Source organism: Schaedlerella sp. (assembly GCF_056796775.1).
Map to the genome: position 1 here is coordinate 1 of NZ_JBQIKP010000028.1, position 57,671 is coordinate 57,671.

The window sequence follows — 57,671 nt, forward strand, 5'->3', positions numbered from 1 at the left end:
GATACTATTCCCTGAGATTCAGAAAACCAAGAAAAAGCTGTTAAAAATGTAATGTTTTTATAGCTTAGAAAAATAAAATTAAATTTATGCGTCAGAGCTGATCATAGCCCCGGAGACTGTACATGCCATCAGTGCATTTTCGGATGACTGCATCATCATCAATATCGTGCTGAGGACCAGCACCTTCGAAAAAGTATTTTTCGGGGTATTATCCGATAATGACGTGCTGTCGGATTTTTTTACACATACGCTGTATCATTCGAAAACTCACCCTTACCTGTTTTTCCGCACGGGCGGGGATCCGGAGATCTTTGATTTTGTATTCTATGCTTACCGGGAATTTCTGAAAAATCATCAGTATAAGGAGCGTTTCCTGAATAACATCGTGGGTGCGTTTTTTATCGTCCTGCTCCGCAACCACGGCTCCAACGTGATCGTGCCGGAGGCGGACTCCCAGGGGCATGATGAAAATGTAGTATTCATTTTGAAATATATGCAGGAAAATTATACGACGATCTCTTTGAAAGAGCTGGCGGATTTCTTCAATTACAGCGAGCGGCAGATCCAGCGAATCATTAGGAGCTGCACCGGAATGAGCTTCAGCCAGAATATCCAGAAGCTGAAAATGAAGCAGGCCGCACGGCTGCTGATGAATCCGAAGCTTTCCGTCTCGGCCATTGCGGAGGAGCTGGGGTATATGGATTCCGGGAATTTCCGGCAGATTTTCAAGAAATATTATGGGATGACTCCGGCGGAATACCGGGAGCAAAAATAGGTCATATAGTGCTTGTCCATGCTAAAGACGGATGCCTTGCAGCAGGGCGCAAGGCACCGTGAATAGTAACCGGTAAAAATCGTTCTGTCAAAAAAGAAAACACTTCATTGATTTTTTTGCTGTATTGTTCTAAAATATTTCCAGCTGTGCCGCAGTATGTAAAAGAAGACATTCCGCGGATCGGAAAGGAATATAGGGATGAGCAATAAAAGAATGATACATAAAGCGAAAAAGGAACAGGCGAAAATTATCACGGATATTGTAAGTACTACGATTCGAGAGATCTATACGAACTATTATCCGGAAGAAGTAGTTTGCTTTTTTTTGGAACTGCATCAATTGGCTAATATTGAAAAAGATATTTCAGAAGAAAAGACCTATGTGATCACACATGGGGAAACGATCGCAGGTACAGGCACTATTGAGGGAAATCGTATTTCAAGAGTATATGTGCTTCCTGAACATCAGGGGGCAGGAATTGGTTCCGCACTTATGGACTACCTGGAAAATGAAATAATTAAAAGCCACGGAAGTGTTGAAATAGAGGCATCATTACCCGCAGGAGAATTCTACAGGAAAAGGCATTACGTACAAAAGACGCATGTAGATTATCCAGTGGCAAATGGAAAGATACTTTCTTATGAGGTTATGCAAAAAAGACATTTTGACATTGATCCAGAGGTTTATAACGCGCCTGTCCAACTTGTAAAAAAAGAGTGCGAATTGCAGGGTCTTAATTATGATGAGCTTAGAAGCAAGATACCGTCCCGCGTGTATCTCTTAGCGGATAGCTTATATGACACAACGCTTGCGAGAAATGTTGGTGCATTAAAATATCAAGTTGGCGGTGAACTTTATGTGATGACTCACAATACCCAAATTGGGTTTGTAAAAGGTGAAATGTGCTCTCCAGGGATAGCGACACAAGCAGAAGATTTATTTGCAGCCGGGGTGAAAGAATTAATCCATGTTGGTTTTGCCGGAGGAAGGATTGGTACAAGGATTGGAGAATATGTCATTTCCAATGGCGCTTTTCATGATACAGCCATTGCTGGATTGTATGGATTTCATGATGAGATTATAGAAACATCAAAAGAATTAACGGAAGCTTTATGCAAAGAGATGGATATGGCGGGGCTGAAATATCATAGAGGCTATCACTGGACCACTGATGCGGGATATGTGGAAACGGATTGGAGTATTCGGTATTATGAGGAAAAAGGTGCTAAATGTGTTGAAATGGAGGGAGCCGGATTGTTTACGACTGCTAAATTTCGTTCTTGCAAGGCAACAGGTATCTATATCATCTCTGATTCCGGCACAAACGAAGAATGGGAATTGGGCTGGGGAAATGAAAAATTAGAACAAAGTATTCAAAATCTGATTGATGCAATAATCAATTCCACAGCGGGGTAGTCAATCGTTGCAGGTCACACCTTCACCGGGCGTGACCTGTAACTCAGGCCGCATTTTGAATTGTCTGCGGCAATGGGCTGCTGTTTTCCTTATGCGGCTGTACGCATCCTGTGATACTGAGCGGCAGATTTATCTTGCCGGCGCTCAGTATAATACGATCTCCATGATCTCCAGTCCGTCGGTCTCTTCTGCTTTCAGTTTCAGCTCGCACTCTCCCGCCGGCGCCGAGATTCCGGCAGACACGGTCTGGATGCTTCCTGGCGCTCCTTCGGCCGCCACGGTTCCCGCCGCCACATCATCCAGAAACACCTGCAGCCTTCCGCTCCCGGCGCAGGTACATTCTATCCCAGACCATGGGGTGTCCTTTTTCACATAGCGGAAGATGATTTCATCCCCCGGTGAGACGCAGGTGAGTTTTTCCGGATATACACTGCCTGTTCCGGCTTCGGAGGCTGTCTCCGTTTCCGGTAAAACGTTGTTTTGTCTCGCCGCGTCCTCAGCTCCAATATATACCGTCCCTTTCAGCCCGCAGGCCTGATAGCCGTATATCCTTTCCCCTGGCGCAAACGGCGCTCCGGCCCCCTGGGAGGTCATCTTTACTTCATCAATGGTTCCGTCCGGATGGATCGTGACCGGCTCGACGCAGAGCCTCCGGTGCTGCCGCACGCCCCGGCTGCAGCGGTGGTAAAACACATACCACTGCCCGTTGACGCATTCGATGGAACCATGATTGTTCCAGCTTGCAGGGTCGCAGCCGTCGTTGTCGATGATGATCCCCCGGTAGGTAAACGGCCCAAGCGGCGACTTGCCTGTGGAATAGCCGAGGGACGTGGGTTTCCCCCGCTCCATATCGGCGTACACATAATAATAGGTATCCCCGATCTTCCGCATAGAGGAGCCCTCATGGAAGAAATGCTCCTCCTCCGTGACCAGATCGTCCCGGATTCCGTCCGGGTCAAATGATACCATGTCCGGATTCAGTCTGACGCCGTGAGAAAATAATTGTCCCCAGTAATAGTAAGCCTGCCCGTCATCGTCAATGAAAACGGCCGGGTCGATCCCGCCGCAGGGAAGCTGTACCGGGTTCGTAAACGGACCCTCCGGATGGTTGGAAACCGCCACGCCTTCGCTGTCATCGGGCATACAGAAGTAGAGATAATAGGTTCCGTCATGCTCCAAGCAATCCGGCGCGAACAGCAATGCAGGTTTCTCTTTTTCGCCGTCCTGTTCAAATTTTTCCTTCATGTCATCGCCGTTTTCCTGGGCAGCTTCCAGCATTTTCCGGATAAAGGGCGTGGGCCTCGACCAGTCGATCCCGGGGTACTTCGGCGCTTCGGGATTGTTGAACCAGGGAACCTGCTGCCCGGTGAACGAGACGTCATGGACCGTCCAGTGTTCCATATCCGGCGTGGATACAACGTGATATTTTTCACTGCAGAATACATCCTCCCGGTCGTCGAAGCTTCCGTAGATGTAGAGCTTCCCGTCCGGCATCACATGCGCCTCGCTGTCCGGCACATGGTATTCCAACGGTAGTACAGGGTTTCTCATATTCTTGAAATATTTCATTTTTTTGCGGCCTCCTTTTTTTAATCAGTATAGCATCTGGAATGGAAAATCCACAGTATAAAACATGACATGGCACAATGCAAAATCTGACAAAAGCAGTCGCAGGACATTGCGTTTCGCTTGCGAAGCCCGCGGCTGCTGCACGGCGTCCGGTCAGTAAAGTAACATTTGCCATAATATCCAGCCTCTCACCGAAGGCGACTTAAAATAGGCTGGATACTGGAGCGCCCAAAGGGTGTGAACAGTAACTCCTATAGGACAAAAAACAGTTGAACCCCACTGTATAATTGCGTATAATAATAAGAAAAATGCAGCTGCTGTTCACGATGCCTTGCATCTTGCCGCAAAGGAGGTTTTTATGGGAAAGAGTAAAAAATATGTGTATGATTATGAACAGTTTGAGAACGGAAAGGGTCCCGGAACCATGGTGGAGGATATCTTGAACGATCCGGAATTTCCCCAGGTATCAGGTCTGGTGATTGGATGCTGGGGTGAATCCTGGGACGACAGCTGCCAGATCATCCTGGATCAGATCGTGGAGAACAAGGAACGGTTTTCCCATGTTGAGAGTCTGTTTGTAGGGGACATGGACTATGAGGAGTGCGAGGTTTCCTGGATCATCCAGGGCAATTACAGCCGGCTCTGGCAGGCCCTTCCTCACTTAAAAGAACTGACTGTCAAGGGAAGCTCGGAGCTGGTGCTGGGAGAGATCAGCCATCCGGGACTGGAATCTCTGACTATCATCTGCGGCGGGCTTCCGGTGTCGGTGATCCAGGAGATCCAGAATGCCAAACTGCCGAATCTGAAAAAGCTGGTTCTTTACATCGGAATTGAGGATTACGGATTTGACGGCAGCGCGGACACCATCAAAACCCTTCTCGAAAAGTCGGATTTTCCAAAGCTCGCGCACCTGGGGATTGAGGACAGCGAGATCCAGGATGAACTGGTTCGGGCAGTGCTGGAATGCAAATATATGAAGCAGCTGAAGGTACTGGATCTGGCCAACGGCACCCTGACAGACAAGGGCGGCGCCCTGCTCCTGGAAACGATTCCTTCCTATCCCAATATCGAGGAGCTGGATGTGCATTTTCATTATATGTCAGAGGGCATGGTAAAGGATCTGCAGGCTCTTCCGGCGAAGGTTGACGCGTCGGAGCGCTATGAGCCGGAGGAATACAAAGGCGAGATCTGGATGAACGCCATGCTGACCGAATGAGGCAGGCAGTTCTCCTCGGCAGTCCCGGTACAAAACGGACCATCTATCTGGAAAAGGGCGCAGAGGCGGAAGGGATATCGTTCCGGCTGCTGGACTGGAAGGAGTTTCCCTTCCGGAGCGCGGATTCGCCGGCAAGTCCGCTTCGGAAGGATTTGGTTTTGAAAAATGATTTTCGAGATGATACGGCTCTGGCAGATCCTTTTTGGAATGAAACCGCATGGGAAAACGTGTTTCTGAAAATTGACCCGCCTTTGTGGGAAAGCTGCTGCCTGGATGAGTTGAATATCCTGGCGCAGGATTATGAAAAAAAGCTGCAATGGCTGGCAGAACTGGGGAAGAAACGGCAGATCACGTTTTTAAACAAACCGGAGGATATCCTCGCTCTTTTGGATAAAAGAGCGTGTAAAAGGCGGCTGGCAGAGGCCGGGATTCCGGTGACCGAGGAGTTGGATGGCATCGGACGGACTGTGTTCCCAGTGGCTGAGACGTTGGACAGCGTTGGGCAGGCTGTGCTTCCAGTGGCTGAGACGTTGGATGGCGTTGGGCGGGCGGATCTGCTGCTGGATTCTATGGAGCGTCGCCGCATTTTTCAGGTGTTTATTAAACCGGTCTGCGGTTCCGGTGCCGCCGGAGCGGCGGCTTTCCGCTGGCAGCCCCGCTCCGGCCGGATGATCCTCTACACCTGCGCAATGGAGAATCCCGAAACCGGACGTTTGGTCAATACGAAGCGGCTCCGGCGGTTTACGGACAGGAAGCAGGTACTTTCCATGATCGGGCGGCTTCTGGAACTGGGCTGTATCGTTGAACGGTGGTATGCCAAGGCGGAGCACAACGGCTTATCCTATGACTTGCGGGCAGTGGTTCAGGACGGGAGGATGGATTTTATCCTGGCCCGTCTTTCTTCTGGTCCCATTACCAATCTGCATCTGAATAACCACCCTTTAAAGGGGAATGAGCTTGGGCTTCCGTGTCATGTCATGGAAGATGTGGAGCAGCTCTGCATCCGTGCGGCAGGATGCTATCCGGAACTGCGGAGCGTGGGGATCGATGTACTTCTGGAAAAGGGGAGCCTGCGGCCCAGGATCATTGAACTGAACGGCCAGGGCGATCTCATTTACCAGGATATTTATGACCAGAACCGGATCTACCTCCATCAGGCGGAAATGATGAAGGAGTGGCTGTATACTGAACGCCGGATAAATCTGCCGTGAGTATCAAACAGGAAAGTGCAAAAGCATTATGGATGTACAAGAAAATCAGAAAGAAGCAAAAAATATGGAAGTTCAGGGAAACCAGAAAGAAACAAATAGCATGGAAGTTCAGGAAAAACAGAAAGAAGCAAATAACATGGAAGTTCAGGACAATCGGCAAGCCCCGCACGAGCATGCCGGAGAGGTCCCTTTCCGGCTGTTCTCTTCTGCCAAAGCGCGGAGAACGTCTTCCGTGGATATGAATCAAGTTGTCGGGCAGATGGACATTTTGTTCATATGTCTGGACACCCTTCGGTATGACGCGGCGGTGAAGGAGCAGGAGGACGGCGCAACCCCGGTGCTGAATCGTTACGGCTCCTGGAAAAAATGCCAGGCTCCGGGGAATTTTACCTGGCCGTCCCATCACGCCATGTTTGCCGGTTTCCTGCCTGCGGATCATGAGGCGAAAAATCTGGCTGACCGGGAAATGCTGTTTTTTCCCAGGCAGATCGGCATGGGCAGAAAAACGCCCCCGGGGGCTTACGGATTTTCCGGCGGCACGATCATGGAAGGGCTGGAAAAGGAAGGCTATGATACCTGGTGTGTCGGAGGCGTCTCCTTTTTTGACAAACGCTCAGACCTGGGAAAGGTATTTCCCGGATATTTCCGGAAAAGCTACTGGAACCCGTCCTTTGGCTGCGGGGTAAAGGACAGCACCAAAAATCAGGTAGACTTTATTTTGAGAAAGCTGGAAGCTGCGGATCCGGGGCAGAGGATTTTTATGTACCTCAATGTGGACGCCATTCATTATCCCAATTCCTTCTATCTGGATGGGTGCTCCCATGATAACCTGGCCAGCCACGGGGCAGCGCTTCGCTATGCGGACCGGGAGCTGGGACGGCTGTTTGACCATTGGAAAGGAAAACGGGGCGATACCTTTGTCATCTGCTGTTCCGATCACGGAACCTGCTACGGGGAGGACGGATGCCAGTTCCATGGGATCAATCATCCTGTGGTCAATACCGTTCCTTATAAGCATTTCTTTTTATAGAGGTTTTTTGTTACTATGAATCCGTATATTCAATATATGTACAGTTATCCTCACAAAACGGCTTACCGCCCGCTGACCGGGATCCGTCTGGCAGACTGCGCCGGCAGTCTTTCGGGACCGGGCTGCGGGCTGTATCTGCACATCCCCTTCTGCCAGACGAAATGCGGCTACTGCAACCTGTTCTCTGTCACCGGAGCCGGGACAGAGGAAATGGAACGGTATCTGGACGCGGTGGAGCGGCAGCTGAGCCAGTACCGCCGGATTCTGGAGCCGGCAGGCACAAGATTTTCCGATTTTACCATAGGCGGTGGGACGCCTCTTCTTTTGAATGCGCAGCAATTGGATCGGGTCTTTGCCATGACGGAATCTTATCTGCATTTTGACGAAAACCGGAGCATTGTGATCGAAACGGCTCCCAACCAGACGGACAGAGAAAAATTACAGTTGCTGAAGGGGCGTGGCATTACAAGGGTCAGCATGGGGATCCAGAGCTTTTGTGACAGAGAACTGGAAACTCTGCGCCGGGGGCATAGCGGGAAAAAGGCGCTGGAAGCCCTGGAGCTTTTGCTTTCCTTTGGATTTGACTGTGTAAATGCGGACTTTATCTACGGGATTCCCGGGCAAACAATCCAATCTCTTTTGGAATCGTTGGAACGGGCGGTGTCTCTCGGTCCCCAGGAGATTTTTTTGTATCCTCTGTATGTGAAGCACGGCGCAGGGCTGGAAAGGGAGCTGCGAGACGGAATGGTGCTGGATCCGGAAAAGGCTTTTGAGCAGTATCGGGAAGCATGCGGCTTTTTGAAATCCGAAGGGTTCCGGCAGGATTCTATGAGGCGGTTTGTACGGAGAAAATCAGAAGGATCCCGGCAGGGTTCGATAGCGCAGATTGTCCGGGGGAAGTCAGCAGCATCCCAACAGGCGTCTATGGAGCAGATTATTCAGGGAAAATCAGAACATCTGCGCCCCTTCTCCGAGTGCGGCTTCGGCACCTCCCTGGCATTGGGCTGCGGCGGACGGAGCTATGTAGGGAATCTGCATTTCTGCACCCCATACGCCATCACAAGGCAGGACTGCCTGCGTGAATTATACGCTTATGAAAATACGCAGGATTTTACCGCTGTCACTCATGGGATCGTACTTTCCCGTGAGGAACAGAAACGCAGATATGTGATCCGCCATCTCCTGATCCGGCCTGGACTGGATATCGGCAGGTATCGGGAGCGTTTCGGCACGGGGATCCTGAAAGAATTTCCGCTGCTGTCGGAGTGGATCGAGGAGGGGTATCTTGTGCAGCAGAGCTCTCCTGATGAAGTCGGGACCAACTGCGGTTCAGAGCTGCGGGATGTGTGCTGTGATCCGGCACAGCGGAAGGCAGAATCCGGCTGGCTGGTACTGACGGATGACGGGCTCAGCCTTTCCGATTATCTTGGCCCGCAGCTGATTTCCAGGGAAATCAGCGAAAAAATGGCAGAATGGGAGACAGCGCATGGACAGACAAACTGACCTCTTATGCAGCAGTTTCAAACGCTGTGAAGCTGAAACGAAATCCCTCTGTGCCGATGACCTGGCACACTGTGGAGAGAATCCGGGAGCCGTACAGGACCAACGCCGTACAGTCCTCTACCGGGGCAGCTTAAAGAGCTGTAATTATCAATGCAGCTATTGCCCTTTTTCCAAGCATCGGATTTCTAAACGGGAATTGGAAGATGACCGGGAACAATGGTTCCGGTTCTGTGAAAGTCTGCGGGAAAGCGCGGAATATCTGAGCATCCGCGCCCTGATGGTTGTACCCTACGGGGAAGCCCTGGTCCACCCATGGTATTGGGAGGGACTCGGCGGCCTGACGAAATGGGATGTTCTGGAGGCAGCGGGAGCGCAGACCAACCTGAGCTTCTCTGCCGAACGCTCTCTCAAAATCTTCGATCAGTTCGGGGGCGCGCGGGAAAAGCTTCGTCTCTGGGCTTCCTTCCATCCGGAGATGACGGCCTGCGAAGAATTTGCCGCAAAATGCATTCGGCTTCGGGAGGAAGGTATCCTTCTTTGCGCCGGCGCAGTTGGGGTGCCGGGTAATATAGATCTGCTCCGCAGGCTCCGGGAAATGCTCCCTGACGAGATTTATCTCTGGGTCAACAAAATGGACGGCCTGAAACGCCCTTATACAGAAAAGGAAATTCGGCTGTTCCAATCCATAGATCCCTATTTTGACCGAGAGCTCCGGCATGTTCCCGCAGATGAAAGCCTGTGTCTCAACCGGCTTTTTGTGGAGGCCGACGGAAATGTCCGCAGATGCAATATCAGCGGGGCATCGGGCAAAAACTGGTATGGAGGGCATCGGAAGGAGTTGTTTGAAGAGAGCTTTCTGTGCCGCAGGAAATGGTGCTCCTGTTATCTGGCATACGGACTCCGGGATGAGGAAATGAACCGGACGCTTTTCGGCCCGGATCCGGTGTTCCGAATTCCGCAAAGGTCCGGGGGATGATGACCTAGTACAGCATTGCGTAATTAACGGTGAATTCTGCGCCTGCTATTTCTGCCAGTTCTGCGTTGTCGTCAATCAACGATGCCACCGCATCGCCTCTTTCCTCCGCCTTGTCCTAATGTTCCGGGAATATTCCTGTTCTTCCTCACCCATGTCTCCCGCAAACAGGCTTTCGGCGTATGCCGCTGTTTTTCAGTGATGGATAAAGTATAGCAGGACAATCCTCCGGGAAACAGTGTTCCCGGCGACACACATACATGGTTTTCGCGGCATCCTCCTGTGTCGTGATTGACAATCTAAATTCCGGAAGCGCCGTTGATAAAGCTTCTGGAATCGTAATAGCTGCTCATCCAGTCCGAGCCCATCCAGCAGCAGATCATATCAACGGAATCCCAGATCTCACAGATCTTTTTCGCAAAATAAGCGCCCCGGAAGCTGCTGTATTCAGATAATTCCGGTTGGATATCGAATTGTTTCATTCACTGATATAGATCCTGCATTGTTCCATCCCCTGCTCTTTGAGCATACGCTTATACTTCCTGATCATGTCCAGCTCGAAGGAATCTTCCAGGTTGCTCCGGTATGTATAGAACTCATCCCTTTTTATGATCTCATATGGAAAAAGCATAAAAGAGATAAAATCCGGAATACACTGACAGCGGACACATTCCCAGCTCTTCTGTCAGGGCCAGCACATGGTACTGCAGATTCGCCAGTGTAAGGTTATATACGGAGCCTATATTGATCGCCTTATTCCAGTTTTTCTCATAGTGGGACGCGGCTGCGGCATCCGCCTCAATACAGACGGATTCCTTCGGTCCATCCGCGTCCTACGCTTTTTCCAGGGCCTGCAGCTCCTGCCGCAGTTTATTCTTTAATTTTTCTTTACTCCAGAATTTCCTTTCCATACGCTCCTTGTTTTGATTTCTGTATTCGGTGGGCGCAATGCCGTAATAGTCCCTGAATACCCTGTTAAATGCCGAGACATTGGAGAAGCCGCTGTTCATCGCGATACGCGTGATATTGCTGCCTGTATAGAGCAGCTCCGAAACCGCATGCTTCAGCCGGAAAACGCAGGCATGGCTACCTGGCTCGTTGCTTTGCGGGAATAAAGAATAATGGCAGATCATAAGAAATGAGACGCAAATGTTTTGCCTGCAGCCTCTTTCTTTAGTTCCAATCCCCCTCAGCCTTTTCCAGCTTATCCTTCAAGGTCTTTTCAAGAGCCAGAAATGCCGGTATAAAGCTGTCACGGATCAGCAGGAGCATTTCATCAATTTTATCCTCGTCATATATATGGGCGGCTGTATTGCGTTTTCTTAACATCAGAAGCCACACAGCTGAATCATTCACAAATCCCAGCTTATAACCAAGCTGTAAAATCTCTCTGGGCGAACCTGTCTCCGCTCCTTCTGCTCCATGAACTCTTAACACTGCCTGCAGCGCCTTCCATGAAAGTTCAAAAGTAAGCTGAAACTGTCCGATCACACCTGTTCTGTAAATTTCATTATCATTCGCAAAATCAAAATCCGCATTTTTCAATACATTCAGACAGCTTGAAAAATTATCAAATTTCTTCATATATGACCACCCCGTCTTTTTCTATTTCCTGTGTTAATTCCTCCGAAGCGCCCGAATCGAGATTCATGATATCAAAAGTCAGGAGTGAATGGACATGTTCCTTTATTTCCCAATAAAACGCGTCAAAGTCACCGCCGCTTACGGCAATATCTATATCGCTTCTTTCGGTATGCGTGCCTCTGGCGCGGGAACCAAAAAGAATCACTTTTTGAACCGCGCATTTCCGGGCAAATGTAAAAATATCCTTTATAACCCTGTCCGGAATATTGTATTTCATATCTGACCATCCCCAATTTCATCTTAAAAAATTCTATCACAAAATGTCTTTAATATCCAGCCTTTTTGCACTTTCTTCAGCCATGTCAGCTTGAATACCAGCTCTTATGTGCATCCTCCGATATTTTTCGAATACGATCAGATCTACCACACCTGGGATATTCTGACCTGCCAGCCCGCCCCATCTGCATTTGTGGTACAAAAAGACATATCCTGCCACGGTTTAGGTTCTGATAAAGAAGAGGGGCTGTTGCACCAGAGATCAAAAAATCTCGGGATGTAACAGCCCCTTTTTCTAAAAAGAGTAGTTTTTTTGTTAAAGTCAGAGAGGTATTCCCCGTTGTTTTTTTTAGATGGACGCACTTTCCCAGACCCTGCTACAAGGCAGGATCTGAGTCTTTTAGCAGGTCTATTTTTATGCGCTTTTCTTTAATGGCGCATTATGCCGTTCAGGACATAATGAACCCTGTTCAGAATCCTCTTCCATTTCCTCGTATTGGTAGTTCTCTATGATTCCTGCTTTCAGCATCCGCCTTACCAGTCTTATGATGTTGGGGTCTTTGATTCGTGATTCTATAAATCTGACCGCCCATTCATGGTCTATGTGGTTGAAAAAACTCTTGATATCTGCATCTAAGACATAGTACACGGCACCGCGTGAACAGTAACATCATGCCTTAATATCCAAAGATGCCCTCGGTTTTAATGAAAATTCGCTGTCGCCTTTTACAATGCGGTTTTCTACATCTTCACGGGTAATATTGCGTACAATGCTTGTATCAAATGGCTGCCCAAGCTGCCAGTTGGGGTTTGCTTCTCTTACAGCTTCGTAAAATGCTTTTGTATACATTCGCTCATATTGTCCAAGTGTCCATGTACCGCTTAACCGATCTGATTTTTTAACGCTTAACTGATAGCGTGTAAAAACCTCAGTACGCTTTGTTGTATCGCCATTGGCTACTCCTTTTTCTTGTATGAAATGGCGCATCGTTTCATCAAACATATCTTGACGGGCAGTTTCGGAAACATCGATTATTTTATGAAATTCAGACGGGTCTTTCCCTGTAATGTCCATTCCCGCTACACCATAAGGGTTTACGAAATCACCGTCCTCATCAAAAAGCCCCATATAATTACGAATAAATGTTTCTTCGTCTGCTTCAAGCGGATTTTTAAATTTTAAATCAAGGTCATCGTATTTTTGCCCGAGCATCTGTTTAAGCATTTTCAGGTTCTGCAAATCTTTTTCAACCTTCACTTCCGCAGCAGACTTCGTTGCTTCTCCGTTGGGATGTCCTTCGTCATACATTGCTTTCGCACGTTTGTATCGTGCGCTGTTTGTATTAATGGCACCTGTATAAGGCTTATAACCTACAGCCATTGACATAACGTAATCCTCCTTAAATATAAATTCCTTTTGGCTAAGTACTTTATTATTATATCGTCAATTCAGCAGATTTTTTTAAGGAAGCTTCCCGAAATTGATGATTTTGATTGGGAAATTCCAATTCACTGAACTGGCAGCCCGTGTGAACGTCGAGATATTGTCAAGTGTGTTTGTAAACTTTCTGCACACTTGTTTTTCATCTGCCTCTCCATCTTCTGATACTTTATGAAACGGCCGAATGGCCATAATGGGGTGCCCTTGGGTATACTTTGTGAAACGGCATAATGGGCATAATGGGGTGTCCTTGGGTATATGTTTTCAGACTCATTATTTTCTAAAGCCTCATTGACCTTCTCATTCAGCTGCTCAGGAGTCATATTTTTAATAATTTCAGGGGTATTCGTGAAACCGCACTGAAAAAGATACGGAAGCTCTACGGCGGCATACTCACATACAGGAAAGAAAGCAGCCTGCCAAGGACACTTGGCGAAAAATATTTTTTGGAAAACGAAGTACAGAAGAAAATGGCATCGGACAGCTTGGCCGATGACAAGTATCCCATGCAGGAAGCAGAACAGCTTGTCATTGATGCCGTAAATGTCGGGCTTGCCGCCATGCACAAGGCTCCGGAAAAAAAACTGAAAGAAGTCGTACTCGGCTTTATGACCGCCCTGCCGACAACTGCGGATTTCATTTCCTATGAATCAGTGACAGTGATATGCGTATGTGCAAACACTGTAAAAAAGCCTTTGTCGCAAGCCGGAAGGGAAATGAATTTTGCAGCCAGAAGTACAAGAACCAGTTTAATGTCTACAAATCAAGAGAAAAGAAAAAGGGGAATAAAAGAGCAGAGCATATTTTTATCGGGAGTGAACTGCCGGAAGAATACACGGAATCAGAAAGCCGGAAAAGCCTCATGGGCGCAAATGCAAAAGCTAGTACAGCATTGCGTATATAATGGTGAATAATGTGTCTGATATTTTTGTCAGGACAAGGCGGAGGAAAGAGGCGACGCGGTGGCATCGTTGATTGACGACAACGCAGAACTGGCAGAAATAGCAGGTGCAGAATTCACCGTTAATTACGCAATGCTGTACTAGGGCAAATGCCACCACTGCGATACCGGAGCTGATCCAGATAGCATCTAACCCGGTTTTTGAAGAAAACCGCAAGGAAAAACACAATAAAAACGCAAAATACGGCTGGTATAGGTATGATGTCCGTTTTGTCCTCCCGGTCTATGAGGAAAATACGCTTGTAAGATACAATATCTTCCATGCCCGGCTTTTGATTAGCCATGCTGAAAATGGCAAGAAATATCTGTATGATATCTTAGCAATAAAAAAAGAAACGAGCAAGCCGCGGCAAGATGTACGGTGAAAACCCATTTCTTATTGTCAATAAGAAAGCCATTTCTTCCGTCCTGTCAATCCCCGATTTTAAATTTTTCAGAATCACACAAACGCGTTCTCATCCGTCCATACTTCCCGATCTGATATTCCGTTGTATCCGAAAGTTTCAGGTCGGGAATCAGATAGTCACCTTCCCAATGAGAAGTAATTGCATATACAACCGCCTTTCTTTGTGCTAAACTGTTTTCAGATACAAATAAAAGAATTATCACATCAGTAGCCGGCGGCTTTTCCATGAGCTGGATGCGTTGCAATTCGCTCTTGATCTTTCCCCTTTTTCACTCTATAATAACGGACAGGCTACGTTCGATACGATGCCCTTTGGGTATACAAAACACGAGGGAGACTGGATAAACCATGAATACAACCATCATGTGGATCATGGCCGCAGGCGCGGCGACCGGCGGCCTGGACAGAATCTGCGGAAACCGCCTGGGGCTTGGAAAGCGGTTTGAAGAAGGCTTTATGCTTCTGGGCGCCACCGCCCTCTCCATGGCAGGGATCATCTGCCTGACCCCGCTCCTTTCCGGGCTTTTGAAGCAGTTCCTTGTCCCGCTGTGGAACCTGTCCGGACTGGACCCGGGAATCCTAGGCGGGATTCTGGCAATCGACATGGGCGGCTACCAGCTTTCCATGGAGCTGGCGAACACGCCTTCGGTAGGACGATACGCCGGGGTTGTGGCAGGGGCTACCTTCGGGTGCACCGTCACCTTCACCATTCCCGTTGGGATGGGGATGGTTTCCCGGCAGGAACGGTCCCTGTTCGCCAGAGGAATGCTCATCGGCCTGGGCATGATGCCTGTGTCGCTGGTCATGGGCGGGCTGTTCTGCGGACTGGGTATCATGGAAATTTTACTCCAGAGCCTTCCGCTTTTTCTGCTCTCCCTGATGTTCATGGCCGGAATCCGCTTTTTTCCGGATCAAATGATCAAAGGCTTCGGATATTTTGCAGCAGTCATCGGGTTTCTGACGACTGTCGGGCTGACCGCAGGGGCGGTGGAATATATGACCGGCTTCCGTCTCCTCAAAGGGCTCGCCCCCATTGAGGAGGCGATGGCCGTGGTGTCTTCCATCGGCGTGGTAATGTTGGGAAGCCTTCCTGTGGCGGAAATCCTGCGGCGGCTTCTGGAAAAGCCCCTGAACTGGGCGGGCCAAAAAACCGGCATGAACGGAAACAGCGTGGCGGGCCTTCTCATGGGAATTGTAAGCCCGGTTCCAGCCATCGCCATGATGAAGGAGATGGATGACCGGGGCAAGGTGGTAAACGCCGCCTTTCTGGTGTGCGGCGCTTCCGCACTGGCGGCCCACATGGGATTCACCTTCGGGACGGAACCAGATCTGGTCGTCCCGCTTCTTCTCTCCAAATTGGCGGGAGGGCTCTGCGGCGCAGCGGCCGCGCTGCTTCTAACCGGACAGGCAGACGGATCGAACACTTCATTGCAGAAAGGGGAATGTGACAATGATAACCATCATAAAATTACGGGAGCATGAGGAACTGGCCGAAAAAGCCGCGCAGTGGTTTCATCAGAAATGGGGAATCCCTCTGGAAGCCTATACGGAAAGTATCGAGGAATGTCTGTGTCAAAAGACGGCGGTACCGCAATGGTATCTGGCATTGGAGGGTCATGCCGTTGTGGGAGGTCTGGGCGTCATTGAAAATGATTTTCACAACCGCAGGGACTTAGCGCCCAATGTCTGCGCCGTATATGTGGAGGAGAACTATCGCTGCCGGGGAATTGCGGGAGAGCTGCTGCATACGGTCTGCACGGATATGAAAGAACAGGGAGTGGATACACTTTATCTTGTTACGGATCATACATCCTTTTATGAACGCTATGGCTGGGAATTTTTCTGTATGGTACAGGGAGACGGCGAACCAACGCTTAGCAGGATGTATATTCACAGAGAGGCTTAAAGACTTTCCCAGAGGTTCGGAATCCCGAAACCTCTGGGAATTATTTCCAGCTGTGCGGTTGCGATTCGACAGGTCATTTTCATGCAATTTATTGTAATGAAAATGACCTATCGAATCAGCAACCCACTTATTAATGAGCAAAAAGCGGCTGCGTTAGCAGACGTAAGAGTGCGTCAGCACGATTTTTGCGAATGGATAAGTGGGTTGGATGCTCCCTGGAGCATCCAACCGCACAGCTGGAATTATTTTTATTTCATGTCATGTTTCTGTTCGTATCAGCATATCATTAATTAATACTTAAGCCGGCGCTTGCATATCCCGCGACTGTATTGAGCAGCGTCAGACCGCTTGCTGTCGCTGAAAATACCAGCATCAGCCGGGTTTGGGCCGTTACAGGAATATTCAGTCCTGTAAGTGAACCGTTCAGCAGTGTACCAATTGAGACGATTCCCGTAAGCGACGGCGTCAGGTTGATCAGTGTTCCGGCAATCGGAGAAAATACATTATTCGGCGTTGCGGACTGATAGATCTGCGCTCTTACCGCAACCGTGGAACCTGGCAGCGAAAGTCCTACTGTGGTACTGAAGAATGCACTGAACGAGGTAATGATTCCGGCACGCGGAACCTGGAATGCAAAGTTCGAAAGTGTTCCGCTGGCATTTGTGATATCAATTGAGGCTCCCAAAACCGTAAGCCCCTGCGCACTGCTTCCAAATCCAACGAATGCAGGGATCCCCGCAAGCCCACCGGCGATTGTTGTCAGTGAAACCGGAAGCCCTGACGCAAATGGAATGATCGCTCCCGTACCAGCAACACCAGTTGGACCGGTGGGACCGGTGGCTCCAGTGGCTCCGGTGGCTCCGTCGGCTCCGGTCGCTCCAGTGGGACCTGTCGCTCCATCGGCTCCGGTCGCTCCATCTGCCCCGGTCGCTCCAGTGGGACCTGTCGCTCCATCAGCTCCGGTCGCTCCAGTGGGACCTGTCGCTCCATCGGCTCCGGTCGCTCCATCTGCCCCGGTTGCTCCAGTGGAACCAGTGACTCCATCGGCTCCGGTCGCTCCATCGGCTCCGGTCGCTCCAGTGGGACCTGTCGCTCCATCAGCTCCGGTCGCTCCAGTGGGACCTGTCGCTCCATCGGCTCCGGTCGCTCCAGTCGCTCCGGTCGCTCCAGTGGGGCCAGTCGCTCCATCGGCTCCGGTCGCTCCAGTGGGACCTGTCGCTCCATCAGCTCCGGTCGCTCCAGTGGGACCTGTCGCTCCATCAGCTCCGGTCGCTCCGGTGGCTCCGGTTGGACCGGTGGCTCCATCAGCCCCGGTTGCCCCAGTCGCTCCATCGGCTCCAGTGGGACCGGTGGCACCCATCGGACCATCATCTCCCTGGCATCCTTTCGGTCCCTGGGGGCCGTTCGGACCGGTTTCACCCTGAGTCCCCTGCGGACCGGTCACACCCTGCGGGCCCATAGGGCCGGTCGGGCCGGTGGCTCCGGTTGGGCCCTGAATCCCTCTTGGCCCCTGAGGCCCCGCATCTCCCTGGGGTCCCACAGGTCCTATCGGTCCCTGGGGTCCTGCCGGTCCCTGGGGGCCCGCATCTCCTTTCGGACCTTCGCATCCCGGATCACCTTTGGGGCCAATATCACCGCGGACACCCTGGATTCCCTGAATCCCCTGTGGGCCGGCATAACCTCTCGGTCCGGCATAGCCTCTCGGCCCCATGTCTCCGGTAGGCCCTACCGGCCCTGGATTTCCTCTGGGTCCCCGCGCTCCGGGAGCGCCTGGAATCCCCTGTGGTCCCATAGGGCCCGGATCGCCTTTGTCACCCTTCGGGCCGGGACAGCCGGTATCCCCTTTGATCCCCTGCGGGCCTGCAGGACCCTGATCTCCCTTAGGCCCCACAGGCCCTCGTTCACAACAGGGAGGATAGCATTGATTCTGACAACTGCTGCATGAATTTCTGTTATCCATAAACATCATATCCTTTCCAAATTATCTGAAAAAACGCTTAAAAAGTATCTTTTCACACAAATATTTTATGGTCAGCGAAAATATTTGTTACATTTTTCCAGAAAAAACAGAATATATTTTATGTTTACCCTCCCAATCAAGAAATCTGCAGACTGTCAAAATACTGTTTATTATAAAGATATGCTTTGGAATAAGGTTTACACGCTCCCGCCCTTTCGTTGTATTCTTTCGCTTTTTTTCTGTCCCCCATTCTGTCAAAGCATACACATAGCTGCAAAAGAGGAACATAATCATAGCAGTCCGGCTGGACAAATCCATTGGAAAAATGATTTTTCGGTCTGTTCAGCGCAGTCTCATACCAGTAGACCGCAGTATGATAATCTCCGCGTTCCAGAAAATGTTTCCCGATTTCGCAGCACAATTCCGCTCTTGGCAAATCAAAGCTCATGCTGCGCAGAAGAATATCCAGCGCGGATTGTTCCTGCCCAAGACGGTAATAGCAGTTGGCGCAGACCGAACAGGCTTCTATTTTATTTTCAACCCATCCATCCGCCGAGAGCAGGAATTGTTCCAGTAAAGAAACCGCCTCTTCATATTGCTTGTGATAGTACAGCTCCCGACCAAAATAGTACTGATGCCGGGGCTCTAAACGTTCTCCCCTGTCAAGGAGTTTGCGGTAAATATTCAGATTCCGGTCTGGGTCTCCGGACGTGATTTTTTTGTGGCAGACCGCAATATCCGAATAAATGATATTTCCGCTTTGCGGAATCACCTCATGGACTGCACCTACCCAGCGGAATTTTGAGCAGTTCCTGATCCATCTTTCCCTGAAGTAAGAAAAAGAAGGATTTCCGGCTTCATCAAAAGAAATATTATATTTCATCATTACAATGTCCGCTTCCGGCGGCAAAGTCTGTTTTAGCCGCAAAAACTTATCCTTCTCCGTTTCCTCCAGAATGTCATCCGCGTCTATCCACATACAGTAATCCTTAGACGCCTTGGAAAAAGAATAATTTCTTGCATCGGAAAAATCGTCCTTCCACGGATACGAATAGACATTGGATGTATACTCAGACGCTATTTCGACTGTCCGGTCCGTCGAACCGGTATCCACAATAATGATTTCGTCCACAAGCTCCGCTGCACTGTCAAGGCAGCGCGCAAGATGCGTTTCCTCATTTTTGACGATCATGCAGAGACTGATTGTCGGCATGTCGATTCACCCTCCTTATTCGATTATTCTCTGTAAAGCTTTACGATACTCATATTCATATTGATTTTGGAAACGCATGATGATGTCCATGAAAAAAACAGCGTGGACGCATCGGGTATCCGGACGATAAAATATCTGGATAAAACAAGCATTTCCTTCCTCTTTGACGCCTCTGCGTATGCGGCATATACCGTCTGTACACTGTCGTTAAAGATTGGCGCGAGCTTGATAAAGCCATGCCTTTTCATTACCGTGGATATATAGTAGCAGACCGCATAGCAGCCGGGCGTCAGCGATACGGAATACTCATTGCACAGAGTAATATTCCGGGTAACATCCGGTATATCTGTCTTCAGCGGAAGGCTGGTTTTTTCCGGCAGGATCACTTCCTGCCCTAAAAATGACGCAAAGATACTGTTTTGCGGGTAACCGGGCGGACCTGCCGGCCCCCGCGCGCCAGTGTCTCCCCTGGGTCCCTGGGGGCCTGTTGCTCCCTGCGGCCCCTGAGGCCCGGTGACACCCTGGGGTCCAATCTCCCCCCGCTCTCCGGGACACCCCGGCGGACCGGGTTCCCCTCTCGGCCCCTGGGGGCCAGTCTCTCCCCGCTCTCCCCGTTCTCCGGGGCACCCCGGCAGACCGGGCTCTCCTCTTGGTCCCCGGGCCCCTGGCTCTCTGCATTCTCCGGGACAAAACGGCACACATAAGTCTGCGCATTCTTCGGGGCATCCCGGCATACATGAGTCTGCGCATTCTCCGGGACATCCCGGCATACATGAGTCTGCGCATTCTCCGGGACATCCCGGCATACATGAGTCTGCGCATTCTCCGGGACATCCCGGCACACATGAGTCTGCGCATTCTCCGGGACATCCCGGCAAATCCGGCGTTTTTGTCTGTCCTCCCGATCCATGCTTATGACCGCAGGAAAAATCACATTCCTCCGCGCCTGCGCAATCTGAATATCGGGAATGCGCAGGTTGGACCATGTTCGGCTCAGGCGCATTGCAGGTGACCGGCCGGCCTGTGTTTTTATTACAATTTCTATCACAGTTTCTATTGCAATTCCTTCCCATGCCGGACCGGTTCGGCGGGTGAAACATCCAGTTTGCATTATAGTTATTCAATCAAAACCACCTCATTTATATTCGGTATCAAATTTGATTTCCCGATGGGTTTAATAAATTATATGCATAAAATATAATTATGTTTTATGCGCTCACAAAAGAAAATGCGGCAATGCTGAACATCATAAAATGATTGGAACATGAGTGGATATCTGAAAAAGCCGCACCGTGGTTTCATCAGAAATGGGGAGTCCCCATGGAAACGAATATAGAATGTATGAAAGAATATCTGTGTGTATATGTGGAGAAAGAATATCGCTGCCGTGCAATCAGTATTCCCCGGTCCAGCATCACGCACAGGGGCACCTCATCTTCTGCCGTACACAGGCAGTACTCTTCACTGGGCCCGTCTTCGTAATAAGCCGCCGCTTTGATCTCGCCGGGCGCATAAACCGAGTCGAACTTCTGAACGGCTCCTGTGTATTATCATATATGTGCAGGATATCACAAATCTCGCTTCCGGAAGCCTTATCACATCATCTCCCGACATGCTCGCGCCTCCCGTCCGGATACTCAAGGTACGCCTTCTGGGTTTCATCGTCATATCCTGCCACAGGCAAACCTTTTATCTTTCTTACTTCATTATCAATCCTTATAGATTCCCTGAATCTTACCGTCAGCTCCTCGTCAAAGAGTCCGCAAGTAGAATCCAATTCATTTAGAATTGTCATTAGTTAATCTCCTTCCTTATTTCTGTTCGCCAGACACCCCATGCCGGACTGGTCCAGCCCAAGCGGCATCGTTATAAATCCCCGTTCCCTGGCTTTTGAAAAACTCGTAAATGTCCAGGTCAGCCATTGCATAAATCGGATTGCGGAGTATCTTGCTGATAGTTAACCTGGAAAATGGCTTTCCTGCTTGCATTTTGGGCAATATATCCATTCCATCACCATCTGCCGCTCCCCTTTAGTCTCTATGATCTTTTTATTCCTTGGTATAAATCTTGCATTTTAAGACTATTTGATTTGGCTCGCGGCATCCAAAAGAACCTTGTTGATTGTATTCTCCATAAAAAGCGAGGCCAATTTGGTGAAATAAAAATGTCTTTTCCAGGTTGCCTATTTAGCAAATTGGTTGCTAAATCGCTGATTGCATATCCGATTTTTTTGTTCGGTCCATGCTTTAGTGAAACATTGGAAATAAACGGGAGCATTTCGCCAGCCCCAATGCCAACACCTTGCCCCCATTTCAAATTAGCTGCGGCACACCAATTTTTCATCTGTTGAATCGCAATATAATTTTGTGTCCCTTCAAAAAAAACATTATTCACAACGCAATATACCATCATATCATGGTTCAAATCTTTTAGCTCTCCTAAGATAATTAGGAATTGGAGTAGCTGGGAGGGGATACTATCTACATAGAGCGGAAACACAAATACCAATACATCACTGCTTGCTATTTCTGCCAACTCTGTTGCTTGCAAGGAACATTTGAACACCTGCGCATTACTTTCCCCCGTTTCTTGCAGCAAATACTTTATCAAAAGTCCTGATGTACTTTCCCCAGACTTGGGACTTCCGTTAATAATACTTATATTCATCTTTTTACTGCTCCCCCACTTTCCCACATAGCTGCTCTATGGAATTGAAAAAAGCAACGTTATGCTTTGACGCATTAAAATTGATGCTGTTCCTGCTAACCATATTTTCATATCCGTCTTTCATTACACATTGTCCTGGGGTTTTAATCCAGCAGCCAAAACATCCAATACAGTTTTTTATGAAACCTTTATTAGATACAATCCGTGTATCTCCTGTGATTTGCGGGAAAATCTGTTGAAATTGCAGGTCGGTCAAATCATGTATGATAACATTCATTTTCGTCCTCCCGTTTTATAATATGGCGCTAAATAGATTTAATGATATCTTCAATTCTTGTTTCCCAATCTTTGTCATACTCTACATTGGGCATCGTTGCGATAGCCGATAAACCATGGACCAATGCCCACATTGCTATTATTTTATTTTGTATGACAGGCTCTGGCATATCAACTTTGGAAAAAGTCTGCATTGCAGCCTGCTTCAGTATTTTTAGCGGCAGGGGTTCTTTTTCGCCTGCACAATCCAATGACAAGTTTATCCGAATGTTTTTTCTGGAAAAAAGAAAATCAAAATATACGGGATTGTGATAGAAGAATTTAACATAGACGGTTCCGAGCATAGGCAGAAAATCAGGAGCATTTTCATACGTCTCTGCTGCTTGCTCCAACGTTGACACAAACAAATCCATAATATGTTGTTGAATTGCGGCAATAAACTCATCCTTGTTGTTAAAATGAGCATAAGGAGCAGCATTACTGACACCACATTTCATAGCAGCTTTACGTAGGGATAAAGTCTCCTCACCCTCCATGCTAATTAACTCTAATCCCGCTTCAACTAAAGCGCTTCGTAGATTTCCGTGATGATAAGGCTTATTATCCATAACAACCTCCAATCTTGTCGCCGATAAGATTATATCGCCAAAACTTAGCAGTGTCAAGATTGGGGCGCAAAATGGAAATACTTCAGTGTACATTGGCTTTCCGAAACGGCGGGGACGGCTGACGCATATACTTTTTTGGTGGTATTTAAAATGCTGTTTGTGTATAAGGTCAGCTTTGTTTTATCGATATAGATCCTGGAATTCAGCGCTTCCCGGAATGCCGCATTTCCCGGATTAACGTATGTGCCCATAGCTTTACCATCCTTTCTCATTTCTTGTTTCGAATGTCAGTGGTTATGCCCAAGGGCATCCCGTGTCCGCCGTTCCGCGGCCAGATGGTCTCCGCCAGTTGTTTCCATGGGCCGTGTATGTTCCCGCTTTCCGATACGGCAACCCCCACCGCATAGCCCACATCGCCCCAGCTGGACCAGGTCATGTACAGCTTCCCGTCCTCCATCGGAAACAGGCAGGGGCCGTCCGTAAAATATACATCCCCCTTGATGCCAAATTCCGCTTCCGCAAAGGGAACCGGCTTCGCCCAGGGTGCCTCCTTTGCAGAAAATAAGACAGCAGGCTCGGTCCTGGCAGCGGAAAGATCCGGTTCCAGCTCGGTCATACAGATGTCACCGTCCGGCGTGTCCTCGAAGCTTTGGGAATATACCATTAACCTCAGACGCGGCGAAGGCGATTGAGATTTTGGAGCTGGCCCAATTATCGGACAGCCCCCATTTTTTCTTTATTTCTGCAATTCTATTACTCCGCGGCCTCCTTCGCCTTCATCTCCTCAATCTCCGCCCTGTGGATCTCCGCCGGATTCTTCCTCAGGCAGATCAGCTGGATCACCGCGAAGATCACCGGGATTCCAAATCGCGTCACGTTGATCGCAAAAAGCGCGCTGGCCGGTTCCTGACCGATGGCATTTGGGATGTATCCTGACACTGCCAGGATTGCCAGGATACCGGTATTGACTACGGTGCTGCCGCATTTTTCCGCAAACCCTTTTATGGATGCAATGATACCGTTGGAGCTCCTGTGTGTCTTCCACTGCATAAAATCAATGGCGTCAATAGTCAAGATAGACATCAGCGCGATCTGAGGGGTCGTCACCAGATTCACCAGGCCGGACATCACAAGCATCAGCGTCACATTATATTTTCCAAATAGGAACAGCAGGATATACAAAATACCACTTACGATCAACGTAAAAATATACACCTTCTGGCCGGTCTTGAATACCTTAAGCATCAGCGGGAACAGAAACGTGATCGCAATGAATCCGGTCACGGTCAGCATCAGGAAAAACGGCGTGATCAGGCCTGGATTTTCCAGATAATACATCAGGTAATACACTGCGGTCCCGAAGTTCAGCCCGTAGCCGATGAAGAATGTGAGCCAAACGATCAGCAGCGGCCAGAGTTCTTTTTCGCCTAATACCTTAAAAATGTCTTTGGCGTTTGCCTTTTCTTCTGTCTCTACCACATACTTTTCTTCGGAGGTTTTAAACAGCCCCCAGAAGGTCACGCAGGACATCAGGCCGAATACAAGCATCATCGGAACATAACCGTTGTCAATGTGGAATATATTTTCAAAAAATGCCTTCATCTGCGGGGTAAAGGATGAAGCAATAGAAAATGCCGCCGTATTCAGGATCGCTCCGAAATGGATCACATGATTCCTCTCCTTATCACTTTTCACACAGGCAGGCAGGAGCGCCACATGGGGCATAGTAAACATGGTTCTGGTCATTCCGTAGCCCATATATACGACCAAAAAGAATACCGCCTTTGCCATGGTGGGCAGATTCGGATTGATCCACATCAGTGTGGAAAAAATGGTCAGGAGCACGGGAGCCGGGATCAGCCATGGACGGTAACGCCCCCATTTTGTATTGGTCCGGTCGGCAATGACTCCCATCATGGGATCGTTGATCGCGTCCCACAGGCTGGAAATAAACATGATCACCGAACATGCTGCCGCCGGCAGAAGCATGGTATCCGTCATAAACGGAGATATAAAGGTCGCCGCCACCGCCGCCATGATCGCGGCCGGGCCGTATGCTGAGGTTGCGTAAAAGAAGGTAAATGCGGGGCCGGCTTCTTTCTTCGTGTTCTTTAAAGGTTCGTTTGACATCTGTGTTCTCTCCTCTCATTTTTAGATAACAGCTATTTGGTTTTCATACATCTGTAAATCGTAGGATTACTATAGCAATTCAGAAGCACAAAAAACAGCACGAAAAATGACATTGACCTGAAAATAAGTGACAACCCCGAATTTGCGTGATATGATGGAAGAATAAATTCTTTATTAGTTCTTTAAATAAATTCCAGCTGTGCGGTTGGATGCTCTAAAGAGCCTCCAACCTACTCATCCATTCGCAACCGCATAGCTGGAATAAATTTGCAGAGGATGAATCATGAAAGCATATAAGCAGAGCTGCTACAATACCAGCACGATGTATTCCCCCCGTGGGACAGATAACCTGGATTTTAAAATTGAAGATTATTTGAAGGCTAAGACGAAAAGCGGCCTCGGATCAGAGGAAGCCTATCTGATTGAGATAGAACATGAATCGGAGATCAGCCAGGAGATCACGCAGCGCTTCCATGTGAATTTTCAGATGAACCATAAGCTGGAAGAATCCTTCATCTCTTCCGGAAATGACCTTCTGATCGCGAGGCATCTCCGCTATCTTCCTGCTTTTCTGCACACCCACAGCTTTTTCGAGATCGTCTGCCTGCTCAATGGATCCTGCAGCCATTACATCAACGGCCAGCATCAGCATTTATCCCAGGGGGACGTCCTGATCATGGCGCCCGGGACCATGCACGCGATCCATGCCGCGGATGACGACAGCCTGGTGATCAATATTTTGATCCGTTCCAGCACATTTCACTCGGCATTTTTTAATACACTGACCAATAAAACGATCCTGGGGGATTTTTTTCAGAAAACGCTTTACCGCAACAAAGAGCACTCCTACCTGTTATTCCATGCCGGAAATGACGACAGTTTATTCCGGATCCTGGAATATCTCTACCTTGAGGAATGCTCTGAAAAACGATATAAAAACGCGGTGAAAAATCAGATTGCAGAGCTGTTCTTTTCGATACTGCTCCGCAATCATGAGAAAGATGTTTTCATTCCCAATCCAACCGGTGAAAATGACGAGCCTGATTTTGTTTTTCTGCTGAAATACATGGAAAGTCATTATCAGAATACCAGCCTGAAAGAAATGGCGGATTTTTTCCATTACAGCGAACGTCATCTGATCCGGCTGATCCAGGATTATACGGGGATGAGCTTTTCCAAAAATATTCAGCAGATCCGGCTCAATCAGGCGGCGGCCCTGTTGGAAGAGACCGACCTGCCGGTGAGCGAGATTTCCGCACAGATTGGGTACTCCAATGTCAGCCATTTCCGGAAGCTTTTTATGGAAAGGTTTTCCGTCTCTCCTTATAACTTCCGCCAGGCGCATCAATGCCGATGAAACATGACCCTATTCTGTTTGAACATTCATTCCGCAAACCGAATCCGGTCAATCAGACTCTGCTTCTGGAAGCTCCGGTTCACCAGATACGTGACCAGCAGCTGCACTGCCAGCACCACTGCCGCGAGGACCAGCGCCGGGACCACCGGATACCGATAAGTCGTAATGGAAAAGATCCCTGTCTTTTTTGACCACAGGAACGCGCCGTACCCCAGCAGGCTCCCAAGTCCCAGCGACAGCACCAGTGTCCCCATCGTGTAGAACAGCCCTTCCATCTGCAGCATATTTACTGTCTGCCGCTCGGACATGCCGATGGCCTGCAGCATTCCCAGCTCCCTGCGCCTGACATACACGCTGTTGATCATAGTATTGACCAGATTCAGGATGCCGATCAGACCGAAGATCAGAAGCACCCCGTAGCATCCCGAGAGAATGATGCCGATGGACTTTTCCGCCTCCTCATAGGCTTCCTCATACGTCCTGATCTCCAGGTATTCCATATCCGCCGTCAATTGCCGGATTTCCTCTGCGGCGCTTTTCTCCATCCCAGACTCCACCGTGATCTCAAAGCAGTCTGTCAGATCCGTTTCGCAGAGGCTTTGGAGCGCGTCCGAGGGCATGGCAAGCCAGGTTCCGCCATAGCTGATCGGGCCGTTTGTCACTGCCGCGATCCGGAACTCCTTCCGCAGTATTTTCTCACCGTCCATCAGCTCCATACGGATTGTTTTCCCGGGCTTCCAGTCCTTCATCTCTTCATACCGATCCCGGAACTTTTCTCCTAAAATAATCCCGGTGCCGTCCGCCAGAGCCGGGTCATCCAGAGAGCCCTCCGAGACATAATCTCTGAGCGCGTCCAATGCCTTTGCGCTGACTCCTGTGATGCTGCTTACCAGCGGGCTTCCGTCCGCCTCCTCGGGGCCTTCCAGCATGGCTCTTACAGATGTGTCCACATCAATATCCACCACTCCGTCAATCTGAAGGATCTGTTCCTTTCGCTCCTCTGTCAGCGGATTATTCTGCTGGATTTTATTCAGCGCCCGCTCCGGGTACATGGGATCCTCCCAGGCGTCCACGGATATCTGGATATTCTCCCGCAGATCGTCCTTCACCATATCCTCGGGGGAGAGACAGCTGCAGACCGCGGCAACAACCATGAACAGGATCCCAGTCGCCCCCAGCGTAAAAATGGTCATAACCGTGCGTTTCTTATTTCGGCTCAGGTTGGTGAGGGTCAGTTTCCGGATGTCGATCTCCTCGTAGCCCTTTCTGGTCTTCCCGGACGCGCTGCCATTTTTCTGCCGGAAACGCAGCCGTACCGCAGATTTTTTTTCGGCAGCCGCAGCATTTTTTTCTGCTTTTGCGCCTGCTTTGTCCTGCCGGGATTTTTTCCGGGAAGCGGCTGCATTTCCTTCGTCCCCCCGGAAGCGCAGCGCCTCAATGGGGGAGATCCTGGCCGCCGTGCGCATAGGCTTTTGCAGTGAAATGTATACCGTCGCAAGGCTGATCAAAACGCCGAACACAATAATCCAGGGCTGGATCAGATTCACCTCTCCCTTTTCAACAATCTGCTTCATCTGCTCTGCTACGGCAATGTCGCCGCTGACACTGTATCTGGCCGTCAGCCGGATCACCTGCACCCCTGCCAAAATTCCCAGAAGGATCCCGATGGGAACCGCAATCGCCGCCACCGCAAGCCCCTCCCGGAAGACAAGCTGGCGGATCTGCCGTTTCGTGGCGCCCACCGCGCGCAGCCTTCCGTATTCCTGCACTTTATCCAGCATGGACACATAGTAAATTCCGTAAATGGTCAGCGCCCCGACCAGCGCGATCAGTGCCAGCACCAGTCCAAGCCCGCTGTATACGGACGTATCCACATAATTTGCCATCAGATATTCCCGATTCAGGACGATCTCATTTTTCGCAATACCATATTCCCCGCCCAGTGTTTCGATCTGCTCCTGAATAGCGTCGGTGGTCATCCCGTCCGCACCGGCCAGCCGGAGGTAGATCCGATATTCATGCTCATTCTCCGCCAGGATCTCTCCGGCAAACGCGTCCGAGACGAAGCAGAAGTACAGGCCCTCCCGAATGGAGATCTCGGAGTCCGTGACCATTCCCGAAATGGTAAATTCCCGGTTTTCCCTGGTCTCGCTCCCGCCGTTCGGGCGGTATGGGATCTGGATCCGGTCTCCCACCGTCCCTTCCAGCCCCATGGCTTCCAGGACTCCCTTTGATACCACGATCTCATCCGCCTTCTCCGGCAAATGTCCTTCCGCCAGTTCCTGTCTGGAAAGCTCCGCCGCTGCCTGGTCAATGAATATCATGGTGATCCGGATGTCGGAATCCTGGTCGCAGTACATCGCCGCCGCATCCTCCCGGAGCCCGGCCTGTTCGATCCGTTCATCCGCCAGGAGCTTCTTCGCTGTCTGGCTGTCCACATCCCGGTACATGGCATGAAAGGTTGGGTAATATTGGTTCACTGCCTGATTCCGGATCGTGATAAAGCCGAGAATGACTGTGGGCGCAGCGGTCAGTAAAAGCGCGGTGAGCCCAATCGCCGTCCCGATCAATAAATTCCTGCTTTTATTTTTCCTGAAATTGGAAAGCGCAGTCCTGCTGATTGTGTTCATCTAACCCACCACCTTCCCGTCCTCGATGATGAGGGTGCGGTCCGCCATCTGGGCAATGGTTTCGTCATGGGTAATCATGACCAGTGTCTGGCCGTATTTTGCCACGCAGCTTTTCAGCATGGCGACCACCTCCATCTCGGTGTGAGAATCCAGGTTCCCCGTGGGTTCATCCGCCAGGATGATGGCCGGGCGGGACGCCAATGCCCTGGCGATGGCCGTCCGCTGCTTCTGGCCTCCGGAGAGCGTACTGGGCAGGGCTTTTAAACGGTCCTCCATGCCGATGCTCTGGATGATGTCCAGCACATAGTCCTTGTTCACTCGTTTGCCGTCCAGGCCGATGGGAAGGACGATATTTTCCCACACATTCAACGCCGGGATCAGATTGAAATCCTGAAAAATAAATCCGATCTTCCGCCTGCGGAATACCGCAAGCTGTTCATCCTTTAAGGAAAACAGATCCTGTCCGCTGATGATTACCTGCCCGCTGTCCGGCCGGTCCAGCCCGCCCAGCATATGAAGGAGGGTAGATTTTCCGGAGCCGGACCGGCCCACCACTGCCACAAATTCTCCGTGTTCGACAGTGATGCTGGTGTGGTCGATGGCTTTGATCTGGTGATCACCGTCGCCGTAAGTTTTTACAAGATCAATGGTTTCTAAAATCGGGTGCATATAAGAAGGCTCCTTTCATGATAGATGTTCAATTGATTCTGTTCTGTATGTGTTACGGGGCGCGCCTGATCAAGGGGCATCCCGCAACCTGTTTTTATCATACTCCGGAAGCCTTACAAGAACCTTTCAAAAAAGATAACAATTTTGTTATACTACGAGTTTACGCGCGGCGGACCTGAAGCCTTTCTACTCTAATCCATATTTCTTCGGAAGCATCATCCGGATCACAGTTCCCCTGCCGTGGGCCGGAAGCGCGCACACATTTCCGCCCTGCTCCTCGAAAATCTTCCGAACCAGATACAGCCCCACGCCCGCGCCCTCCTGCGCTTCGACTTCCGGCCGCTTTCCCCGGTAAAAGCGTTTGAAAATGTTCGGATACTCGGATTTTTCAATCCCAATCCCTTCATCCTCCACCTTGATAAAGACATAGGAGGCCATGGGCTCTACCCGGATCCGGACCGTACTTCCGGCGGGAGAATATTTCACCGCGTTATCCAGTACATTGGAAATAGCTTCCGCCGTCCATCTGGGATCATGCAGAAGCTCCATATCGGAAAATTCCTTCATCTCCATCTCGATCTGTTTTTCCTCTGCCTTGAGATAGATGCCGTTTACCCCGCGGACCAGCGTTGCTTTCAGGCTGGCTTTCCGCGGTTCCAGACGGATCATGTCCGCCTCCAGCCTGGACAGGTTCACCAATGTTTCCATGAGGTGGTTCAGCTTTTCCGCCTCCTGCTTTCCCCGCTCCAGAAATTCCCGCTTTTCCTCCTCCGTGATCTGGTCATCCCCTAAAAGCTCCAGGCTCAGCCCCAGCGCCGACACCGGGGTTTTTAGCTGGTGGGAAATATCCGTGATCATTGCTTTGGTATTTTCCTTTTCTTTCTCCAGCTGACTTTTATACACCTCCACCGCATGGCCGACCCGCTCCATCTGCTCCTGCAGCTGGGATCTGATTCCGGTTTTCAGGGTATCCCCGCCCGCCTGCTGTCTGTAACTTCCTGTTTCAGCCGTCCGCCGTTTGTAATTGCCTGCTTCCAATTCCTCCAGGCAGTCTGATATTTCCAGGTAATCTTTGTATTTCCGACGGTATGTCAGAAAGCACCAGATTCCGTTTGCCAGAACCGTTCCGGCGAACAGCGCGGAATAGTAGGGCAGCGGGATTTTCGCAGGCAGCAAAAAAAGGAATAAGACCGCGATTCCCGCCGTGCTTATCCCTAGATTTTTCTTCCATTCGTGTTCCAGCCAGATATAGCCCCGTTCATGACTGCGGATCATTTTCTCGATGCTTCCGCCGCCAGATGCTCCTGCATTCGACAGTTCCTTTACTTTCTCGATGCTTCCGACGTCCATAGATACCCCAGCCCCCTGACATTCTTGATATACTCGTAATCCTCATCCTCGGCGATCTTCTTTTTCAGGCGGCTGATGGTGACCGGGACCGTGTTGTCATCCACGAACTGCCCGTCCATATCCCATACGGCTTCCAGGATCTGCTCCTTCGAAATGATCTGCTTCGGATTTTCCAGGAAATATAGCAGGAGCTGTATTTCCTTCTTGCTCAGGAGCAGCTCTTCGTCCCCTTTATAGACCCGCATCTCCCGGCACTGCACCCGAATGTCCCGGGAGCACAGGGCCTGTCCGTGCTCCTTCTGGCTCTGCCCGATCCTGCGCATCAGCGCGTTGACCTTTGAGATCAGAACCATCAGGCTGAATGGCTTGGTGATGTAGTCGTCGGCTCCGGCGTCGTAGCCGTTTACAATATCCACTTCCTGATCCAGGGCGGTCAGGAAAATCAGATGGACGTCGCTGACTCTGCGAATGCTCCGGCAAAATTCCAGTCCGTCCCCGTCCTCCATCGTAATGTCGCTGATAATCAGGGACACCTCATTTTCCCGGAACATTTCCTCCGCCTGAGCGGCCCGGACGGCGCTCAGCACCTCGTAGCCTTCCTTTTCCAGCTTCAGGCTGATGCCCCGGTTGAGGCTTGTATCGTCTTCCAGTAATAAGATTTTTGCCATTGTTGTTCTCCTGCATCCTCCTGTTATAAAAACAGGGACGGAAAATCCGTCCCACTGTTAAATCCGCGTTCTGTTAAGCCAGCGGCATTAACTATATATAGTATATTCAATTCCGCCTAAAATAGCAACCAATTTTAATAAGATTTTTATTTTTCCTCAGCAAAATCTGTTCCTCCGGGGATTGATCTGGCAGGGCAAAGCCGCAATGTCGTGATACTCGGCGTGGTGTTTTTCGATGCATGCCCGCACCTGGTCGATGTCCTCCGGCTGGATCAGCAGGGACATGCCGCAGCCCAGCTCCCCCTGGATGGAACGGGGCGCGGGAGAAATACGGGAAGAAATGTGTTCTTCCCGTAACAGCTCCTGCAGGAGCATCCCATGTGTGTAATTTTCAAACAGGATATAATAATTGATTCTGCTTTCTTCTTCCATCTTAGCCCAACATCTCCACAAAGGCCTGGATCCTGGTACGGAGCTGCTCCGCATCGGCATCCGTATAGTCCGTCTCGATCCCCAGGACCGGGATCCCCGCGTCCTTCAATGCCTTCTCCACCGTGTAGCCTTCCGTATCGTACAGACAGCAGAACTTTAAGTTCACGTCGATCACGCCGTCCACGTTGTATTCCTTTGCCAGGCGCAGGATGTCGTCCACACGGCTGGTATTCGGCGTGAAGCACGCACAGTTCACACCCATATACCGCTCGGCAATGGCCGCGTACTGCTCATCCAGGGTCGTTTTTGTCTCATCCACCAGATTTTCAAAATAGCGTGTTCCTGTACAGGTCTCCTCGCATACCACCGCGGCGCCGCTGGTCTCGATGATCTGATGCAGCTTCCAGTTTGGAATCGCCATCGGGGTTCCGGAGAGCAGGATACGCTTCGTCCCTGCTGGAAATACAGACACGCCGTCGGCAATCCGCTGCTCCAGCTCGTCCGCCAGCTTGTTTGTCATCTGCGCGCAGCGCGCCGGATCGTCGAAAAACGCGATCTGCATCACCAGAAGCGCGTCTCTTCCGCTGATGGGGATATTCTTTGCCTTTCTCGCCTCGTACAGGCGGGCCAGGGCTTTCCTCTTTTCATTGATAATATGGATCGCGTCACCCAGCTTCTCCGGAGTGATCTGATTTCCTGTAAATTCTTCGACAACATGGGCAAATGTTTTGATCTCGTCTTCCCATTTCTTCACGTCCTGGGGCCGCTTCATCTGGGGCATGTCCATGATGTGCATGGGAACGTCCTGGCCCAGAATTTCCCAGGCTTTTTTCTTGCCGTCGCAGGTGGTCTCCCCTACATACATATCCGCAATTCTGAAAAACGGGCAGGTTCGTTCCAGGCGCGCGCCCACGGATGCCTTGATCAGCGGACAAGTGCTTTTCGGCAGAACCTTTTCCCCGCCCGGAACCCAGAACTGAGAACCGCCGCACAGCCCGGTCACAATGCCGTCTGCCGCGATCACTACCTCATCCGGCACATAGACGCAGAACGTACCGAATACCTTCTGCCCCTTTTTCTGCGCCTCAATCAGCTCCGCCGGACGGATGCCGTGGATGTCCGCCACGACCATATCCCAGAAGCCCATGCCCTCCGGGCGGTTTTCCTGTGAAAGGTATACGTCGCCGAATGCGGTGGGGAGCACCGCGCAGAGCGCGTCGTGGGCCTCCAGATCCATCCCTAAGTCTTTCCACATTTCTGCATAATTTGCCATTGTTCTTCTCCTTTGTTTTTCGTTTAGGAGTTATTTTTCTGCAACTCCTTGTTCTCTGTCTTTTAGTATAGCTTTTATTTCAGCTTCCGTCTAATTGCAAAATGACATAAGGACAGCCGGCTTATAGAAAGACTCTATAAGCCGGCCAGGAAAAATGCCCGGAACATCAAAAGCATTCCCGGATCTGCTACCTTACACGCAGGATACATTTTCATATTATTGCACTCAAGAGTTTCCGAGACCGCTCTAAGAAGCTGCCATCTTCTTATGAAACATATACCAAAGTATAAAAACCGGGAACAATACGCATGCTGTCACCACACCCGCGTCTGTTACCGCGAATATATTGAAAAATGACTCCTGTCTGCTCACACTCAAAATGGCCTGTACAATCGCCGCGGCTCCTGCTGCCATGCCGCCCTGAATCAAACCCTCTTTCATTACCATCCAATACATCTCTTGTTTCCGGATGCCGATTTTATACATGATCTTAAAATCAGTTCTCCTGTTCAGCAGGTTCGTAAATACCGTATTGAAATAGACCAAAAGGCCAATCACCGCAAGGATGATGATAAAAAACCAATGCATCACCTTCTGGCAGTGATCTGAATCAACGTACTTCTGTATTTGCCGGCCGGCATTGCGGAAGGAATATCCGTTCGTATCTGAAATACGCTCCAAGTTGGACACAGCCATTGCTTCCCTGCCTTCCTCAGTCCACACATTGACAACCTGTCGGTATAATCTGCCTGAAAATAACTGTGCAGTTTCCCTGTCCACGACCAGCAGATTCCCCCCTATATGATTTTCCGACAATATAATATTCCGGGCATCCAGAAGCTTTACACGGGCAGATTTGCATTCGTTTTTCGAACCGTTTATAATCAATTGCTCATCATAAATGGTAAACATATCCCCGATCTCCAGGTTTAATGTCTTTGCCAGCTCCGTTTCCATAATCGCGGCAGGACCGTCCCTTTCTTCATCATAGGACGGCGCCAGCGCCTCTATATCATCCGTTGTCGCCAAAACCAGATTGTATAAGCATTGCTTCTTTCCGTCAATCTCCTGCTCCATAGCCAGCATTGATTCATAATTCCCGCTGTCCGCGTTTAATTTTTCCCTTTCCTCGCAGAGAAAGATCCCTCTGTCGTAATTGATCGCATAATCCTGCACCTGCCTGACGCCCGGAACTGCTTTCATTTCCTGAAAAACCGAATCCGATATGGAGGGAATATCCCCTCCCGCTATATTTTCATAAATGCTTCCTGCCGTCACTTGCAAATCCCCAGGTACATATTCCTTTACAAAAAGAATGCCTTCGTCGCTGTGATTGTCCCGGATTCCCAACACACTGATCAGGATTGCCGAAAGCGACACGATCATCAGCGCAAGTACCTGCTTCCTTACATTTTTTCTTTTGCCATACATGACCTCTGCCGGCATGACATTTTGAAGCTGCAGCATAGGGCCTGCCGCGCCCGGTATGATAATGAACAGGAACAGCACCCCCGTATTCCATACGCTTTTCCACGATAATTCGGGAGAAACCAGTCCCGCCGCGTCATAAGCATGAGCGAATGCTTTCATGATTTCACCATATAACGCCTGGTTTAGAAAACATCCTGCCAGGATTCCTGCCGCAAATCCAATCAGGACAAGAACCAGAAATTCTGCCCCTGCAATTTTCATCAGATCCTTTGCCTGAAACCCTATTTTTCTTAGAGCGATAAAGTCCCGTTTCCTTTCAAAAAGACGGTTATAAAAAATATTATATACAACCAGGACACACACCAGCCATATGGTGAAGTTCATGATTGTATTCTGCTTTTTCAGGGTTCCTCCATCCGTGACAGCTTCTGCAAGCATATAATTGATCCGCGCATTTAAGGCTTCTGATTCTTCCTCTCCATAGCCTAAATAAGCATTCAGCTTATCTAGATTTTCCGGGATTTTCTCCTCATCGGCAAACCGGACCACAGCGTTTACCCGCCCTTTTTTCTCTCTGAGAATTTTTTCTGCAAGCTCCTCTGAGACATATCCGTTCTTCCGATCCGTAAACCCGGTCATGTTGTCAACGACTCCGACAACCGTAAGGGTAAGCCCCGGTACGCGAAATGTCACATCCCCCGTATCCGCGTCTGTAGCTGTCAGGCTGACTGAAACCGTATCCCCCAGTTTCAGCCCGTATTTTTCCAGATAATTTTGGGTAAATGCAGCTTCCTCTTCTTTTTGTGCCCAGCGTCCCTTTATGACCTGCTTGATATTCGCCTCTGCTACGGCTGCCCCTAAATCCCGGAAGCTTTCATCTATATAGTCAAATGCTGTCCCATCCTCCGTCTGCCCCAGATGAAAGCTCAGGCCAGCCTCCGCAACGAAATCGCAGGCTTTGATCTTCTGAAACTCTGCCTCTGAAATATCAGAATATGTCACATGCTGCCTTCCCTCCTGGGCTTCCGCATTCAATCTGTCTGCCGCCCGGACGTTTGCAAAAAGCTGGTTCCCAATCAGAAGAAATACCGTGATAAAACAGAGGAACAGGCCAGTCAGGACGGTATTTCTTTTCTCTTTTAAAAGACACCCTCTCACTACTGAAAAGATTTTCTTTCTATCCATTGACAATTTCACCATCCTCTAAGCGAATCACACGGTCTGCATCTTTTACAAGATCTTCATTATGCGTAACTATCAGGATACTGGTTTCATACTTTGCCGCCAGATTTTTCAACAGGTCTATGACAATCCTCTCCGTTTTGGAGTCAAGATTTCCGGTAGGTTCGTCGGCGAAAAGAATAGGCGGATGGTTGATGAGCGCCCTTGCAATGGACGCCCTCTGCTGTTCGCCGCCCGATAATTGATCCGGATAACATTTTTCATATTGCCTGATTTTAAGCGTATCAAGAAGCTCCCCCACATAATCCGTATCTGCTTTCAGTTCCGGCAGCCGGATATTTTCAGTGACAGTCAGTGAGTGCAGTAATTCATATGCCTGGAATACAAAGCCTATTTTTTCCCGCCGAAGAAGCGTCCTTTTTTCTTCGCTCAGACTAAAAATATCCGTACCGTCAATGTAAACCTTTCCCTCTGAAGGTCTGTCCAAACCGGCAAGGATATTCAAAAGCGTTGATTTTCCCGAACCGCTTCTCCCCAGTACAGCGACAAATTCACCTTTTTGGATTGTCACCGATACACTGCATAGTGCCTGCAATGACACCGCATTTTGGCAATATATTTTTGAAATGTTCTCTGCTCTCAATACTTCCAACTATATTTTCCTCCTATCATATGGAATGCAGAAGCGCCGTTTCTGCCCGGCAGGAAACGGACTGCCTGCATAGATCTATCCAAAAAATCATCTATTTTAAAGTAGTTTAAACCGTATCTCCGTGACAGAATTTCAGCCACACTGCTGCTCAATGATCAATTGCCTTCCATATAATTTTCTATAAAATCATAGTCCTCTTTAGAAATCGTATACACTCCATTGTCCGTCTGTTCAATAAAATATTTTCCTTCATCTTCATATAAAAATAATCTGCATATCACATTCTCTTTACTGATAAAGTCTGCATTAATAATATTTTCAACACGGACAGGCGTACCTATTTCACCGCTCTTTGTAGTCGGTTTCGTACCTTGTAAAATGCCCAATATGTCTTCCACATCCTCTTTGCTGCTTATTACGATTGGATTATCAGAATTCTTTTTGAGAGAGAGATTTTCTACTGTCCCCACATTTGGTAATTCAAGTTCATAAGCCAGTTCTTTTGCGTCTGTAAACTTTGGAATGACTGGTTTTCCTTTTTCCTCGAATTTTATATTATAAAACTTGTCTGCTTTTTCATCGTAAATCAATACATAATCAAAATTGCAGATTGGCAGATCCTGTTCTTTTTCTGTCGTTAAAGTCTCATCTATTTTGCATGGACGGACCGTATACGCATCGGTAGAAACTCCAAAAAACGTATATTCAGGCACATATGTCGTCACAAGCATTTCCGTGTCAGAAACTTTTAGAGAATATGTTTTATCATCTTTTATGTTCATATCCGTATAATGAGAGACTGCTTCGTTTAAGCGGTCAACAGTCATTTGCTCCGCAGACTTGTTCTTTACCAAAAGCCAAATACATACGAAACCAACCAATACGACCCCCGTTATAATTATGAACAGTTTCTTTTTCATAGCAACACTCCCTAAATTTATTGACTTGTGTAATTCCGGTTCACAGTCCCTTACTCACTAAAATTTTATCAAATTTCTTCTCCGACAGGATTTCATGGGTCACAAACTGCCCGTCATAAAAAAGAGAGAACGTTGTAAAGGGCGAGGGGGCATTCTGCGCATCCTCTCTGGTCTGAATATGTACGGATTGAAACGCAGCGTTCCTGACTTTTGCCATCTCCTCCAGTATCGGTACATACTTAGCCGTAAAGGGGCATTGGTTTGTATAATACAGCACAAATCCTTCCGGCATATCTCCATGCCCGCATACGCTGTCCCGGAAACGTGGAAGGGAAGCGTCCTCCTCAAAGGGCAAATACATCAGCTCAAAATAAGGCTCCGCCGTATCCGCTGTCTGAAATCCCTTATAGCTCATATACTTTGGATCAGAGAGGAATCCCATTTTCTTTTTGGAGGACAGGGTCACAAGCCCCTTTTTTCCTTTCGCTTTACTGTCTCCGATACACGCATCCAGCAGGAAGTTCGAGTATCCATGCCCCTTGAACTGCCCGGATACCCACAGGCAGTCGATGTACATGTAGCCCTCTGCCCAGATGGGCGCCCATGCATATTCCGCAGGGATATACTCAATGAAGCATTTCCCCCGGACATTGCCTTTTAAGAATACAAGCCCTTCGTCCAGCCGCTCCTTCAGCCAGTTCTTTTTGGACATGACCTGAATATCTTTGTTATTGGATATAGCACAGCAGATGTGTTCTTTATCCATATTTTCGTATGTCAATTTTACAAGTTCCATACTCTATTGCCTCCTGTCATTCAATCTGCATCAAATAAAAACTCATCCTAACCACCCCTGATAAAACGCTGCTGCTCCTAAAATTGCGCCAACGACCATCGCCACCAATGTTACAACAATAATGATAGGATGCTCTTTCATCAGTTTCACTAATTCTTTTAAATCGTTCAATGAACCTTTCCTCCTTTGTCCTTCAACTTCTTTTCCGTTATCTATTTCCGCTTCTGTTCTTGCAGTAATACCTGATCGAACATTAGTCGTTCGATCAGTATGAATTGCCAACACAACTGCAAAGGATATCATTTGTGCCGCCAAAATCCGGACAATTTGTAATTCGTCTGCGCCATTTAGTGAAACGACATGCAGCATGTTTGCAGCAACAGTATTATTGAATAAATGGTCGCCAAGCCCTGCCCATAGATTTCCTGTTATCCGGTAAAGAAGGCCCCATTTGATTCCCATAATCCCGGCAAGGATCATATAACCAATACCCATAAGAAGCATTGCCGCAAATGACATTTCGCCGTTGATATAACTTCTGATTGGCATTACCATATGCCAAATACCAAATAAAAATGCGGCAATAAAATTCGCCTGCATAAATGGCTTTGTTTCGGAAAGTGTTCTGATGAATAATCCGCGAAAAACACCTTCCTCCATCCATACATTGATCATATTAAATAGCACACATAACAGAAAGAAAACGAAATCCGTATTTTTTATTTGAGAGCCGGTTAACGAAAAACTGCTGATATACATTTCTAAATGTGCAGGATTGCCTTGTAGAATAAAAATTGCTAATTCCAAACCATATGAAATAATAAAGCAAACGCTTCCCAATAACAATCCTTTCAAAATACCGCTTGCAAAACCGTTTCTTTGAAATCCAATATCACTCCACGAAAGATTTACCCTTTTTAGTACCAAAGCCAATATGATAATTCCAACTACTTTATGAAGCACATTTTCTCCAATAGCCGTTTTGTCTGTTTCAATCAGAAAGTATTCTACAAACCTCACGGATAAACAAAGCGTGAATATTGCAATGCACAAATGATCTGGTTTGTATTTTGTATTTCTCTCCATATATAGTTACCTCGATAACTGGATTTTTATCTCATTTCTACAATAATAGAGCCTTCCATAATCTTACTATCCTCAAGTAAACTGCCATACAGGCTTTTTGAGACATCCTCGAAAGTTAAATTCTTATTGTCCGTAAGAACGGCATAATAGCTATCTGATTCAGCGTTGGGCATTCTGCCCCTTAACTCCAATCTAAATTGATATGTTACACCATCACATTTCCATGTTCCGTTATCTATTTCATAATATGTGGCTGAAATTCCGGCATTCTCTGACTTCTCATACGTTTTGACAATATTCGTTTTCCCACACCCTGTAAGCAGTACCGCCAAAAGGCCAATCGAAATTAACATCTTTTTCATCATCCGAAACTCCCTTTTATTCATCAATATCAATCATTCGTTTATATACTCCCGATGATTTTTCATCAATCATAATCGCATCCACACATTATTTATAAAAGCTGACAGCGGATTTTGCAGGGCATCCTATTGAAAATAACAGTCTGCTCTTTCATGGATATTTTCCCGACCTGATAACCGTAATCCGTCAATTCCTTTTTGTATTTCAGGAAAGAATGGTCGATGGGTATCCCTGCGATATCCTGAATTTCCTCAAATGTCAGCCGAAAAGATTCCTTTCCGGTTTTCTGAACATATTCCCATAAAGCGTTATATTTACTCATTATCCTTTTTTATCCCCTTTCTTTTTCTTATAAGCACAAACGGCAGTATTGATGATAGACAGCAGCACAAAAAGGCTTGTAAAGTTTATCCAAATATCCCTGTATGCTGTTTTTGCCAGTGGTTCCCGCAGTCCGGTAGACCAGACATATGCGAACGCCAGCAGCAGGGACGGAATATACGCCGTCACGTATCTGAGAATCAAAGGCTTCACAGGCAGATTCGTACACAGCTCAAATGCCGCTATCCCAATCAAAAGGATCATAGCCCTGTCTAATTCGTGCCAGTTACCGCTTGGATCTTCATAAATACCATTGCAGAGATACAAAACACTGCTCAACAATGTGATTGCCGTGTAGATCATCGAATAAACCGACACGATGTGTCTCCATTTTTTCTTATTCATTTTTCTTCTCCTCTTGAAACAATTCGAACGGCGGAAGCCATTCCGCCGTCACCATATGTCGGACTTTTTAAAAAATCTTTTGATGCCCGGCTAAATTCCTGATAGTTTGTTATTGCATGAATCACTTCATTTTCCCAATTGTATAACCTGAAATTTGATATAGCTTCCACTCCTAACAGCGCGTCTACGATATGATCATGATAGCTGCTGACATGCTTTTCTATCATAAAACGCATCAGTTCCAGCCGTTTATCCATACTTCTTAGATTTGATGAAGCAGGAGCTGTACGATACCAAATCAGCGGTTTATCCACAATCCCAATCACAGATTTTGGAGAAGTTTCCAACATACTTAAAAAGAAATCCCAATCTTCAAAGCCAGAACGCATAGATTCATCATATCCCCCGCATTGTTCATAAATGTCCCGGCGGAGAATATGTGTCGCCGGACAACAATTTCGGGATAAAAATGAACTTATATTCCCTCCGGCAGGACAGACAATGGAATCCAATACTCCAAATGTATGCATCCAGGAGGAAGCCGCGACCATGGATGGATTGCTGCCAAGCAGACGGCTAACATACTCTGTATATTCCGGTTTCAGTTTGTCGTCTCCATCCAATACTAATACCATTGGAGCCTCTGTTTTCTTAATACCAGCATTTCTCGCGGCAGATACTCCCCCATTTTCCTGGTAATGTATCATCACCGGAATTGGTAAATCAGACTTTTTTTCCATATCTTTTAATACGCATAAGGAACATTCATCTGTGGAACCATCATCTACAATGATAATTTTCTGTGGCAATACTGTTTGGGCGCATAAAGATTCAACGGCTTCAAGAATCATCATACCTTGATTAAAACTTGTTATGACCGCCTCAATGTCTGTTCCAAAACAATCTGTGTTATTATTCATTTTTATTTTTCTCTCCAATTTGATATTGCCGGGTAAGGATCTGTCCCAGCTGTTTTACATTTGCAAACAGTCCCCTTTTTCGTTTTTCGGCAGTAAGAAGCGGCAGATTAATCCATTTGCTGTGAGATGCTTTCTGGATGCTGTGGAATGATCAGCAGTACCTGTAGGATAAATACATCCCCCCGTGTCTCTATACTCATGGCGCCGCCATATTTTTCGGCTACCTTTTTTACATTCGACAAGCCAGTCCCTTTTTTGAACGTATCTTTTCCATGGAAGCTGTTCTCCACTTCTATCATAAGTAAATCTCCCTGGATACGTCCGGACACATAGATATGCCCATCTGTGCCATCATCCAGATTTTTACATGCATGAATCGCATTATCCAGCGCGTTTGACAGGACAATGCAGATATCAATGTCCCGCAGGCTGCAGGGGTATGGCAGAAGGAGGGAACAATCCACGCCTATCCCCATGCTTTTTGCAATCCCCAGTTTATTTCCTGCCAGGATATCCACTACCGGGTTATTGGTACTGCAGGGGAATGACATTTTTTCCGCCATATCGTCCATATCTTCCATATAGCTTACAGCTTCCTCGACTTTCCCGCTCTGCAGGAGCTTTTTTACCACTGCGATGTGATTCCTGATGTCATGGCGGAATGACTTTGTTTCATCGTAACGGGTCTTCGCCTCCTCTACATACTGATTCAGGGAATGTTCTTCCTGCTCCAGCAATGATAATTCTCTGCTAAGGCGGAAGTTCTGCTGCAATTTCTTATAAGAGAACAGGATGCAGAACACACTTAAAAGCCCAAAAAACTGCATGACGAGCAGCTGCCAGTGGTTGAACAGATACAGGTAAGGTTCTTCCTCCCCTTTCACCTTATACCCGTACTCAAATGCGATCGTATTAATGTACTCACTCATAATAAAGATCATCAGGATCGGGATGAAAACCAGAAACATCTGCTGCATTTCCGCTGCGGTATAATAGAAAAAATAGCGATATACCATATAATAACAAAACCCGGCCAGCAGAAGTGACGCCGCCTCGCTGCCCAGCATGACCGCGATGCCGGCATTACCACAGAAAAAATCCGGCCTCCATGAGTATAAAAGCCCCGTCAGGGAGTTCACAATCCCAAAGCAGAGCAGCATGATTTCCGTCATCAAGGCCGCATACAAAATAGAAAACTTAAAATCCGCGTGACAGACCAGCATCCCGTATCCCGTAAGAAGAAATACATACACCACGAAGCCCGTTATCGTGCCGACCGAAAAAAAATCGTTGACAACCACCGCACATACCGCAAACAGGAAATACAAAGGAATCCATATTTTCTTTTTCAGGATTTTTGCCAGAAAATAAAGCTGGATAGATATCTCGGTAACACCCATAATATATCTATTAAAAAAGTCTAAATACTCAGCCATTTTACCTCCCATATGGAAATCTCCCTATCTGCCCGGCACCCTTTCAGGCAGGCCGGCAATCCGAATCAGGACCCTTTCGAATCTCAGATGTTCTTCATATACCGCAGCACAACACTGGAGAACTCTTTACTCCGCAGCCGTGATACGGGAACCTCTTTGCCGTTATCCATGTAGGCAGTCCCGTTTTTATAACCTTTTAAGTGCTTCAGATTGATGAGATAGCTCCTGTGGCATCGGAAAAAATGGCCGCCCAGTTTCGTTTCCAGATTTTCAATCCGCTCATAATAATCAAGAACTTCGTCTGATACCAGGTTCAGATATATTTTCCGGTCTATGATCTCACAAAAGACAATCTCATCCTTTCGAATAATGCGCCCTTCATATCCCTTCTGCACGAGCAGGCTGTCTTCACCGACGCTCTGCATAGAGGCTAACAGGCGCTCCATGGTTCTCTCAAACTGCTTTTCTTCCACCGGCTTGACCAGATAATCGTAAGCCTGCACCTCAAAAGACTTGAATACCATCTCTTTCAGTACCGTGATGAAGATCAAAAATCCCCGGAACTTATCCGCCCTCAGTTTCCTTGCCGTCTCCATACCATCCATGCCATTCATCTGGATATCCAGAAACAGGATGTCGATCTGCCCATCGTAGTTCAGCAGCTCTTCGCCGCTTAAAAACGTCCGGAGACGGATCTCTCTGTTCTTTTTACGAAAAAAGTCGGAAACAAAAGTCTTTATGTGATCGGACATCTGTTTTTCATCGTCGCAGATTGCAATATGGATCAATGTGCCACCTCCTAAGTCATCAAGACAGACATTTTATTATAGCCTATACGAAACACCAAAACAATGGAATAGCTGTGAAATGTTTATCTGTTGCTGTAAAATGGTTACAGGTCACACCTTGACCAGGCGTGCCCTGTAACTCAGGCCGTCATTTTAAATTGCCTGCGGCAATGGACGGCCTGAATCCCAGCTTTTATGTGCATCCTCCTGACCAATCAGCGTAGTGATTGGTCAGGGTGTGACATGTAACAATAATTGATTACAGGTCACACCTTGACCAGGCGTGCCCTGTAACTCAGGCCGTCATTTTAAATTGCCTGCGGCAATGGACGGCCTGAATCCCAGCTTTTATGTGCATCCTCCTGACCAATCAGCGTAGTGATTGGTCAGGGTGTGACATGTAACGTAAAATGGTTACTGTGTGAACCGTAAAACGCATTATGATGTCATATATTGAAAGAAATCTGCTCTGCCAGAGATTGCTTTTTCTGCCTGCGGACCGTCCAGACAGACAGAATCAGTTCCATGCCAAACAACACCAGGATAAACAACCCCATTTCCAGAAATGGAAACCGATATGGAACAATTTTTCCGGCAAAGGATTTTTTACTCACTTCCATACATATTACCACGGAAACCGGCACTCCTACAATTACGGTCGCCAGCGCCGCGAAAAATGCATAGCACATCCCCTCAGCAATATTCATCTGGCATAGCTGCTTCCCCGTCAGACCGATGGAACGCAGGATACTGCTCTCCCGCTTTCTTGACATCTGGTTGGAAAGTGTCGTATTGATCAGGTTGACCACGCCAAACAGAAAGATGAGACAGGAAACGGCCTGCATACTGCCGAAAATAATGCTGCTCTGCATTTTCTCATACTCGATATGAGCAGCCAAGGTATCCAGCCCAAGATTGCTGTGTCCGGATACGATCTCTTTCAGTCCGCTTTCCACAGACTCTGATTTTTCCGGGGCGCTGACTATGCTCCAGGAATAGTCAAAGCTATCGATCTCGGGATGGAGATCAAGGAACAGTTCTTCCGGCGCGAACAGAGCTGCCGAATCCATGGTCAGCGCGCCATGTCCGTTTGCCATCTTCTCTGCGTCAAACAGGCCGGATATGGTAACTGTCACGGTTTCCCGGCCCAGGGACAGCCAGATGTCCTCTCCCGCCTCTATATCTCCAAGAGCTTTCTGGTAGTTTGTACCCAGAAGGACGCTTCGGGAGTCCTCCGGCATGATGCCGGATACCAGTGCGGCTTCCACATCCAGCCGGTTCTCGTCCGTCAGCATATCGCACATCCCAGCCCCGTCATCCGCGGAAGTTCTAAATTTGCCGTGCAGGGACCGGCGGGTAGCCAGTACTGACCTCACCCCGTCTACAGAAAGGATTTGCTTCCGCAGTTCTTCATTCAGCGGATTGCCGGCGGCCATGACCTCCTCCTCCGGCTGTTCAGATGACAGATAGATCTTATAATCTCCGTCCGGGAAAAGCAGCCTTGCGATCTGCCCCGGTGACCTGGTCAGAACGATAGAGGACACCACCAGAAGAAGGATCCCCCCAAGACTTAAGGAGGCCACAATACTCACCGACCTTTTTCGGTCACGCTGAAAATTTGCGAATCCCATGGATAAAGGGCTTAATTTTCGATGTTTCTCCCTGCCATGTACTGTTTCCTGTCCGACGGAAAGGCGCACCGCCTGAAGCGGTGAGATATTGGCAGCAATTTTGACCGGCCTGAGAACGGAAATAGATACCATAAACCAGCAGGCCACCGCAGTCAGAAGCGCAGCCAGCCCATACCAGCCGACATGGAACCCCTTTGGAAACAGGAGCAGACCGCCGCCAGCACCCAGCAAAACGCCAGGAAGGATTCCAATGCAGCAGAGCCGCCGGCTCTCCCTTTTCACGATACGCCGGATCTGTTTTGCTGTTGCGCCGATGGTGCGAAGCTGTCCGTAGCTTTGTATTTTGTCATGAACTGAGATACGGAAAATGCTCTGGATGACCACATATCCGCCAAAAAGCGCCAGGGCAGCAATGCCAAAGGTGGGCACAAAATCGATGGGCCTGGAATGATAGGCAAAATAATTGCTGTTCATTGCCACATGGGGGAGGCCATACTGTGCGGCAATCTCCCGGCAATGGGCGGTCATGGTTTCCTCGCCCAACTGCCTGTCATTTTGAAAGTGTACATAGGCGCGATACCCGGAAGGATCAAATCCGGGGTGCTGCGCCAATGCCGTTTTGGAAACGACAGCGACACAGGTATTCGCTTCCTGTTCCCCTTCGCTCTCCAGGATTCCTGTCACGGTATAATCTCCATGAAAGCTTTCGGTATCCAATCGGACTGTCTCACCGATTTCGGCACCAGTGTCGTAAGCGGAGAGAAAGTATTCGCTGACAGCGACTTCATTTGCCAGCTCCGGGAGCCTTCCCTTTATCAGCTCCATCTGGCTGCGGGCGATATACATCATTTCGCTGTCGCAGTACACATAGGAGACGTTGTACCCCTGCCTGGAATGCTCCTCTCCCAGCAGATAATATTCTCCCACGCGCGCAAACTCCGGCCGCTTTTTCAGTGCCGCGGTATCGGATGCGTCAACACCGGTGAAAACCGCCTCATAAGTGTCAGCCACCTGATTCCGCTGAATCTGTGCGATAGAAACAGGTATCACCGCCGCAAAGCAGATCAAAAACGACGCCAATGCGACAGCAGCCACTACCATCAGGTTCCGGCGCTTCTCACTTGCAAGGCTTTTCTTCGCCAGTTTTTTCACAATGGCATCCGTATCATTCTCAAAAGGCCATATCATGATCTTCCGCCTCCTTTTCGCGCTTGCCTTCCTCTACGAGGCAGCGGGCGATCGCCACACGCATCTGTCCGCCGGAAAGGTTGTTCGGCATATTCATAAGCCTATCTTCCAAAGCCAGCATTTCCACAATCTCATCTATGAATCTCTCATCCGCCGTATCGCCGTCCAGGGCACGGGTGACGTTCGGCTCGCTGCCATAATACTTTTTCAGGTCGATTGTTTGTAATACATTCATAATCAAATGCTCCTTCCAAGACTTTTTACTTGTTGATAAGAACATTGTAAACCCCAAATGTCCGCGAAATGTTACAGCGGCCAAAGAAATTCATTAAAAAATTTAATATAAAAGGATTTAAAAGCAGAACTGCTTTTGCGCATGCGGGTGAAGCAGCTGTGAATAGTTACAAACAATTGCTCCTAATGGATTTTAGAATATGAATATAGCTGTATTTCAGCTTCCGGATAATCGCAAAATGACATAAAGACAGCCGGCTTATAGAAAGACTATATAAGCCGGCCAGGAAATTTTTGTGATGGGCATTGTATCAAGGGAACGGGCAATCTCTTAAAGAACCACTGTCATCCTCTCACAGTTCTGCCCGGTCAGCTCCTCGCTTCGGGGATCCGGCTGTGAAAATCCTGCATACAGTTCAAAATGTTTCCCATAGATTGCTCTGTTTCCATCCTCGTCCACGCTTGTAAACCGCATCCTGTCAACCGTCAGACCGATCTGCTTTTCTTCCCCTGGCTTAAGCCGTACTCTTGCAAACGCGGCCAGTGTTGGATGGAGTACTGCTCCCGGATAGTCCAGATCTTTTACATAGACCTGCAGGACATCCTCCGTCTCCATTTTCCCGCCGTTTCGAATCCGCGCGGTGATCTTCACTGCCTCAAGCCGCCCATCCGGCGATGCAGTCTTTTCACAGTCCGCACTCTCAACCCGGCATTCCCCATATGTCAGCCCATATCCAAAGGGGTACAGCGCTTCCCCGGCATAGTAGCGGTAGGTCCGGTTTTTCATGGAGTAATCTTCAAAGTCCGGGAGATCCTCCGTACCGCAGTAAAACGTCACCGGCAGCTTTCCGGAAGGCGATGCCATTCCAAACAGTAGTTCCGCCGCGTCCTGTCCGCCCCGCGCCCCCGGATACCATGCCTGCAGGATGGCATTTGCCTGTGCGTCCGCCGCCCGGAGATCCATAGCGCTTCCTGTCATATTCACGATAACTATCGGCTTCCCCGACTGCAGAACGGTTTCCGTCAGCTTTCTCTGGGACAGTGGGAACAAAAGATCCTGCTTGTCGCCGGAAGCATCGGAATTGCCGGTATCTCCTTCCTCTCCCTCCAGGGTTTCATCCAGTCCCAGCACAAGGATCACCACGTCCGAATGCTCCGCAACCGCAGCGGCTTCCGACAGCCGGTCCATCTGTTCCGGAGATGACAGATGCTCCACATTCTCTTTCCAGAGATGACATCCTTCGGAGTACAGGATCCTGCAGGATGCGCCTGCAATATTTCGGATCCCATCCAATACCGTGATATACTGTGAGGATGTTCCATGGTAGTTGCCGATCAGGGCGCTCCGGCTGTCCGCATTGGGGCCGATCACGCCGATGGTTTTCAGCCTGGCTGGATCTAACGGGAGGATCCCGTCATTTTTTAATAAGACCATGCTTTCTCTTGCGGCCCTGTGTGCCAATGCAAGATGCTCCGGACTCTCCACTTCCAGATAAGAAATTTTGTCGTATTCCGTCTCCGTAAACATTCCAAGCAGAAATCTTGTCGTAAAAAGCCTTACGCAGGATTCAGTAATATCCGCTTCATCAATGATGCCCTCCTGGTACGCATTCAGGATTTTCTGATAGGTACAGCCGCAGTTCAAATCGCACCCGGCTTCCAGAGCCATTTTTACAGATTCCTCGGGGCGGGTCGTCACCTGATGATTTTCGTGAAAATCCCGAACCGCCCAGCAGTCCGATACATAATGCCCCTCGAATCCCCATTTTCCCCGCAGGTAATCCTGCATCAGAGTTTTGCTCGCGCAGCAGGGCTCCCCGTTTGTCCGGTTGTACGCACCCATGACCGCTTCCACCTCTGCCTCTTTCACGCAGGCTTCAAAGGCAGGAAGATAAGTCTCTTCGAGATCCTTTTTCGAAGCTTCGGCATTAAAAAAGTGCCGCTTTGCCTCCGGTCCTGAATGTACGGCAAAGTGCTTGGCGCAGGCCGCCGTCTTCAGATATTCCCCATTTCCCTGCAGCCCCCGGATAAAGGGAACGGCCAGCCTTGATGTAAGATATGGATCTTCTCCGTAGGTCTCATGCCCGCGTCCCCATCTTGGATCCCGGAAAATATTGACATTTGGAGCCCAGAAGGTAAGTCCCTTATAAATATCCCGGTCGCCGTGTTTTTTGCTTTCGTTATATTTCGCGCGTCCCTCAGCCGCAATGCAGCTTCCGATCTCTTCCATAAGCTCCGTGTCGAACGCGGCTCCCAGCGCAATCGCCTGGGGAAATACCGTCGCCGTTCCTGCTCTTGCGACTCCGTGCAGCGCCTCGTTCCACCAGTTATAGGCAGGAATGTCTAACCGCGGGATGGCTTCCGCATCAAATTTTAACTGGGAAGCTTTCTCTTCGATCGTCATCCGCGCGACCAACTCCTGTGCCTTTAGTCTTGCTTCTTTTCTGTCCATGATTCCTCTCCCTGCAACAAATTCATCACCACAACCGTCAGGGAATGCCTTTTCAGATAAATCTTCCCTTCCTCCGAAACCGGATGCGCCTCCCGGATCACCACCTGTTCCGGATCCTGGGCGGTATTGGCCGCGTCAAAATCCGGATGGTACAATTCATAACCGACCGCATCCTTCCATACAGCGCTGCTCCCGAATACGGAGACATCCACCGTGTAGTCCCTGTCCTCGCTTTTGTTGATCAGAGATAACGCCAGCCGGGACCTCTCCCGGTTCATCGACGCCGCACAGTCCAGATAACCTGTCTCCACATAACGGACAGTGGTTTTTGCGTTGAGAGCAAATTTTGCCTCCGCCGGACGGTTTGAATAGTCAATGACCTCCGGCATGGAACAGGTGTCACACTCCAGCCGTGTCTCCACATATTCCGTACATTCGCCGAACACCTTTGAGAGCAGTTCAAATACATAGTATTGGGGGCGTTTGAGCACCCGGTCCTTTTTGACAGAAATCGCTCCGCATACATTCACGAAGGGCGAATATCCTGCAATCTCCACAATATCGCTGCTTCGGATAAAGGAATGAAGGATTCCGGCTGTCAGGACGGCGTTCCTCAATGTATAATTCCGGTCGTCATCCTTTTTTTCCAGATCCCATGCATGGGTATTCCATTCATCCCAGGCAATCTTGATCTCAGACAGCGCGTCGTTGGTGCCTGCCACCACGGAGGCCCTGGCCGCATTGGTGAGCTTCGTGATATAATCCGGGATATACATGCACTGCCTGTAATCCTCATCTGTAAAAATCCCGTAGCCGATGGAATAATGGTGAATCGCCAGATGGCCGATCAGCGGCTTCAGAACCCGCGCGACCTCATAATTCCAGTCGCTTCCCAGGTCATAGCCACAGGCTACAAGCTCGATCTCCGGATCCATCCACTTCATGGCCTTGGCAAAATCCAGCGCCTTTTTTGCGTAATCCGAGGCATTCATTGCGCCGAACTGCCAGTCTCCGTACAGTTCATTTCCGAGTCCCCAGTATTTTACATGAAAAGGCTCCTCATACCCCAGGCTTTTCCGCAGGGCGGCATAGCGGGTATTCCCCGTACCATTGCAAAATTCCACCCAATGCATGGCCTCCTCGGCCGTCCCGCTGCCCATATTGACACAGAGGTACGGCTCCGCTCCGGTTTTTCTGCAGAGCTTGATAAATTCGACCGTGCCCATCCGGTTATCGTCTTCTGCAAGCCATGCGTAATCAAAACATTTTGGCCGTTTCTCCCTGGGGCCGATCCCGTCTTCCCAGTGATAGTTGGATACAAAATTTCCTCCCGGATATCTCAGCATCGGAACCTTCGCGTCCCTCAATGCTTCCAGCACATCCCGCCGAAAACCGTCCTCATCCGCCAGCGGGCTTTCCGGATCGAACACGCTTCCGTAGATCACATCTACAGAATGCTCCATAAAATGTCCGAAAATGTTTTTACTGATCGTATTTCTCGTATGGTCGGCATAAACCGCCAGTTTTGCACTCTTTTCCATTTTATCACCCCTTTACCGCTCCTGCAACCAGACTGTTCTGTACCTGCTCGCTGAGCAGCAGATATACGATCACCGTAGGAATCGTGGCGATCATCAGGCCGGCGCCGATCTCGCCCCACTTGGTGGTATATGCTCCGACCATCGACATAATGCCGACCGTTAGTGTTTTATATTCCGATTTATTGATAAATGTGACCGCAAACATCAGCTCATTCCAGGAAGAAATAAAGGTAAAGATACTCACGGTCGCGATTGCGGGCCGGATCAGCGGGAATATAATGCGGAAAAACATCTGATAGATCCCGCAGCCGTCAATCGCCGCAGCCTCTTCCATTTCCTTGGGTATGGATGCCATAAAGCTTGTAAACAGGTAGATTGCCATGGGCAGTCCGAATGCCACATAAGGTATGATCAGCGACCAGTAGGAATTCAGCAGATGCGTCTTGCTTAAAATGATAAACAACGGAAGCAGGGCTGCATGGATCGGCACCATCATCCCCAGAAGGATCACCTTGAGCATCGTCTCTCTCCCCCGCCAGATCATACGGGAAATTGCATAAGCCGCAGTTGCCGCCGCCACCAGCGTCACGAGAATGGTAACACCTGTGACCAGTACGCTGTTTAAAAAATACTGCATGATATTTGCGTTGAAAAATGCTGTCGCGTAATTACTAAACCTCCAGTGCTCAGGCAGTCCGGCAATATTTCCGCCGAAGATCTCGCTATTGTCTTTCAGTGAAAATTCAAACAGCCAGAAAATCGGATATACCTGGATAAACGCAAAGATCAGCAGAAATGCATGTGTAATAATTGTTTTTATATTTCTCGGACCCTTTGTATTCATTATGCTTCCTCCTTTTCTCTGAAAAATGTCCTTAGCACAACTGTCAGCAGCAGGCATTCCAGGATCACAAAAATAGAAATGGCGCTTCCATAGCCATAGTTAAAGGAATCAAATACCGTTTTATACATATAGATCGTCGGCACTTCCGTGGAGAAGAAGGGTCCTCCTCCGGTCAGTACGTAGATCAGGTCAAAGATCTTCAAAGCACCGATCAATGAAAATGTGACGCACACCTGAAGGATCGGCTTCAACAACGGAATCGTAATCTTAAACGCGATCTGAACCCGGTTTGCCCCGTCGATCTTTGCCGCCTCACAGATATCCGGCGAAATGGACTTTATACCCGCATACATGATCAGCATATGATAACCGACATACTGCCACAGATTCGGGATAAATGCTGCCATCAGAGCCGTACTTTCCTGTCCCAGCCAGTCTTGCCCGGCAAAGCCGAACATGCCGAGAACCGCATTTAACAGACCGTAATCTCCGTTATAGATCTTCTGCCACAGCTGTCCGATCACAACACTGGAAATGATCACCGGTATAAAAAAAGTTGTACGGTAAAATTTTTCCCCTCTGGACACATTTGCTACAACAATCGCCAGAAACAGTGAAAACGGAATCTGCAGGCACAATGAAAGCGCAGCGTACAGCAGGGAATTTTTCACCGAATTAACGAACCTGGTATCAAGAAACATTTCTTTATAATTCCGCAGTCCGACAAATATCCCTGCCCCAATTCCGTCCCAGTCCAAAAGGCTGTAATAAACGGACATAGCGATCGGGATCACGACAAAGACTGCGATCAGAAGCATTGTCGGAAGCATGAACAGCACAATTGCCTGTTTGTTGGATAAAATTTTTCGCATTTTTTGCGTCTCCTTCCCTTAGATAAAGTAAAAGGGATTACCTGAAACCGAGTAACCCCTTTCATGTCTTGCCGCAGCCCCCGGGATGTCCGGTCAGGCCGTCCCGGGAGTATGGTCACGTGAAATCCGAATGCCTTAATAAAATTCAGACGGACTTAATTTAGACATACTTTCCGCAAATTCTTCCGGAGTAATCTTTAAAGCCATCAGCTGCGCTACCAGATCCTTGTAGGTCTCTGAATCTTCTGCCGGGAAAATATTATCCCACCATGTAATATACGAAGTACCTGTTTCCATCAGCGCCGCAGATTCCGTATCCAGCACGCTCAGTCCTGATGTATCCACATCTTCGGTATTCCAGCATGGAAGACCCGCGCCCTGCTGGTAGCCGTCCCGGCCGATCTTTTCACTCAGATAGGAAAGATATTCTACGGCTTCTTCCGGATGTTCACAGTTTACATTGATATAGTACCCGTCGGAGCTGCCTCCTGAAAATTCTGTCTCGCTGCCTGCCATTCCTTCAATCACCGGGAAGGAAACACAGGTAACCTTTCCCTTTGTAGCCGATGTATCTGCCTGGATCGAGGGATGAACCCAGTTCGCCTGGAACAGCATCGCTCCCTGGCCGGCCGCAAACCCTTCTACCATCTCGTCGTAGCTCATACTCATCATATTTTCGTTGAATGCCTTTGCATTGACAAGCTCCTGCATCTTCTCCGCCGCTTTGATAAACGGTTCGGAGTTGAACTTGGTTGGATCGCCGAATGCTTCTTCCAGCCCTTTGTTTCCCGCTGTCCTTGCAGAAACGATATCATACCAGTACATTCCCGGCCACCGGTCTTTTTCTCCCATCATGATAGGAGTCATCCCTGCGTCATTCAGTTTTTCTATAGCTTCTAAGAGCTCATCCCACGTGGTCGGGATCTTTGCGCCCGCCTTGTCGAACATTTCCGTATTGCAGTACAGGTTTGCCAGAAATGTGACCGTGGGCAGGGTATAGACTTTTCCGTCAAATGTACATCCGTCAAGCATCCCCGGAAGCACTTTGCTTTTCGTCTCTTCGCTGAGATATTCATCAATCGGAAGCAGATATCCTGCGTCAATATACGGTTTTACAAAGCTTCCTCCGCTGAACATGTAAGAGATATCGGGAGCTTCCCCTGCGGCAAATGCCGTCTTGATCTTGGTCTTATACTGCTCTCCCGTAACGCCGTCCTGCTCAATCGTGATGTTGGGATGCAGCTTGTGATACTCCTCTACGGAATCCTCAATGATCTTTTTCACAGGATCCGTATCTGATACAGACTGGTGCCAGATTGTCAGAGTAATCTCCTCCCCGGCATCGCTTCCGCCTTCTGCCTGTCCCTCTCCGCCGGTCTTCTCTGTCCCTGAGCCCCCGCCCGCGCAGGCTGCAAGCGCCAGCGTCATAGAAGCTGCCACAAATAAGGCACTTGTTTTTTTGAAAATCTTTTTCATCCTTTTTCCCTCCTCTGGAATTATTTTGTGATACTTTTTTGGAGTTTTCTCTCCTGATATATGACATTATACAAAAAAAGAGCAGGTAAATACATTCACAAACCATGAGAGAATGTTTCATTTTCCTGCTCTTTTCTTCCTTCGGGTTTCATTATTTTGTTTTAGAGAGGACTGATGTTCATGTTTTTCCGATATTCCGTTACCGAATATCCGGAAATCTTTTTAAACCAGATACTGAGGTAATGCGCGTCGTTGATCCCGATCTGCCCCCCGATATCGCAGTCTTTCATGCGGGTTGTATTCATAAGCTCGATCATCCTCATGAACCGGATGTCTGAAAGGATCTCGCCATAGCTCCGTCCTGTGAACTGCTTCAGCAGACGGCTGAGATAACTGGTGCTTATGGAAAATTCCCGCGCAAGGAGGTTCAGGCTCAATTTCTCGTTCCGAATGTTTTCCAGCATATATTTGATGATCCGCACGACCAGATCGCTGTTCCGGCAGCTGCATTCCAGCTTCCTTCTGATAAGGAGTTCAGAAAGGATATTATCCACACAGCGTTTCAGCTGATCCATTGTACAGCACCATTTTAACATTTTATCAAACAGGACTTTCTGTTGGTTTACTTCCAGGTCCGCATACATTTTCTGGCAGCAGATCATAACCTTCTTCTGCTGCTCCGGAAAAGACGGCTCAGGAGCGGAAAAAATCCGCTCTACCATTTCCAGGGATTCCTCAACAGATCCGTTTTTCACCGATTCTGTCAATTCTCCCCACAGTCCGTAAAATTCCGTTTCTTTCGTGCCTGCGCCGCCGGCTCTGGTGCCATGTTTCTTTTTCATGTCATCCAGCGCATCCGCATAAGCGCTGTGGATGCTGTTCCAGCCTGGATATCCCTCGGATATTCCGGTGCTTACATGGCAGTGAAATTTTTTCTGGATAATAGAGATCAGGATATCCATGCATTCCTCAAATGGTACGTCCATACTATCCGTCACCGCAACAATCCGGTTCCAGTGATCCCGCAGCACTATGATATCGTCGTCACTCTGGTAAAATGACTTTGCCTCTTCCATGATCTGCTCTGTCAGCCCCAACTGGGAGACGCTTTCTTTAATCGCGATGATCCCAACCTTGATGCCCCGATCCTTCCCTGTATTGACCTTCACTCCATATTTGTCCAGTTCTTTTTCAATATCATCCTCCGCGCGCTCCTGCAGCAGGATCCGGTTGATATAAATGTCCCTTAAGGCAGGAATATTGCGTTCCATTTCTTCCAGCAGCTTTTTCTGTTTTGCCTTCTGCAGTCTCAGCTTCAAGATCTCGTCAGCTGCCTTTTTCAGTGTGGCATTCAGTTCGTCAGCCCGGACAGGTTTCATAAGGTAATCAAAAATCCCTGCCTTAATCCCCCGCCTTGCGTAATCGAAATCATCATATCCTGTCAGGATGATGATTTTGATATCCGGAAATAATTCGATACATTTTTCGCTGAAGCTCAGCCCGTCCACTTCCGGCATGCAGATATCGCTGATTATGATATCCGGCCTGACCGAATCCAGAGCTTCGACAGCATCGGCGCCGTCCTGGTATTCCCCGGCCAATTCCAGGTTCAATCCCTCCAGATCCATTTTCATGCGTATCAGCTTCCTGATCAGCATTTCATCGTCAATAATAATAACCCTTAATTTTTCCATACTATTCTCCCAAAACATCCGTATCTAAATAGAGATGTATCTCTGAAAGCCCCTGATTTCTTATCTCAAAGGAAAAAGCATTTTCATAGATCAATTTCAGTCTTTGGATCGTCCCCCGCAGTCCAAGGCTCTTCTTTTCTCCACAGTCCTTTAGGTTCTGCAGTTCACTGACGATATCATCCGGGATTCCCTTCCCATTGTCCCGGACCAGGATATGCAGCTTCCCGCTTTCCTCTTTGACGCAGACCTGGATATATCCGGATGTCTTGTTCGGACGGATTCCATGCTGGAATGAATTTTCTACCAGGGGCTGTATGGTCAGCTTAGGAATCTCATATTTTCTGCAGGAATCCTCCACCTCAATATCAAACTGAAACAAATCCCCGAAACGGATTTTTAAAATTTCCATGTAATCATGGACCATACGGATCTCGCTGTCAATGGAAATATATTCCCGGCCGCCGCTTACGCATTTTTTATAAAAACCGCCCAACGCTTCTATCAGCCTGCAGGCGTTGTCTGTATCACCCAGCATGGCAAGCGCTTCTACGGAATCCAGCGCATTGTATAAAAAGTGCGGCTTCATCTGTTCCTGGATTTCATTCATCTCTACGATCCGGATCCGTTTTTGCCGTTCGATCGTCTCCTGGATTAACCGTTTGATTTCATCCACCAGTCTGTTATAGCCGTGGAACAGCGACTTAAATTCCTGCAGCAGGGTTTGCTCCTGAATCTTTTCCAGCTGCCCGCCTTCAACATTCTTCATATAACATAAAAGCTGCTGAATCGGGATTGTCAGCATATGCGCAATTGCAGACGCGCCGCAAAAGATCAGCAGGCCGATGATCAGGATCAGCAGGATATTGAATCGGACCAGGGTGTTGATATCTTTATTTCTGACAATCGGCGTATAGCGAAAGATTTTCCAACCGTTTTTCGGATTTACGACTCCCAGCAGATAATAGTCTTTTCCGTTTATATGCTCCTTTTTGATGAGTTCCCGGTCCGACAGGCTGATCGCCTCCGCAGCTTTGACCACATCCCCGACCGCCCCTTGTGTCCCGCCCCGGTAGATGATCTCATTATCAAAATTCAGGATCGCGATCTGCTCGTTCTCGTAGTCGATACTATTTGAGATCAGATGGTCTATTTTATCTTGATTGATCTGTACGCCGATAAGTCCGAGACTCGCAAACTGCTCCAGGCTGTTGAAGGAACGAATGAGCATCAGAGAGTTCGTATTTTCCCCCTTCTCCACAACCAGTTCCGGTTCTCCATAGGGTTTTCTCAGCCATTCATATTTTCCTTCATATCCACTTCCGCTGTCAGTATGGATACTGGCGCTGTCCCCGATGATCAATCTCTGCCCCTGCTGATCCGTCAGCCAGATCATATCAATAAATTCTGAAAACTGCAGGACAGAATAGATCCGTTTCATCAGCGTCTGCTGTTTGCTGAAGTCATCCAGTATGTCCCCTGTCTCCATCATCTGCTGTACCACACTGTCGGCAAGTATCATCTTCGAGTAATTGTCCGCGCTTGCGGCCATCGTGCTTAATGATGAATCAATGGAGCGGAGAGTGTTGATATTTTCCTGCCCGATGATCTCATATTCATATTTCTGGTAATGATTCGTGAAAATGAGCAGATATATGATAATGATCAAGAAAATGACTGCGCCCAGCAGGGCGGAAATTTTAAAATTTAATCGGAAATTTTTGTTCCTATCCATCATATCCCCCCATAAAATACTGCTTCGGGTGTATTTGTCCTGCGCTTTCCGGCATGCCCTTCTTTTGATTCACACAAAGTATATCATTCCCCTGTCATTCCGGCAAGAGAAATATAACGGACGGCGGGGGGCGCCGGGATTTGGTTACTGTGAGCGCCCGGTCAGGGTGTGAACAGTAACCATAGTAGCGATAGCGATTTTTTTCCG

General features: G+C 48.6%; 54 protein-coding genes and 3 pseudogenes. 13 read left to right on the plus strand and 44 right to left on the minus strand.

All coding sequences use genetic code 11. The features are described from left to right. Positions 1-166: 166 nt before the first annotated feature. Together ACTOY7_RS13060 and ACTOY7_RS13065 are read left to right on the plus strand one after the other, a co-directional pair. The gene (locus ACTOY7_RS13060; protein WP_482671011.1) at positions 167-775 is read left to right on the plus strand and encodes a helix-turn-helix transcriptional regulator; all 609 of its coding nucleotides are present in this window, start codon (positions 167-169) and stop codon (positions 773-775) included. A gap of 198 nt (positions 776-973) precedes the next feature. Then, positions 974-2,191 carry a GNAT family N-acetyltransferase gene (locus tag ACTOY7_RS13065; RefSeq protein WP_160284684.1) on the plus strand — a complete coding sequence of 406 codons (1,218 nt, stop codon included), beginning with the start codon at positions 974-976 and terminating at the stop codon, positions 2,189-2,191. A gap of 144 nt (positions 2,192-2,335) precedes the next feature. Here the strand turns inward: ACTOY7_RS13065 and ACTOY7_RS13070 are convergent, their stop codons facing one another. Further along, complete coding sequence (locus ACTOY7_RS13070) at positions 2,336-3,760, minus strand: family 43 glycosylhydrolase (protein WP_160284683.1); 1,425 nt, start codon at positions 3,758-3,760, stop codon at positions 2,336-2,338. Between the two features lie 358 nt (positions 3,761-4,118). Here ACTOY7_RS13070 and ACTOY7_RS13075 point away from each other — a divergent pair, with 358 nt between their 5' ends. Genes ACTOY7_RS13075 through ACTOY7_RS13100 form a run of 6 tightly spaced genes read left to right on the plus strand, consistent with a single transcriptional unit; the run spans position 4,119 to position 9,696 of the window. Beyond that, positions 4,119-4,976, plus strand: coding sequence for an STM4015 family protein (locus ACTOY7_RS13075; protein ID WP_160285059.1), 858 nt, complete (start codon positions 4,119-4,121; stop codon positions 4,974-4,976). Next, on the plus strand, positions 4,973-6,187 hold the full coding sequence (locus tag ACTOY7_RS13080) for an STM4014 family protein (RefSeq protein ID WP_482671012.1): 1,215 nt from the start codon (positions 4,973-4,975) through the stop codon (positions 6,185-6,187). Before ACTOY7_RS13075 ends, ACTOY7_RS13080 begins: the two co-directional genes overlap by 4 nt. After that, positions 6,184-6,429 (plus strand): hypothetical protein, encoded by a 246-nt coding sequence (locus tag ACTOY7_RS13085; protein WP_300885209.1) that lies wholly within the window; start codon positions 6,184-6,186, stop codon positions 6,427-6,429. Before ACTOY7_RS13080 ends, ACTOY7_RS13085 begins: the two co-directional genes overlap by 4 nt. Next, positions 6,426-7,217 (plus strand): STM4013/SEN3800 family hydrolase, encoded by a 792-nt coding sequence (locus ACTOY7_RS13090; protein WP_300885217.1) that lies wholly within the window; start codon positions 6,426-6,428, stop codon positions 7,215-7,217. Before ACTOY7_RS13085 ends, ACTOY7_RS13090 begins: the two co-directional genes overlap by 4 nt. A gap of 15 nt (positions 7,218-7,232) precedes the next feature. After that, positions 7,233-8,720, plus strand: coding sequence for a radical SAM protein (locus ACTOY7_RS13095; protein ID WP_482671013.1), 1,488 nt, complete (start codon positions 7,233-7,235; stop codon positions 8,718-8,720). After that, positions 8,704-9,696 (plus strand): STM4011 family radical SAM protein, encoded by a 993-nt coding sequence (locus ACTOY7_RS13100; RefSeq protein WP_160285055.1) that lies wholly within the window; start codon positions 8,704-8,706, stop codon positions 9,694-9,696. Before ACTOY7_RS13095 ends, ACTOY7_RS13100 begins: the two co-directional genes overlap by 17 nt. 296 nt (positions 9,697-9,992) lie before the next feature. Here ACTOY7_RS13100 and ACTOY7_RS13105 read toward each other — a convergent pair whose 3' ends face one another. From ACTOY7_RS13105 to ACTOY7_RS13130, 6 genes are all read right to left on the minus strand, one after another. Beyond that, positions 9,993-10,175: a hypothetical protein gene (locus tag ACTOY7_RS13105; RefSeq protein WP_482671014.1), complete on the minus strand. Its 183-nt coding sequence runs from the start codon at positions 10,173-10,175 to the stop codon at positions 9,993-9,995. After that, positions 10,172-10,324: a hypothetical protein gene (locus tag ACTOY7_RS13110; protein WP_160282332.1), complete on the minus strand. Its 153-nt coding sequence runs from the start codon at positions 10,322-10,324 to the stop codon at positions 10,172-10,174. The genes ACTOY7_RS13105 and ACTOY7_RS13110 overlap by 4 nt, the downstream gene beginning before the upstream one ends. A gap of 202 nt (positions 10,325-10,526) precedes the next feature. Continuing rightward, positions 10,527-10,826, minus strand: coding sequence for a helix-turn-helix domain-containing protein (locus ACTOY7_RS13115; protein ID WP_160282331.1), 300 nt, complete (start codon positions 10,824-10,826; stop codon positions 10,527-10,529). Positions 10,827-10,866: 40 nt separating this feature from the next. Continuing rightward, the gene (locus tag ACTOY7_RS13120) at positions 10,867-11,277 is read right to left on the minus strand and encodes an HI0074 family nucleotidyltransferase substrate-binding subunit (RefSeq protein WP_160282330.1); all 411 of its coding nucleotides are present in this window, start codon (positions 11,275-11,277) and stop codon (positions 10,867-10,869) included. Continuing rightward, a complete protein-coding gene (locus ACTOY7_RS13125) occupies positions 11,264-11,554 on the minus strand; it encodes a nucleotidyltransferase family protein (RefSeq protein WP_160282329.1) in 291 nt (96 codons plus the stop codon). The genes ACTOY7_RS13120 and ACTOY7_RS13125 overlap by 14 nt, the downstream gene beginning before the upstream one ends. Positions 11,555-12,223: 669 nt before the next feature. Continuing rightward, a complete protein-coding gene (locus ACTOY7_RS13130) occupies positions 12,224-12,940 on the minus strand; it encodes a DUF3879 family protein (RefSeq protein WP_300885206.1) in 717 nt (238 codons plus the stop codon). Between the two features lie 500 nt (positions 12,941-13,440). Between ACTOY7_RS13130 and ACTOY7_RS13135 the strand changes: the two genes are divergently transcribed. Then, the gene (locus tag ACTOY7_RS13135; RefSeq protein WP_482671015.1) at positions 13,441-13,908 is read left to right on the plus strand and encodes a hypothetical protein; all 468 of its coding nucleotides are present in this window, start codon (positions 13,441-13,443) and stop codon (positions 13,906-13,908) included. A gap of 130 nt (positions 13,909-14,038) precedes the next feature. After that, positions 14,039-14,320 (plus strand): annotated as a pseudogene (locus ACTOY7_RS13140) (hypothetical protein); the annotation flags it as partial. An 88-nt stretch (positions 14,321-14,408) separates the two neighbouring features. On the opposite strand, the pseudogene ACTOY7_RS13145 reads toward ACTOY7_RS13140, so the two are convergent. Next, positions 14,409-14,501 (minus strand): annotated as a pseudogene (locus ACTOY7_RS13145) (TnpV protein); the annotation flags it as partial. A gap of 208 nt (positions 14,502-14,709) precedes the next feature. Between ACTOY7_RS13145 and ACTOY7_RS13150 the strand changes: the two are divergent. Then, positions 14,710-15,843, plus strand: a complete 1,134-nt coding sequence (locus tag ACTOY7_RS13150; RefSeq protein WP_482671017.1) for an ethanolamine utilization protein EutH — start codon at positions 14,710-14,712, stop codon at positions 15,841-15,843. After that, positions 15,812-16,267, plus strand: a complete 456-nt coding sequence (locus tag ACTOY7_RS13155) for a GNAT family N-acetyltransferase (protein WP_482671018.1) — start codon at positions 15,812-15,814, stop codon at positions 16,265-16,267. The genes ACTOY7_RS13150 and ACTOY7_RS13155 overlap by 32 nt, the downstream gene beginning before the upstream one ends. Before the next feature lie 286 nt (positions 16,268-16,553). Here ACTOY7_RS13155 and ACTOY7_RS13160 read toward each other — a convergent pair whose 3' ends face one another. The 10 genes from ACTOY7_RS13160 to ACTOY7_RS13205 all read right to left on the minus strand — a co-directional run bounded on the left by ACTOY7_RS13160 (position 16,554) and on the right by ACTOY7_RS13205 (position 25,121). Next, positions 16,554-18,059 carry an exosporium glycoprotein BclB-related protein gene (locus ACTOY7_RS13160; RefSeq protein WP_482671028.1) on the minus strand — a complete coding sequence of 502 codons (1,506 nt, stop codon included), beginning with the start codon at positions 18,057-18,059 and terminating at the stop codon, positions 16,554-16,556. A gap of 304 nt (positions 18,060-18,363) precedes the next feature. Next, the gene (locus tag ACTOY7_RS13165) at positions 18,364-19,440 is read right to left on the minus strand and encodes a tetratricopeptide repeat-containing glycosyltransferase family 2 protein (protein ID WP_482671019.1); all 1,077 of its coding nucleotides are present in this window, start codon (positions 19,438-19,440) and stop codon (positions 18,364-18,366) included. Positions 19,441-19,463: 23 nt separating this feature from the next. After that, positions 19,464-20,174, minus strand: coding sequence for a hypothetical protein (locus tag ACTOY7_RS13170; RefSeq protein ID WP_302134992.1), 711 nt, complete (start codon positions 20,172-20,174; stop codon positions 19,464-19,466). Positions 20,175-21,040: 866 nt separating this feature from the next. Then, positions 21,041-21,235 (minus strand): hypothetical protein, encoded by a 195-nt coding sequence (locus ACTOY7_RS13175; RefSeq protein WP_160282326.1) that lies wholly within the window; start codon positions 21,233-21,235, stop codon positions 21,041-21,043. Between the two features lie 242 nt (positions 21,236-21,477). Beyond that, positions 21,478-22,107, minus strand: coding sequence for an NADPH-dependent FMN reductase family protein (locus tag ACTOY7_RS13180; RefSeq protein ID WP_482671020.1), 630 nt, complete (start codon positions 22,105-22,107; stop codon positions 21,478-21,480). Between the two features lie 4 nt (positions 22,108-22,111). Further along, positions 22,112-22,384, minus strand: a complete 273-nt coding sequence (locus ACTOY7_RS13185; protein WP_160282324.1) for a hypothetical protein — start codon at positions 22,382-22,384, stop codon at positions 22,112-22,114. Between the two features lie 28 nt (positions 22,385-22,412). Continuing rightward, positions 22,413-22,991 carry a TetR/AcrR family transcriptional regulator gene (locus tag ACTOY7_RS13190; RefSeq protein WP_160282323.1) on the minus strand — a complete coding sequence of 193 codons (579 nt, stop codon included), beginning with the start codon at positions 22,989-22,991 and terminating at the stop codon, positions 22,413-22,415. Positions 22,992-23,044: 53 nt separating this feature from the next. Beyond that, complete coding sequence (locus ACTOY7_RS13195) at positions 23,045-23,242, minus strand: hypothetical protein (RefSeq protein WP_331495265.1); 198 nt, start codon at positions 23,240-23,242, stop codon at positions 23,045-23,047. A 17-nt stretch (positions 23,243-23,259) separates the two neighbouring features. Continuing rightward, positions 23,260-23,655, minus strand: coding sequence for a glycoside hydrolase family protein (locus ACTOY7_RS13200; protein ID WP_482671021.1), 396 nt, complete (start codon positions 23,653-23,655; stop codon positions 23,260-23,262). A gap of 89 nt (positions 23,656-23,744) precedes the next feature. Continuing rightward, positions 23,745-25,121, minus strand: a complete 1,377-nt coding sequence (locus ACTOY7_RS13205) for an MFS transporter (protein WP_302134989.1) — start codon at positions 25,119-25,121, stop codon at positions 23,745-23,747. A gap of 283 nt (positions 25,122-25,404) precedes the next feature. Between ACTOY7_RS13205 and ACTOY7_RS13210 the strand changes: the two genes are divergently transcribed. Further along, positions 25,405-26,478, plus strand: a complete 1,074-nt coding sequence (locus tag ACTOY7_RS13210; RefSeq protein WP_482671022.1) for an AraC family transcriptional regulator — start codon at positions 25,405-25,407, stop codon at positions 26,476-26,478. A 26-nt stretch (positions 26,479-26,504) separates the two neighbouring features. On the opposite strand, the gene ACTOY7_RS13215 is transcribed toward ACTOY7_RS13210, so the two are convergent. The 26 genes and pseudogenes from ACTOY7_RS13215 to ACTOY7_RS13340 form a co-directional block, all read right to left on the minus strand. Further along, positions 26,505-29,108 (minus strand): FtsX-like permease family protein, encoded by a 2,604-nt coding sequence (locus ACTOY7_RS13215; protein ID WP_285824464.1) that lies wholly within the window; start codon positions 29,106-29,108, stop codon positions 26,505-26,507. Then, complete coding sequence (locus ACTOY7_RS13220; protein WP_302134986.1) at positions 29,109-29,777, minus strand: ABC transporter ATP-binding protein; 669 nt, start codon at positions 29,775-29,777, stop codon at positions 29,109-29,111. 186 nt (positions 29,778-29,963) lie between these two features. Beyond that, positions 29,964-31,127: a sensor histidine kinase gene (locus ACTOY7_RS13225; protein WP_482671023.1), complete on the minus strand. Its 1,164-nt coding sequence runs from the start codon at positions 31,125-31,127 to the stop codon at positions 29,964-29,966. Further along, positions 31,100-31,795 (minus strand): response regulator transcription factor, encoded by a 696-nt coding sequence (locus tag ACTOY7_RS13230; protein ID WP_160282318.1) that lies wholly within the window; start codon positions 31,793-31,795, stop codon positions 31,100-31,102. The genes ACTOY7_RS13225 and ACTOY7_RS13230 overlap by 28 nt, the downstream gene beginning before the upstream one ends. 156 nt (positions 31,796-31,951) lie before the next feature. Beyond that, positions 31,952-32,227: a putative Se/S carrier protein gene (locus ACTOY7_RS13235; protein ID WP_160282317.1), complete on the minus strand. Its 276-nt coding sequence runs from the start codon at positions 32,225-32,227 to the stop codon at positions 31,952-31,954. A 1-nt stretch (position 32,228) separates the two neighbouring features. Further along, positions 32,229-33,500, minus strand: coding sequence for a double-cubane-cluster-containing anaerobic reductase (locus tag ACTOY7_RS13240; RefSeq protein ID WP_482671024.1), 1,272 nt, complete (start codon positions 33,498-33,500; stop codon positions 32,229-32,231). 246 nt (positions 33,501-33,746) lie between these two features. Next, on the minus strand, positions 33,747-36,116 hold the full coding sequence (locus ACTOY7_RS13245) for an ABC transporter permease (RefSeq protein ID WP_482671025.1): 2,370 nt from the start codon (positions 36,114-36,116) through the stop codon (positions 33,747-33,749). After that, complete coding sequence (locus tag ACTOY7_RS13250; protein WP_482671026.1) at positions 36,109-36,765, minus strand: ABC transporter ATP-binding protein; 657 nt, start codon at positions 36,763-36,765, stop codon at positions 36,109-36,111. Before ACTOY7_RS13250 ends, ACTOY7_RS13245 begins: the two co-directional genes overlap by 8 nt. 155 nt (positions 36,766-36,920) lie before the next feature. Then, positions 36,921-37,685 carry a DUF5301 domain-containing protein gene (locus ACTOY7_RS13255; RefSeq protein ID WP_394683105.1) on the minus strand — a complete coding sequence of 255 codons (765 nt, stop codon included), beginning with the start codon at positions 37,683-37,685 and terminating at the stop codon, positions 36,921-36,923. Positions 37,686-37,725: 40 nt separating this feature from the next. Continuing rightward, the gene (locus ACTOY7_RS13260; RefSeq protein WP_160282314.1) at positions 37,726-38,481 is read right to left on the minus strand and encodes an N-acetyltransferase; all 756 of its coding nucleotides are present in this window, start codon (positions 38,479-38,481) and stop codon (positions 37,726-37,728) included. 42 nt (positions 38,482-38,523) lie between these two features. Then, positions 38,524-39,567 (minus strand): CPBP family intramembrane glutamic endopeptidase, encoded by a 1,044-nt coding sequence (locus tag ACTOY7_RS13265; protein ID WP_482672243.1) that lies wholly within the window; start codon positions 39,565-39,567, stop codon positions 38,524-38,526. A gap of 26 nt (positions 39,568-39,593) precedes the next feature. Then, positions 39,594-39,932, minus strand: a complete 339-nt coding sequence (locus tag ACTOY7_RS13270) for a hypothetical protein (protein WP_160282312.1) — start codon at positions 39,930-39,932, stop codon at positions 39,594-39,596. Between the two features lie 89 nt (positions 39,933-40,021). Further along, on the minus strand, positions 40,022-40,252 hold the full coding sequence (locus tag ACTOY7_RS13275; protein WP_004073060.1) for a hypothetical protein: 231 nt from the start codon (positions 40,250-40,252) through the stop codon (positions 40,022-40,024). Then, positions 40,252-40,656: a DUF6608 family protein gene (locus ACTOY7_RS13280; protein WP_482672242.1), complete on the minus strand. Its 405-nt coding sequence runs from the start codon at positions 40,654-40,656 to the stop codon at positions 40,252-40,254. The genes ACTOY7_RS13275 and ACTOY7_RS13280 overlap by 1 nt, the downstream gene beginning before the upstream one ends. Beyond that, a complete protein-coding gene (locus ACTOY7_RS13285; protein ID WP_482672241.1) occupies positions 40,653-41,576 on the minus strand; it encodes a glycosyltransferase family A protein in 924 nt (307 codons plus the stop codon). The genes ACTOY7_RS13280 and ACTOY7_RS13285 overlap by 4 nt, the downstream gene beginning before the upstream one ends. 107 nt (positions 41,577-41,683) lie before the next feature. Beyond that, positions 41,684-43,012, minus strand: coding sequence for a sensor histidine kinase (locus ACTOY7_RS13290; RefSeq protein WP_482672240.1), 1,329 nt, complete (start codon positions 43,010-43,012; stop codon positions 41,684-41,686). A gap of 83 nt (positions 43,013-43,095) precedes the next feature. Beyond that, on the minus strand, positions 43,096-43,800 hold the full coding sequence (locus tag ACTOY7_RS13295) for a LytR/AlgR family response regulator transcription factor (RefSeq protein ID WP_482672239.1): 705 nt from the start codon (positions 43,798-43,800) through the stop codon (positions 43,096-43,098). A 446-nt stretch (positions 43,801-44,246) separates the two neighbouring features. Further along, positions 44,247-46,619, minus strand: coding sequence for an ABC transporter permease (locus tag ACTOY7_RS13300; protein ID WP_482671518.1), 2,373 nt, complete (start codon positions 46,617-46,619; stop codon positions 44,247-44,249). A 34-nt stretch (positions 46,620-46,653) separates the two neighbouring features. Next, positions 46,654-46,854 (minus strand): annotated as a pseudogene (locus ACTOY7_RS13305) (hypothetical protein); the annotation flags it as partial. Between the two features lie 330 nt (positions 46,855-47,184). After that, a complete protein-coding gene (locus tag ACTOY7_RS13310; protein ID WP_482671519.1) occupies positions 47,185-49,305 on the minus strand; it encodes a glycoside hydrolase family 3 C-terminal domain-containing protein in 2,121 nt (706 codons plus the stop codon). Further along, positions 49,281-50,846 carry an alpha-L-arabinofuranosidase C-terminal domain-containing protein gene (locus ACTOY7_RS13315; protein ID WP_482671520.1) on the minus strand — a complete coding sequence of 522 codons (1,566 nt, stop codon included), beginning with the start codon at positions 50,844-50,846 and terminating at the stop codon, positions 49,281-49,283. Before ACTOY7_RS13315 ends, ACTOY7_RS13310 begins: the two co-directional genes overlap by 25 nt. 4 nt (positions 50,847-50,850) lie before the next feature. After that, entirely contained in the window at positions 50,851-51,690 is an 840-nt protein-coding gene (locus ACTOY7_RS13320; RefSeq protein WP_004073071.1) for a carbohydrate ABC transporter permease, read from the minus strand. Next, complete coding sequence (locus ACTOY7_RS13325) at positions 51,690-52,562, minus strand: carbohydrate ABC transporter permease (RefSeq protein ID WP_004073073.1); 873 nt, start codon at positions 52,560-52,562, stop codon at positions 51,690-51,692. Before ACTOY7_RS13325 ends, ACTOY7_RS13320 begins: the two co-directional genes overlap by 1 nt. A 135-nt stretch (positions 52,563-52,697) precedes the next feature. Further along, on the minus strand, positions 52,698-54,038 hold the full coding sequence (locus ACTOY7_RS13330) for an extracellular solute-binding protein (RefSeq protein ID WP_285825817.1): 1,341 nt from the start codon (positions 54,036-54,038) through the stop codon (positions 52,698-52,700). 161 nt (positions 54,039-54,199) lie between these two features. Then, positions 54,200-55,732: a response regulator transcription factor gene (locus ACTOY7_RS13335; protein WP_482671521.1), complete on the minus strand. Its 1,533-nt coding sequence runs from the start codon at positions 55,730-55,732 to the stop codon at positions 54,200-54,202. A 1-nt stretch (position 55,733) separates the two neighbouring features. After that, complete coding sequence (locus ACTOY7_RS13340; RefSeq protein WP_482672357.1) at positions 55,734-57,467, minus strand: sensor histidine kinase; 1,734 nt, start codon at positions 57,465-57,467, stop codon at positions 55,734-55,736. Positions 57,468-57,671 lie beyond the last annotated feature (204 nt).

Excerpts from the sequence above, each read along its gene's own strand:
- ACTOY7_RS13065 (WP_160284684.1), top strand. The coding sequence starts at position 974 with ATGAGCAATAAAAGAATGATACATAAAGCGAAAAAGGAACAGGCGAAA.
- ACTOY7_RS13070 (WP_160284683.1), bottom strand. The coding sequence starts at position 3,760 with ATGAAATATTTCAAGAATATGAGAAACCCTGTACTACCGTTGGAATAC.
- ACTOY7_RS13075 (WP_160285059.1), top strand. The coding sequence starts at position 4,119 with ATGGGAAAGAGTAAAAAATATGTGTATGATTATGAACAGTTTGAGAAC.
- ACTOY7_RS13080 (WP_482671012.1), top strand. The coding sequence starts at position 4,973 with ATGAGGCAGGCAGTTCTCCTCGGCAGTCCCGGTACAAAACGGACCATC.
- ACTOY7_RS13090 (WP_300885217.1), top strand. The coding sequence starts at position 6,426 with ATGAATCAAGTTGTCGGGCAGATGGACATTTTGTTCATATGTCTGGAC.
- ACTOY7_RS13095 (WP_482671013.1), top strand. The coding sequence starts at position 7,233 with ATGAATCCGTATATTCAATATATGTACAGTTATCCTCACAAAACGGCT.
- ACTOY7_RS13100 (WP_160285055.1), top strand. The coding sequence starts at position 8,704 with ATGGACAGACAAACTGACCTCTTATGCAGCAGTTTCAAACGCTGTGAA.
- ACTOY7_RS13105 (WP_482671014.1), bottom strand. The coding sequence starts at position 10,175 with ATGAAACAATTCGATATCCAACCGGAATTATCTGAATACAGCAGCTTC.
- ACTOY7_RS13110 (WP_160282332.1), bottom strand. The coding sequence starts at position 10,324 with ATGCTTTTTCCATATGAGATCATAAAAAGGGATGAGTTCTATACATAC.
- ACTOY7_RS13115 (WP_160282331.1), bottom strand. The coding sequence starts at position 10,826 with ATGATCTGCCATTATTCTTTATTCCCGCAAAGCAACGAGCCAGGTAGC.
- ACTOY7_RS13120 (WP_160282330.1), bottom strand. The coding sequence starts at position 11,277 with ATGAAGAAATTTGATAATTTTTCAAGCTGTCTGAATGTATTGAAAAAT.
- ACTOY7_RS13125 (WP_160282329.1), bottom strand. The coding sequence starts at position 11,554 with ATGAAATACAATATTCCGGACAGGGTTATAAAGGATATTTTTACATTT.
- ACTOY7_RS13130 (WP_300885206.1), bottom strand. The coding sequence starts at position 12,940 with ATGTCAATGGCTGTAGGTTATAAGCCTTATACAGGTGCCATTAATACA.
- ACTOY7_RS13150 (WP_482671017.1), top strand. The coding sequence starts at position 14,710 with ATGAATACAACCATCATGTGGATCATGGCCGCAGGCGCGGCGACCGGC.
- ACTOY7_RS13155 (WP_482671018.1), top strand. The coding sequence starts at position 15,812 with ATGATAACCATCATAAAATTACGGGAGCATGAGGAACTGGCCGAAAAA.
- ACTOY7_RS13160 (WP_482671028.1), bottom strand. The coding sequence starts at position 18,059 with ATGGGACCACAGGGGATTCCAGGCGCTCCCGGAGCGCGGGGACCCAGA.
- ACTOY7_RS13165 (WP_482671019.1), bottom strand. The coding sequence starts at position 19,440 with ATGCCGACAATCAGTCTCTGCATGATCGTCAAAAATGAGGAAACGCAT.
- ACTOY7_RS13170 (WP_302134992.1), bottom strand. The coding sequence starts at position 20,174 with ATGCCGGGATGCCCCGAAGAATGCGCAGACTTATGTGTGCCGTTTTGT.
- ACTOY7_RS13175 (WP_160282326.1), bottom strand. The coding sequence starts at position 21,235 with ATGACAATTCTAAATGAATTGGATTCTACTTGCGGACTCTTTGACGAG.
- ACTOY7_RS13180 (WP_482671020.1), bottom strand. The coding sequence starts at position 22,107 with ATGAATATAAGTATTATTAACGGAAGTCCCAAGTCTGGGGAAAGTACA.
- ACTOY7_RS13185 (WP_160282324.1), bottom strand. The coding sequence starts at position 22,384 with ATGAATGTTATCATACATGATTTGACCGACCTGCAATTTCAACAGATT.
- ACTOY7_RS13190 (WP_160282323.1), bottom strand. The coding sequence starts at position 22,991 with ATGGATAATAAGCCTTATCATCACGGAAATCTACGAAGCGCTTTAGTT.
- ACTOY7_RS13195 (WP_331495265.1), bottom strand. The coding sequence starts at position 23,242 with ATGGGCACATACGTTAATCCGGGAAATGCGGCATTCCGGGAAGCGCTG.
- ACTOY7_RS13200 (WP_482671021.1), bottom strand. The coding sequence starts at position 23,655 with ATGGTATATTCCCAAAGCTTCGAGGACACGCCGGACGGTGACATCTGT.
- ACTOY7_RS13205 (WP_302134989.1), bottom strand. The coding sequence starts at position 25,121 with ATGTCAAACGAACCTTTAAAGAACACGAAGAAAGAAGCCGGCCCCGCA.
- ACTOY7_RS13210 (WP_482671022.1), top strand. The coding sequence starts at position 25,405 with ATGAAAGCATATAAGCAGAGCTGCTACAATACCAGCACGATGTATTCC.
- ACTOY7_RS13215 (WP_285824464.1), bottom strand. The coding sequence starts at position 29,108 with ATGAACACAATCAGCAGGACTGCGCTTTCCAATTTCAGGAAAAATAAA.
- ACTOY7_RS13220 (WP_302134986.1), bottom strand. The coding sequence starts at position 29,777 with ATGCACCCGATTTTAGAAACCATTGATCTTGTAAAAACTTACGGCGAC.
- ACTOY7_RS13225 (WP_482671023.1), bottom strand. The coding sequence starts at position 31,127 with ATGGACGTCGGAAGCATCGAGAAAGTAAAGGAACTGTCGAATGCAGGA.
- ACTOY7_RS13230 (WP_160282318.1), bottom strand. The coding sequence starts at position 31,795 with ATGGCAAAAATCTTATTACTGGAAGACGATACAAGCCTCAACCGGGGC.
- ACTOY7_RS13235 (WP_160282317.1), bottom strand. The coding sequence starts at position 32,227 with ATGGAAGAAGAAAGCAGAATCAATTATTATATCCTGTTTGAAAATTAC.
- ACTOY7_RS13240 (WP_482671024.1), bottom strand. The coding sequence starts at position 33,500 with ATGGCAAATTATGCAGAAATGTGGAAAGACTTAGGGATGGATCTGGAG.
- ACTOY7_RS13245 (WP_482671025.1), bottom strand. The coding sequence starts at position 36,116 with ATGGATAGAAAGAAAATCTTTTCAGTAGTGAGAGGGTGTCTTTTAAAA.
- ACTOY7_RS13255 (WP_394683105.1), bottom strand. The coding sequence starts at position 37,685 with ATGAAAAAGAAACTGTTCATAATTATAACGGGGGTCGTATTGGTTGGT.
- ACTOY7_RS13260 (WP_160282314.1), bottom strand. The coding sequence starts at position 38,481 with ATGGAACTTGTAAAATTGACATACGAAAATATGGATAAAGAACACATC.
- ACTOY7_RS13265 (WP_482672243.1), bottom strand. The coding sequence starts at position 39,567 with ATGGAGAGAAATACAAAATACAAACCAGATCATTTGTGCATTGCAATA.
- ACTOY7_RS13270 (WP_160282312.1), bottom strand. The coding sequence starts at position 39,932 with ATGATGAAAAAGATGTTAATTTCGATTGGCCTTTTGGCGGTACTGCTT.
- ACTOY7_RS13275 (WP_004073060.1), bottom strand. The coding sequence starts at position 40,252 with ATGAGTAAATATAACGCTTTATGGGAATATGTTCAGAAAACCGGAAAG.
- ACTOY7_RS13280 (WP_482672242.1), bottom strand. The coding sequence starts at position 40,656 with ATGAATAAGAAAAAATGGAGACACATCGTGTCGGTTTATTCGATGATC.
- ACTOY7_RS13285 (WP_482672241.1), bottom strand. The coding sequence starts at position 41,576 with ATGAATAATAACACAGATTGTTTTGGAACAGACATTGAGGCGGTCATA.
- ACTOY7_RS13290 (WP_482672240.1), bottom strand. The coding sequence starts at position 43,012 with ATGGCTGAGTATTTAGACTTTTTTAATAGATATATTATGGGTGTTACC.
- ACTOY7_RS13300 (WP_482671518.1), bottom strand. The coding sequence starts at position 46,619 with ATGATATGGCCTTTTGAGAATGATACGGATGCCATTGTGAAAAAACTG.
- ACTOY7_RS13310 (WP_482671519.1), bottom strand. The coding sequence starts at position 49,305 with ATGGACAGAAAAGAAGCAAGACTAAAGGCACAGGAGTTGGTCGCGCGG.
- ACTOY7_RS13315 (WP_482671520.1), bottom strand. The coding sequence starts at position 50,846 with ATGGAAAAGAGTGCAAAACTGGCGGTTTATGCCGACCATACGAGAAAT.
- ACTOY7_RS13320 (WP_004073071.1), bottom strand. The coding sequence starts at position 51,690 with ATGAATACAAAGGGTCCGAGAAATATAAAAACAATTATTACACATGCA.
- ACTOY7_RS13325 (WP_004073073.1), bottom strand. The coding sequence starts at position 52,562 with ATGCGAAAAATTTTATCCAACAAACAGGCAATTGTGCTGTTCATGCTT.
- ACTOY7_RS13330 (WP_285825817.1), bottom strand. The coding sequence starts at position 54,038 with ATGAAAAAGATTTTCAAAAAAACAAGTGCCTTATTTGTGGCAGCTTCT.
- ACTOY7_RS13335 (WP_482671521.1), bottom strand. The coding sequence starts at position 55,732 with ATGGAAAAATTAAGGGTTATTATTATTGACGATGAAATGCTGATCAGG.
- ACTOY7_RS13340 (WP_482672357.1), bottom strand. The coding sequence starts at position 57,467 with ATGATGGATAGGAACAAAAATTTCCGATTAAATTTTAAAATTTCCGCC.